A 57,671-nucleotide genomic window follows, 5' to 3' on the forward strand; every position below is an offset into this window, starting at 1 on the left:
ACCCTCGCATTGATTCGATTGACGTTCACTGAGGAACGCGAACGCAACACAGCAATCGGCGTCTGGGCCTCCGTGGCAGTTCTGGGCGCCGCCGCCGGACCCGTCGTAGGTGGACTACTGCTCGAGCATTTCTGGTGGGGCTCGGTATTCCTCATCAACGTGCCGGTTGTCGTCGTAGCACTGATCGCGACCTTCGCGATCGCCCCACCGAACCTGCCCGATCCCAATCGACACTGGGACGTCATTTCATCAATGCAAGCACTGCTCACGCTCACTGGACTGGTCATCGTCATCAAAGAAGCCGCCAACCCGGCGCGCAGCTGGTGGGTCCTTTTGCCCGCGTTTCTCGTATGCATACTTGGCGCAACGGCGTTTGCCCGTCGTCAACGCAAACTCGAAGATCCACTCTTGGCCTTCGACATCTTCCGCAACCCAGTGTTCAGTGGCGGCGTCATCGCCGCTGCAGGCGCCATGTTTGTGGTCTCTGGACTAGAGCTGATGACCACCCAGCATTTCCAGCTCAACCTCGGCTATAGCCCACTGGAAGCCGGCCTCGTGGTCGTTGCCGTAACCATAACGGCTTTCCCCTTCTCCATCCTCGGCGGTGCGATTCTGCACCGAGTCGGATTCTTCCCGCTGATCACCGGCGGCTTTCTCTCAATTACTGCAGGTGTCAGCCTGGCCGCTTGGTTTAGCACTCAAGAGTTCCTACCCGGCTTTATCGTCGGATTGCTACTGGTAGGAGCTGGTGCTGGATCCATTATGTCCGTGTCATCCACCGCGATCATCGGCTCAGCTCCCCTACGACGCGCTGGCATGGCCTCTGGTGTGGAAGCGGTCTCCTATGAGTTTGGCACGCTGTTGTCCGTAGCGATCCTAGGCAGCCTGCTGCCCTTATTGTCCGCAGATGTTGACCGTGCCTATACGACTATCCTGGTGATCATCGCGGTGTCGGCTGCGGCCTTTGCTGCCGTCACCTCCCATAGTTTCCGCGGCAACCCCAAGGGGGCAACACATGCGTAGCAGCCGGCGCACCCTCATTCTCGAGGCTGCCATTTCCATCATCGAGGCCAACGGAGTCAATGCTTTAAGCTTTGAGTCGCTCGCCGAGGCCGCGGAGCTATCTAAATCTGGCATCATTTACCATTTCCCCTCCCGCCAGGAGCTACTAGTAGGAATCAACCAGCACTTTATCGATCTATGGGAAGCGGAGCTGGTAGAGCTCGCTGGCGGCCCAGCACACGAGCTCACTCCCCAGCAGCGATTACGAGCTATGGCCCTGAGCATGGGCAGTAATGCTGAACGCGCCGAGCTGCTTATGTGCGTGGAATCTCAAGGAAATTCCCAACTGAGCGAAATGTGGACCCGCATCGATAACGAATGGATGCCGGACCCAGATACTGCCTGCGACTCAGAGCTGGCTACTGCGTCCTACCTCGTTCAGTTGATGTCTTATGGGCTGTGGGCACATGATCACGTCCGCAATTCACATCTGCGACCGGAAGTTCGTGCCCAATTAGTGGAAGCCGTCTTAAAACAGATACCCAGCAGCTAGGCGCGCCAGGCTTTAGAATCCCGAGCATGACTGACGTTCGCCGTACGGATCGCTGGACGATCGCCGCTTGGGGCCTGTGGGACTGGGGATCCGCGGCATTCAACGCCGTACTCATTACCTTCATTTTCTCCGTTTACCTGACTGGGCCAGTCGGAGATAATATCGACGGTCCCTTCACCCCAGCCCAATACTATGGCTTCGCCATCGGCCTAGCTGGCGTTGCGATTGCCGCGATCACCCCAATCATGGGACAGCGTGCCGACGTCCGCGGTACCCGACGCCGCTCGGTCGGCCTGTGGACGTTTGTCACCGTCGCACTGATGGCCGCCCTGTTTTTCATCCGCGATGACGGGGCCATCTACTTCTGGGTGGGCATCGCCATCATGGCCGTAGCCTCGGTGACTTTCCAATTCGCCGAAGTCAACTACTTCGCTCAGCTTCGCCAGATCTCCACCCCAGAAACAGTCGGCCGAGTCTCAGGATTTGGCTGGTCAATGGGCTATTTTGGCGGCATCGTCTTGCTGCTTTTATGTTTCCTCGGATTTGTTTCTGGTGAAGGAGACACTCTTGGCCTCCTCGGACTCCCCGCCGAGGGCGGACTCAACATCCGGCTAGTCGCGGTATTCGCCGCCGTGTGGTTTGGGGCATTTGCCTTGCCGCTACTGTTGCGGATTCCAGAAATTGCTCCTAGCGGGGAAAAGCAAACCGGCATAGTCGATTCCTATCGCCGACTATTTTCTGATGTTGCACTGCTCTGGCGCACTGATCGCAACGCGGTATTTTTCCTCCTATCCTCAGCAATCTTCCGAGACGGACTCTCTGGAGTCTTTGCCTTTGGCGCGATTATCGCGGTGAGCGTCTACGGGCTATCTCCCAGCGATGTCCTCTTGTTCGGCGTCGCAGCAAATGTCGCAGCCGCCTTGGGTTCAGTGGCCGGCGGCTTCTTAGACGATCGAATCGGCCCGAAGTTAGTCATCATGATCTCGCTGGCATTAATGATCGCCACGTCCATGTCACTGCTGTTTATCGACGGCCCCCAAGGTTTCTGGTTCTTTGGACTCGTCCTGTGCATGTTCGTCGGCCCAGCCCAGTCGGCTGCCAGGTCATTCCTGACCCGGGTAAGCCCCCCAGGCAGGGACGGCCAGATGTTTGGTCTCTACGCCACCACAGGCCGCGCGGTGTCTTGGCTCTCGCCGATCATGTTCAGCCTTTTTGTCACCATCGGCGGCGGTGGTGACCGAACCGGAATCCTCGGGATCGCACTGGTCCTATTGGTCGGCGCATTGCTATTGCTGCCGGTCAAGGACCCTTCTCGGAGCAAGTAACACTCCGAGGATGTAGAAACAGAGCTAGAGACGAGACTTGAACTCGCAACCTACGGTTTACAAGACCGTTGCGCTACCAATTGCGCCACTCCAGCATTCGCGATAAACAATCGCTGGTGTGATGATACCCGAGAACCATGGGTTGTCGGAAACTGCTCACATTGATAGGCATTAACACTGCTTAACGGCTATTGTGAGCGTTCATCAACCCCCAGTGATCGAGGAGCGCCTGACGTGCCCACGATGTTTGACAAGCTCGGTAGTTTCTTCGCCGGGTCGGGCCGTATTGCGACGATCGATGCCGCCAAGGCTGCCCCGCCGCCTTCACCCCTGGCCCCGATTGACCTCACCCAATATTCCCAGGTCGCCGCTGTTATGGACTTGGCGGCTCGGATCGGGGACATCCTACTGTCCTCCGGAACCTCAAACTCCGATACCAAGGCCCAGATCCATGCGGTGAACTCGGCTTATGGCCTCCACTACTGCCATGTAGACATCACGATGAACACCATCACGATCTTCGCTCACATGGGAGAAAATCGGAAGACTCCGGTCAGTGTGTTCCGCGTGGTGCGCTCGATGACAACGGATTTTTCCAAGCTCTCCGAAGTCGACCGCCTCATCCGCTCAATTCAGGCTGGCGCGACTCCGCCTGAAACTGCGGAGAAAATCCTCGATGAGCTAGCTACCAAACCTGCTCAATATGGCACCCTCACCGCGATCGGCGGCTGGGGGCTCATGGGCGGATCCATTTCAGTCATGCTCGGTGGTGGCTGGTTAGTTGCTATTACTGCCTTTTTTACCTCGATTCTGATCATGTCGATGAATACATGGTTGTCTCGGAAACAGCTACCGGTGTTCTTCCAGAATGTCTTCGGCGGAGTCGTTGCCACGGTGCCGGCAGCCTTGATCTATTCCGTAGCGGCAGACTTTGGTATCCGAGTTTCCCCCTCCCAGACCATTGCTTCCGGCATTATTGTCCTGCTCGCGGGTCTGACTTTGGTGCAGTCCCTGCAAGATGGAATCACCAATGCCCCAGTAACCGCCTCAGCCCGATTCTTTGAGACGATGCTGTTTACGGGCGCTATCGTCGCCGGAGTTGGTATTGGCATTCAGATCAGCTCGCTGTTAGGGATTTCCCTGCCGCTGTTAGAGACTGGCACGTTGCCAAACTTTGCTTCATCAACAGTTCGGGTATTTAGCGGTGCGACTGCCACGGTTGGATTCGCTATCGCCAGCTACGCCGAGTGGTCCTCAGTGGTGATTGCTTGGCTCACGGCGGTAGCCGGATCAGTGTTCTACTATTTCATTCTCCTGCCGGCAGGTTCAGGCACTGTTATCGCAGCATCCGTGGCCGCCGTGGTTATCGGCTTGGCTGGTGGCCTACTTGCTCGTCGGTTCCTGATCCCGCCGCTGATTACTGCTATCGCTGGCATTACCCCATTTTTGCCCGGTCTATCGGTCTATCAAGGTATGTACGCTGCCATGCATGAACAGATGCTCACTGGTTTTACCAATATTGCTACTGCTCTAGCCGTCGCCTGTGGACTAGCTGCCGGTGTGGTCTTGGGCGAATGGGTAGCCCGCAGGCTTCGCCGTCCGCCAATCTTGAACCCTTACCGGTACTTCCGAGTCGCTGGGCGGCAGACCTTCCAGCAGATAGCCTTGCACCAGAAGCAGCACTCAAAGAGGCGGGTGCGGAAAGCGCCACCCAAGTAGCGTAGAATAATTGATCTACTGTCCCCTGACCTGGATATTCCGCAGGGAACCGCACCGCCATCACCCCGACCGCCACCAGGAGGATCCATGCCGCCCAAGGTCACTGACTCCCGCCCGACTCCCGAAGCTCTGCATGCTGTGGAGGAAAAGACCGCTCACGCGGCAAGTCGTATCGTTGCCACCTACGCCAACGACTTCCTCGACGGTGTCACGCTGATGTGCATGCTCGGTGTTGAACCAGAAGGGCTGGTGTACCGAAAGGTCGCAGCCGAGTTCGAAGAAGCAGACCCCAAGCCTGCCAAGCGCGCCCGCAAGGCCGCCAAGAAAACCACAAAAAAGGCCACTAAGAAGACTGCCAAAAAGGCAACCAAGAAGACCACGAAGAAAACCACTAAGAAGACTGCCAAGAAGGCCTGACCCAGGCTCATGAACGGTGATAACAGCTTCGTGGTGGTGGCCAACCGCCTGCCCGTGGATCTGCAGACCACCCCAGAAGGCACTCGGACCTGGCAGCCCAGTCCCGGCGGCTTAGTCGCTGCACTTTCCCCAGTCTTAGAGCAACATCAAGGGTGCTGGGTGGGTTGGCCAGGCATCTCTGATGAAGCACCGGAGCCTTTTCGCACGGATGACGGAGTGCTATTGCACCCCGTCCGGCTCACCGCCGCTGATTTCGAGAGCTTCTACGAAGGTTTTTCGAATGCCACCTTGTGGCCGCTCTATCATGACCTCATCGTCCCGCCTGCTTACCAACGCCAATGGTGGAGCGCTTATCGGGACGTCAATCTACGTTTCGCAACCGAAGTTGCCACCGTGGCGGCGGAGGGTGCGACCGTGTGGGTACAGGACTATCAACTCCAGCTGCTGCCGGGGATTCTCCGCCAGCTCCGACCTGACCTACGCATCGGCTTCTTTTTGCATATTCCCTTCCCTGGGGCGGATCTATTCCGCCAGCTACCGTGGCGCGAGGAGATCATCCGTGGCTTACTAGGGGCAGACCTGATCGGTTTTCACCTCGAATCAGGTGCTGTAAATTTCCTCGAATTGGCCCGCCAGACGGAAGGTCTGGAGGTAACCGGAACCCCCACTGTGCGAAGCGTCAATGCTCAAGTTCATACTCACGATGGTCGTAGTGTCGGGGTCGGGGCTTTTCCCATCTCCATCGATCCGGTTTCGCTAGGAACGAGCGCACCGGGGGGCGTCGATAAGCTCCGTTCACGGCTGGGAGAGCCGACCACAGTGATCTTGGGAGTCGATCGACTCGACTACACCAAGGGCATTCTCCAGCGTCTCCTTGCCTTCGAGGAATTGCTGGAATCGGCTGCGCTGGATCCGGCAGAGGTAGTGCTGCTCCAGGTGGCTACGCCTTCTCGCGAGCGGATCGAGCAGTACCGACAGGCACGCTCTCAGGTGGAAGAGGCTGTTGGCCGGATCAACGGACGGTTTGGGCGGATGGGACAACCCGTGGTGCATTACCTGCATCAATCTCTGCCCAAAGACCAGCTGCGTACCTACTATGAAGCTGCCGATGTCATGCTGGTGACCCCGTTCAAGGATGGGATGAACCTAGTGGCAAAAGAGTACGTTGCCTGCCATGAGGACGGATCCGGTGCACTCGTGCTCTCTGAGTTCGCGGGTGCGGCCGTCGAATTGGAACAGGCAAACCTGTGCAATCCATTCGATATCGAGTCCATCAAAAGAGCGATCGCTACCGCCGTTCACGGACTAGCTAATTCCCCCGAGACAATGTCAGAGCGGATGCTAATGATGCACCATCAAGTCAGTACTCATGATGTAAACCTCTGGGCAGATTCCTTCTTGGAATCCCTCGCGGAGACCCAATCTTGAGGGCCCGCAGCGCAACCGCCGCGATGCTGGTGACAATGGGGCTACTCAGTGCCTGTACCAGCCCGGTAGAGGCACCAGTCATCGGCACCACCTGGCAAATCACCAATATTTGGCTGGAGCCTGGCGAACCCAGCGGGCTACCAGGTAGCGCCGCAGGACGAGCCAATCTCGTATTCGGGGAAACCTCAATAACCGGTTATAGCAGCTGCTCGGCAATCCAAGGATCAGTGTCTTTTACCAAAGAGGGTGAACCCGCCTCCGCCGAAGAAGCCGACGCAATCAGCTTCGGACAGGTTGAGATCGAGCCACCAGAAGACAACTGCGCTTCGATCAGGACCCATGAACAACTCGTCGAGCTCCTTTCGCCAGGTAGCGCTTTTGATCTTCGGCACCAAAATGACTTCGAGCTGATCTTGACCCAACAGGTCGAAATATTGGACCGTCCGGCGATCGGATTGTCTGCAGTTTAAGGTGGGGGCATGTCTACCACTCTCGCTGATCTGGCAACCTGTGAACACCTTCTAGTTATCTCGGACTTTGATGGCACGGTGGCTGGGCTGACCACCGACATCTACGGGGTACCCGTCAACCAAGTTTCCGTCGCCGCTCTCGCACAGCTGTCCCAGCTTCCGCGTACCAACGTCGCGGTCCTTTCCGGTCGGCACCTCGAGGGGCTCAGGGAAGTTTGTGTACTCCGTGAGCCAGTCATTCTCGCAGGTTCCCACGGTGCAGAGTCCACCGATCACGGAGTAGAACTAACCGATGAGATGCGCTCACTACTGGCCTACCTAGAGCAGGAACTCAACCCCATCGTGGCGCTACACCCCGCGGCGCTATTGGAATACAAGCCGTTCCAACGCGTCGTCCATATCGCTCGGGTTGCCGCCGAGGATCCCGCCGCTGCACAAGCACTATTGGAAAAAGCAGCAGCCATCGATCCGGCTGGCGCGCGTCTAAACCTCGGCAAAAACATCGTGGAATTCTCCGTCGCAGAGGTCACTAAGGGCACCTGGATTTCGGCAGAACGGCAACGCCTTCAGCCCAGCCGAACCATCTTCATTGGCGATGACACCACCGACGAAGACGGCTTCCGTGCCCTCGAAGCCGGGGATCTAGGTGTCAAAGTCGGTCCCGGTGACACCGCTGCCCAACTGCGTGTGGCCGACACCGATGCAGTAGCAGAGCTATTTGCTCTGCTCGCGCAGAAGCGAGCCGAGTATCTCGCAGCTGAAAGCTAAACCACACTCCCCGAACGCGGGAAACTCACCGTGGTTCCTGGATGGAAGGTAGTCGGCAGGATTTGCCGGATGGTCTCCTCCTGCGCGCTAGCGGGGGCATCGGTGACGCGGGCGTCGATTAGTTCTTGGAGTAGGCGACCAGCCGCTGCCCCCTTGGCCCGATTGGGCTGGATAACGGTGGTCAACCCTCGATAAAGGGCATCTCGGATACCGTCAAAACCGGTAATAGAGAGATCCTCCGGCACGGAAATTCCACGACTTTCGGCGTACTCCATCACACCAAAAGCCATTGAATCAGTGGTGCATAACACCGCTGTGAGATCAGGGTAGGTCTCTAATAGCTCACGAGCGGCATCAACGGAGTTTGGGCGATCATTGATGTGGCGGGTAATCACTGGCACCGTCTCCGGAGCTATGCCAGCCTCCGCGAACTCATCTAGGGCACCTTGGATCCTGGCACGCTGGACGTGGAGGTCAGCACCCGGCAAAGTGCTGTGGTCTACAAGGCCATCCAAGCGAATGCGATTGAGGCGGATAGAGAGAATCCCAATCCGACGATGCCCCGCTTCCAGCAGCGCGCAGGCCGCAGGACGAATGGCGGCTCGATCATCAATACCAACAAAAGGCAGGTCCGCCACATCCGTCGGTTGATCACAGATGACCAGCGGGAGCTGTCGCGCACGAGCTGCAGCCAGATGAGCATCATCTTGAGCAACCGAATAAACAACAAAACCATCGACTACAGCCCGGCCGAGTAGAGCGTTGGCAGCCACCAAGTCCTCCCCTGATTCTGGCCCAGCCGGAATCATCGTCAACGCGGAGTCTGTGCCATAGGTAGATTCGGTCAGCCCAGCGAGAAAATCTACTGAGGCAACATCTTCGAAGGCATATGACAAGTGCTCAGTCAGCAAAACTCCGATGGCCCCTACCCGACGAGTTCGCATGGAACGCGCCATCGGATCTGGACCGGGATAGCCCCGAGCAGTAGCCGCTTCCAGGATTCGTTGCCTGGTGTGGGCAGAAAGCTGGTCGGGGTGGTTATAGGCATTCGAGACGGTAGTCCGAGATACTCCCAGCTCAGCGGCAAGAGACGCCAGAGTGCCACGGGTGCGGACGTGTTTGACCATGAAATCGAATGTATCAGGCTCTCTCAAGGCTAGAATGACATCCGTGAGAGAACCGGAAAAGCATTCGTTCGAGCGGGTAACCCTAAGGCACCGGGGCCGCAACCGAACCTTCAACGTCATCACCCCCAAAGATCTACCGGAAAACCCGGGGGTGTTGTTCTACTTTCATGGATCCCTGCAGACGGGCAATGTCGCTAGAAACTTCACCGGCCATACCTTCGACGACATGGCAGCTCGCGCCGGAATCGTTTTGGTCTACCCCGATGGAGTAGACCGCCATTTCAATGATTCTCGTCGCTTGCTCCACGAAAAGACCCGTGACTTGGGAATCGACGATGTCGGGTTCACTCGCGAAATGATCTCTTGGTTGATCGAGCAGCGCAGCATCGATTCCACCCGGGTATTCGCCTGCGGTTACTCCAATGGTGGGCAGATGGTCATCCGCCTCCTCCACGACGCCCCTGGAATGCTTGCAGGTGCCGCTACCTTCGCCGCCACGATGCCCACCCCAGACAACCTGGCACCGGAGATCGGGGACGCCGACGTGGCAACTCCCTACCTGGCTATTCATGGCACCGGCGACCACATCGTCAAATACGAAGGTGGCGAGGCTGGGCTAGACCGAGCGCACTCGCGAGGGCTCTTGGTCTCGGCGATGGACTCAGCCGAATACTTCGCCAACTGCAACGGGCTTAGCCAAGCTGATCACACGGTGGACGACTCCCAAGAGGGGGTCACCGTAGATACGTGGGCACAAGAAGGAAAACCCTCTGTGCAGCTATGGAGTATCGAAGGGATGGGGCATGTGGTGCCCGCCCACATCGGCCCGGGCACCACCACGATCGTCGCGGCAGATGTGGTGGCCGGGTTCTTCGGTTGGTGACTTATTGGCCTGCTGCTCGGCGCTGACGTGCAAACTCACTGAGCACCACACCAGCTGCCACGGAGGCGTTGAGTGAATCAACCCAACCGGTCATCGGCACAGACATAATCACATCACAGGTCTCGCGGACCAACCGTGAGATGCCCTTGCCCTCAGAACCGACGACGATGACTACGGGATCGGCGCCATTTTTGTAGGTATCAAGGGTGTGCTCGCCACCGGCATCCAAGCCGACGACCTGGTAGCCGTTTTGTTGGAATTCCTTGAGCGTCCGGGTCAAGTTGGTCTCTCGCGCGACTGGCAGCCGAGCAGCAGTTCCAGCGGAGGTACGCCAGGTAACAGCAGTGATGCTTGCCGAGCGACGCTCAGGGATGACCACGCCGTTGCCGCCGAAAGCAGCGACGGAGCGGATAACCGCGCCGAGGTTGCGGGGATCAGTAATGTTATCCAGCACGACGAACATGCCCGGCTGCGCATTATCTGCTGCATCCCGGATCAGAGTGTGGACATCGCTGTACTTGTACGGCGGAATCTGCAGGCCGATGCCCTGGTGAAGACCATTTCCGGTCATCTTATCCAGTTCATGGCGGGGCACCTCAATGGTGGGGATGCCCCGAGTAGCGGCAATGTTGACGGCCTCGGAGAGGCGATCATCGCTGCCAGTTCCCTCTGCAACAAAGAGAGCAGAAGCCGGAACCTTGGCATGCAAGCATTCCACGACCGGGTTACGGCCGACGACTACCTCGTTGGTGTCTTCCTTAACGTGGCGACCGCGGTCGCGACGCTCAGATTCTTTCTTGCGCTTATGAGCGGTGTGGTAAGTGCGGTCCTCTGCTTTAGGAGTAGGGCCCTTGCCCTCTAGTCCACGGCGACGCTGTCCGCCGGAGCCCTTTACTGCGCCCTTTTTGTTGGTTTTGCGCACGCTGCCGTGCCTGCCGGATCCTGGCATTGTCTTCCTCAGTTCTTCTGTATGTTGAACGACCACTGCGGGCCGTCGGGAGTGTCACTGACCTCGATGCCAGCGGCCGTGAGTCGGTCACGGACGGCATCTGCAGTAGGCCAATCACGGTCGGTGCGGGCGGTGGCCCGTCGTTCCAATTCGGAGCCAACGAGGACGTCGAGTGCCTTGGTGACCTCTTCGCTTGTCGACGCTCCCTGCGCCCACTGCGGCGCCTGCGGATCAATGCCGAGCACCGCAGTCATAGCGCGGACGCTAGCAGCGATCTTGGCGGCATCTTCCGATGAGCCCTCGGCGAGGGCGATATTGCCGGCGCGAACGGCCCCATGAATCTCGGCGAGCGCCCTGGGGACGGCAATGTCGTCGTCCATGGCGGCCTCGAAGGCATCCGTCCAGTGGCCGATGTCCACCGGTCCCACGCGATCAAGGAAATCCTCAATGCGACGGTATCCGGCGGCAGCCTCCTGCAGTGAGCTATCAGAGTACTCCAGCACACTGCGATAGTGTGCGGAGCCTAGGTAGTAGCGCAGTTCAACTGGTCGAACCAGGGTCAAAATGTGCGGAACTGACAACACGTTGCCCAGGGATTTGGACATTTTCTCGCCGGCCATGGTGACCCAGTGATTGTGCATCCAGTAGTTAGCGAAGTGGTCACCCGCCGCGTGTGCCTGCGCAATCTCGTTCTCGTGATGCGGGAACTGGAGGTCTAGGCCACCACCATGAATATCAAAGGTCTCTCCGAGATACCAGGTCGCCATCGCCGAGCACTCCAAGTGCCAGCCGGGCCGACCTGCTCCCCACGGGGTAGGCCACGTAGGTTCACCCGGCTTGACCGCCTTCCATAAAGCGAAGTCCTGCGGGGAACGTTTGCTGGCGGTGGCAGACTCTCCCTGTTCCATCTCTTCGATTCGGTTGCCGGATAAGCAGCCGTAGTCAGACCCCTCGGAGGCAGTCCACGCCGCGACGTCAAAATAGACGGAACCATCGACGACATAGGCAAAACCGTTGTCGATGAGCCTTTGCATGTAGGTGACCATCTGAGTGACGTGCCCTGTTGCCCTCGGCTCCACCGATGGCGGGAGCACACCAAGTTGGTCATAAGCCGAGGTGAAATGGCGCTCATGGGTGCTAACCCATTCCCACCAGGGCCGACCATTCTCAGCTGCCTTGGTGAGAATCTTGTCATCGATATCGGTCACATTACGGACGAAAGCAACATCAAGGCCCTTAGCGAGCAGCCAGCGACGTAGAATATCGAAAGCTACCCCAGAGCGCACGTGACCAATGTGGGGTTGTGCCTGCGGAGTTGCTCCACAGACGTAGATCGAGGCGTGGCCTTCACGTACAGGAACGAAGTCACGGAGCGACCGGCTGGCGGTATCAAAGATGCGTAGAGTCACGCTTGCCAAGTCTAGACTAGGCGCGGCAACCCGTCGGCCCCCTGCCAGTCCGGCCGGTGAGTCTGGACGTAGCGGTAGTAATCAAGGTTGGCTAGTCCGGCTGCAGCTGCCTCATCGACAATGATCGTGGCATGGGGGTGCAGCTGCAGTACCGACGCTGGACAGGATGCACTCAGCGGTCCTTCAACTAAGCGTTCAACAGCCTCTGCTTTAGCTTTTCCAGTCGCCAGCAACAGCGCATGGCCGGAGCGCAAAATAGTGCCCAACCCTTGAGTAATAGCGTGGGTGGGCACCTCGGCTACGGAGGAGAAATAGCGAGCATTATCTGCCACGGTCTGTGGGTGCAGAGTCTCAATCCTGGTAGTTGAGCTCAACGAGGTTGCAGGTTCGTTAAAAGCGATATGCCCGTTGGTGCCCAAACCTAGCAATTGCAGATCTATCCCCCCAGCATCGATGATCAACTGCTCATATTCTTGTGCTTGTTCCCAGGGTCGTTCCGCAGCGCCATCTGGACTGTGGACTGCCGAATCATCGATGTCGATATGCGAGGTAAATACCTCACGAATTGTCTGGTGATAGCTCTGGGGATGATTGGGCGCCAAACCAACGTATTCATCGAGCAAGAAGGCCTTCGACTGTGCAAAGCTGAGCTCTCCACGGCGGTAGCTGGCGATGAGCTCCTGATAGGTCAGGAGCGGGGTGGCACCGGTAGCTAGGCCAAGCGTTGCACCTCGCTGGGCAGACAATCCGATCATCTCAGCCGCGGCGCGCGCGACTACTTGCGCAGCTGGATAGATCAGGATCTCCATACCAACCACTCTATTCCTCGCCGAGGTTAGTTGCGCTTCCAGACCAACGCGGTTGCCACGGCAGCGCGACCTTCACTGCGTCCGGTAAATCCCAGATAATCAGTGGTGGTGGCGGCAACCGACACTGGCGCACCCAAGACACCCGAGAGCACTGTTTGAGCCTGCTGGCGACGTGGCCCCATCTTGGGACTTTGACCGACCAGTTGAGCTGCGGCGTTACCGATCGTGAACCCTTCGGCTTCCAGCAATGCGCGGCACTCCTTGAGCAACTGCACCCCGGAGACGCCGTCATATTTGGATTGTCCGACTCCGACCAAGGAGCCGAGATCGCCGAGACCTGCGGCAGACAAGAGCGCATCGACGATCGCGTGGGCTACGACATCGCCGTCGGAATGCCCTTCACAACCGTCTTGCCCCTCAAAAAGCAGACCTGCAATCCAACAGGGTTTACCGGCCTCGATTTGGTGGGCGTCGGTGGCTACACCGACGCGAGGGATGATCAGGGGTTCATTCACTAGGCACCTCAAAAATCGTCGGTTCAGCCTCGTCCGTAATAGTCCGGGCCAACATCATGTCAATGGGAGTGGTGACTTTAAAAGCCATGGGATCGCCTTGGACAGTCACCACTGTGACGCCGTGCCATTCTACGAGGCTGGAGTCATCGGTAGCGACGAAGCCTGGATCGACAGACGCGAAATAGGCACGGTTAGCTTCTCGAAGCACCCGCAAATTGAAACCTTGCGGGGTCTGTACCGCCCGCAAACCTGCGCGCTCTGGAGTGCCGGTAACCAGGTCCCCTGCAACTTGCTTAATGGTATCTGCCACTGGCTGAACGGGAACTACCGCATCTGCCCCACCGAGTACCCGGCGCGCGACGCGGACGATCATTCCCGGAGGGGTGAGCGCCCGAGCAGCATCATGGATTAAGACGACTGCATCATCATCGACGATCGCTTGCAAACCCGCCCAGACGCTGTCGGCGCGCTCGCCGCCACCATGAACCAAGCGGACGGGAACAGGAGCATCGAGGTGGCCTGCACGACGGAGCAGGTCCCTAGCGAAGATCTCCATATCCGGACTGACGAGGACAATAACCTCATCAACGACTTCAGAATTGAGCATCGCCGCCACGGAGCGCTCCAAAAGGGAGCGTTCCCGAAGGTGTACGAAAGCCTTCGGCACGCTGGCGCCAAGGCGGGTTCCACGGCCGGCTGCCGCGACCACGGCGATGACCCTCATCGATCAGGTCCCGCTAGTTCTCGGAATCGTCATCGTCGAAGGTCAAATCATCAAGATCGACATCGATGGCCGCATCTTCCGCGGCTTTAGCCTGGTTCTCAGGATCAGCCTGAATAATGGCATCTACTCGCGCGAGCATCTCATCGGCCTTCTTCTCATCGACAGTGTCAGCCAAAGCCAACTCGCCCACGAGAATCTGTCGAGCCTTGCCCATCATGCGCTTTTCACCAGCAGAGAGACCTTTATCCTGGTCACGGCGCCAGAGATCACGCACAACCTCGGCGACCTTATTGACGTCGCCGGAGGCCAATCGCTCCTGATTCGCCTTATACCTGCGAGACCAGTTGCCAGCTTCTTCTACGTCAATCTCCCGGAGGACACCGAAAACCTTCTGCAGACCTGCTTCGCCAACCACATCGCGAACGCCGACGCTGTCAGCATTCTTAGCTGGAACCCGGACCACTAGGTCGGACTGGTTGATCTCGAGAACGAGGTAGGTAAGTGCCTCCCCATTCAGCTCTCGCTGCTCGATATCGGCGATCACGGCTGCGCCGTGGTGCGGGTAGACAACGACGTCCCCGACCTTGAAATCCATTCCCACTCCTTGCGGTGCTGATGGCCCATCACGCGGGGTCTGTTTGATCCCCTGGCGAGCCCATACTAGACACTGCATTCTATCATGTTCACGACCTGCAATTATCGACGCCCGCCATCAGTATCGGCATCCCCATCACACCATTGGTTAACCCCGACTCCCCCTGCAAACCTTAAGAGGTTTGCCGGGAACTGTGTATAGAGCAGCAAAAGATACTAGGGTAGATTCCTGATAGAACTAACCATGAACTAATGGAGGACACCCCTGTGAAGTCCCTGAAGGCGACCGCTCGCCGCGGCGGCATCATCTCCGCCGCTGCTCTTTGCACTCTGGCACTGGCATCCTGCTCTGCAGGCCAGGTCACCCAGACCTCTTCGCAGGTTGCCCCCGTCAACGGCGCGTCCGCGGATTCCGCAGACGGCAATGTCGCTGTCCGGGACGTAATTGTGCGTGTCTATGAGTCTGGCGAAGCCGCGCTGAAATTCACTGCGATCAACCAAGACGTCTCCATGGATAGCATCGTTCTTGAGTCCATCGAGGTCAATGGCACCCCAGTATCTCTGGATCCCGCTCCTTCTCCGCTAGAGCGCAACTGCGTGCTAGTCGGCGCTTCCACCGAAGAGCTGGACTCTTTCCCGCAGGCAGAAGACTCTGGCTGCATCGAATACGTCGAGACCAGCCTCGACAATGATGACTTTGCCATCGGCGGCAACCTTCCGGTCGTGTTCACCTTCAACAGTGGCACCCTCGAGCTCGATGCTGCAGTTGGCGCCTCTCAGCTACCTTCTGGCAGCTACGAGCGCATGCCCGACTCTGAGCACGATCACGATCACTAGAGCACTCTGACTTAAGCCCGGGCCACCGCAATCAGCGCGGTGTGTCCCGGGCCTTTTTCGTTCTAGAGTGGCAACCATGGCCCGAAAACCACGTTCCGTCCACACCTGCTCCGAGTGTGGCTATAGCTCACCTAAATGGTTGGGCCGCTGCCCCGAATGTGGCTCTTGGGGCACACTCATAGAATCTGCGGCAGCACCGAAATCTGGTTCCGCGGCAGTAGCTGCAGTATCCGGTGCAGTTCCCCGTGGGCTGGTCCCTGCTTCGACCGCGATACCCATTACCAAGGTAGACGCCGTCGCTTCCACCTCTGCTTCATCGGGAATCGGCGAGCTCGACCGAGTTCTAGGATCCGGGGTGGTACCCGGCTCGGTGGTGCTCATGGCCGGTGAGCCTGGGGTAGGCAAATCCACCCTGCTCTTGGAAGTGGCCAGCCGTTGGGCCAGCCAACCGACCAAGGACGGAGGAACCAGGCGGGCGCTGTATATCACCGCCGAGGAGTCCACTGGCCAGGTGCGTGTGCGCGCAGAGCGCACCAATGCGATGAAAGAGGCTTTGTTCCTGGCTGCGGAATCGAATCTAGATGTGGTTTTTGGCCACGTTGAGCAGATTAAACCCTCATTATTGATCGTCGATTCGGTGCAGACTATGCACGCCGCTGGAGTCGAAGGCGTGGCTGGCGGAGTCGCACAGTCCCGTGCCGTCACTGCCGCATTAACCACCTTGGCCAAGACTTCTGGCATTCCGATCATGTTGGTTGGCCATGTGACTAAAGACGGCCAGGTGGCCGGACCGCGAGTGTTGGAGCACTTGGTAGATGTGGTCTTGAACTTTGAAGGCGACCGCCAGTCTTCGTTGCGAATGCTCCGCGGCATCAAAAACCGGTTCGGCGCCACCGATGAGGTTGGCTGTTTTGAACAGACGGCCGGCGGCATCCGCGAGGTCCCCGACCCTTCTGCACTATTTCTCTCCCACCGGGGTCAAACTCCCGACGGCTCTGCAGTTACTGTCGCGATGGATGGGGTTCGTCCGATCCTTGCCGAAGTCCAGGCACTGACGGTGGAACCAGTGGCCAAGAACCCTCGCCGGGTCGTCACGGGTTTGGACAATAACCGAGTGCCGATGGTCTTAGCCGTGTTGCAGGCCCGGGCAGGTGAACGCACTCATGACAAGGATGCCTATTTAGCCACCGTAGGCGGAATGCGGATTTTAGAGACCGCCACCGATTTGGCTGTGGCCCTGGCCACCTGGTCTAGCCTGCATGAGCGCCCTCTGCCGACCAAGACTGTCGTTATTGGAGAGGTAGGTCTAGCTGGTGAGCTTCGCCGAGTGCCTAACCTTGAGCGACGTCTTATGGAGGCAGCACGCTTGGGATACGAATATGCGATCGCCCCGCACGGGGAAAAACTGACAGTACCGGGCATGCGAATATCTCAACCAGCTACGCTCCGAGAAGCAATTGAGTTGGTCTCCCGAGAATAGAGCTCATCGGCTTCAGCTCTGGCTCACGATCCGTGCAAAACTGCACTTCTGCCCTCTTTTGTCCGAGACCGCTTCATCACAACGGCATGACCGATGGTGAGCACAATAATTGCTGCCACGGCACCAATGACGGTATATACGGCACGCTCGATCGTGCCAGAGACGATGGCATCGGTACCACCGGTAGTCTGCAGGACCACTGCAGGGGTGAGGAACGAAACATACCCCCAATAGGGAGCCTTCATGTTCAGCACAGGTGCAACCATGGTGAGGACAAGTGCGACGATTGAAATTGCTAGTGGATAGTCTTGGAGAAGGTCGACGACCAGCAACGCCAGCACCGCACCAACCAACGTACCGACCACACGTGCGACTACCCGACGGCCAGATGCTGCGTAATACGGCTGAACAACGACGAACAGGGTCAAGATGATCCACCACGAAGCTGGCGAGTGCAACCACTGCATGTCAACATAAGTGGCAACTCCGACCATCCCGGCCAAAGACAGTGCGAAATAGCGCGCAACGCGGAAAGACACACTGGGCGGTCGGTGTAGCTCTAGCTCCGCCGAGATGTATCGGCCGACTAACAGCGTCCATAGCCCACCAGCAGCTATGAAAGCGACCATTACTAACCCTGATCTAAACGATGAATCCGCGGGAACCGTACCGGAAGCTAGCGCGACCTCAGGCGCTCCAATCAGCGCAAAAGCTGCCAGTGGTGCGGAAAATGATGCCATGCCATGCCAGCCTCGCATTGCTGAGAATCCCACTGCTGCGCCGACAATCGCCATATATATGGCACCAGCTAGGGGAAAATCGCGCAACAACAAGGAAATACCCATCAGCGTGGGAGTCAGCAACGCCGCTCCGAACGCTAATCGGGAACCGCCGAACAGCCCGATGATTACTGGGAGCACCCCAAAAAACCACAACGCTGCGTTGTCGCTCATTGGTGACGCGCTCAACGCAATGAAAGGCGCAACGAGTAGCAGCCCCAAAAGGGACAGCTTCATCATTGGAAGTTGTCCCGTTGATTCACTTTTCTCAGTGGCCATATACCCCTCAGATCATTCGTCTCAAGCACTCATTATGACAGCGATCTGACATAACCGTCAGCACTTCTCACATACTGCTAGTCATGCAAGATCAGTAACCATGCGGAAAGTTATAGAAACAGCAAAATACGGGGCCAAAAGGAGCGGGCTTTCCACCGTAATCCTATTCGGACGATCAGCACTATCTGCCAGTGTTTCCAGACAACAGATCGGTGATTCGATCGAATTGGCCATCCGCCACAAGCTAATAACCCACGTTTAACACCGTCAGCTGGCACTGCCTAGCAATATCAGAACGACAGGTAAGCGCCCTATGCGGGCGATATATCCAAGACGATGTTGATGAGTTAACTGTTAGGCGGCAGCATCACTTCAGATTAAACGTATGCGCATCCGAGGGGTTGTCCCCGATCACTGCATGAACAAAATAGGCGCCAGGCTCTACTGGTTCACGATCGCTGCACTGGCCTTCTTCTGAGCCCAGCCGTGACCACACTGCTTGGAAGCTCCGCTCACCTTCAGCCTCGAAGGTTTCTTCACCGTCGAGCACTGAGGCATAGCAATCGGTATCTGCCCAGACGCGTCGATTGTCGGAGAGATGGTAGACCTCGAAGCGTAGGACATCTTCATCCAGATCGATGACACAGTCTGATGACGTGGAATTTGTGACGGTCATATAGAACGTAGGCTGCATGTCTGCGTCATAGGAGGAACGGTCACTGGTGGCCACGATCTGCAGATCTGATAGTTCACAGCCGACGGCTTCCGCAGCTGCCAAAGTGCTGCTCTCCGTCGCAGGCTCTTCTGACTCAGTGGTCTCCTCGCTGGAGGGAGCACTCGTAGAAGAGCTCGCAGAAGATGTCTCCGAAGAGGTCACCGTGGTGGAGGTAGCAATGGCCGAAGCTGCGTTGCTCTCGTCTTGAGTTGACTCGCCGCTGCGGTTGGCAAAGGCCACCATGCCCCAAGATAAGAGCCCGACGAGCACCAATATGGCTACGAGCGCCGCGATCCTGCGGCGAACATAGATTTCTTTGGGGAGACGACGGGGGCTGCGGTTGCTCACATCTTCCACTCTAAAACCTGGATGATCTACCAGTGGGTACCATTAGCCCGCGTGTCTACTCAACACCGTCGGCAATGACGAGTTTCGTCGAGCTATCGGAGAGCAAATAGCGCACTCCGACAATGCCACAGGTGCCATCTGCAATGCGCTCACTGATCTCGTGGACACGGCTTTTGATCTGCACGACTGTCTCAATAATGTGCTGTCGCTCGAAGTCAGGAGTGGTGTTTTTCCCTCGAGCCTGCGCTTCCAAGATGGAGGGGGCAACCTTCTCAATGAGGATGCGCTCCAGGCCATTGGGAATCACACCGCCCGAGAGTGCCTCCGCAGTAGCTGCGACGGCACCACAGGACTCGTGGCCCATGACCACGACAAGTTTCACCCCGAGGGTCTTAATGGCGTACTCGATGGAACCTAGGACCGCTGGGTCAAGGATTTCGCCGGCCGTACGGACCACGAATAGATCGCCCAACCCCATGTCGAAGATCAACTCAACGGGAACACGGGAATCTGAACAGGCCAGAACCACCGCAAGTGGATTCTGGCCAGAGCGTAGCTCTGCTCGTCGGACGATGTCTTGGTTAGGTCGTTCCTGCTGATGGGTAACGAAGCGCTGGTTACCGATCTTGAGCGCATCCCACACATCTTGGGGCCGCGTAGCGTCTTCATTTGTGAACATGCACACAATTGTTGCAGATTCCGGATCTTCAAGTATCCCCGGGCTGGCCTAGACTGATTCCTCATGTTCCATCCGCAACTGATTTCCTGGTTTGAAACCACCTCCCGACCACTGGCTTGGCGAACACCCGAGACCGATGCCTGGGGAATTTTGCTCAGTGAAGTCATGAGCCAACAGACCCCGGTCGCACGCGTCGAGCCAATCTGGCAACAATGGTTGGCGCGCTGGCCAAACCCGAAGGCCTTTGCCGAAGCCTCTCCTGATGAGGTACTGCGCGCCTGGGGAAAGCTCGGTTATCCACGCCGCGCACTCCGCCTGCTCGGCTGCGCCCAACAAATCGTTGAACTGCACCAATCACGTGTGCCAGACAACGTCGATGAGCTCCTAAAACTGCCTGGGATCGGCGATTACACTGCCAGAGCGGTAGCCTGCTTCGCTTATGGTCAGAACGTGCCGGTAGTAGACACTAATGTCCGCCGTGTCTATCGCAGGGCGGTAGAGGGGCAGTATCTGGCGGGGACGGCGTCGAAAAGCGAGCTCACCAAGGTAGCCGCGATCCTGCCAGGAGATGGATCCGGTCCGCAGTTTTCAGCAGCACTCATGGAACTGGGAGCAGTAGTCTGTACTGCAACCGCTCCCAAGTGCAAAGCCTGTCCCATTGCCCAGGAATGCGCTTGGCAGCAGGCCGGATGTCCGGCGCCGCACGCAGATGAGGTAGCCGCAGCTAAGCGTAGAGTGCAAAAGTTCGCGGGTACTGACCGACAAGTCCGGGGACTGATCATGGATGTGCTCCGCGGCGCGGAATCGCCCGTCGAGATTTCTGCCATCGATGTGGTGTGGCCCGATCCCGCACAGCGCTCGCGCGCATTATATTCCCTCATTAACGACGGTCTCGCGGAACAAGATGAGCAAGGCCGTTTCCACTTGCCGTGCTGATGGCGTATCTCAAATAGAAAAATCGGCCCCTATAACGAGAGTTACCTTCGTCATAGGGGCCGATTAGCTCACGCTACGGCTGTGGCTGCGGCTGAGCGCCGCCGGCCGAGGCCGGACCATCATCAGGGCCATTCGTAGTATCTGGGAGCAGCTCCTCCACATCGAAATCCTCGACAGTCTCGTCCACATCGCGGACCTCTTCGACTGCCTCCGGAGAAATCTCGGAGAACATACCCTCAGGCAGCGGCTTCGGGCGCGGGGTGAAAGTGAAGCTGGCGCCATCAGCTTGCTTGGACTCGCCATCCCAGCCATCGACGTCGACCGTGACGATCTCGCCGGCACCAAGCTCACCGAAGAGAATCTTCTCAGACATGACGTCTTCGATCTCACGCTGAATCGTGCGACGCAAGGGACGTGCACCCAAGACTGGGTCGAAACCACGCAGAGCCAGCAAAGACCTAGCCTTCTCCGTGAGCTCGATGCCCATGTCCTTGGAGTTCAGGGCCTTGGCCACTCGATCGGTGAGCAGGTCAACCATCTTGACAATCTGATCACGGGTGAGCTGGTGGAAGACCACGATCTCATCGATACGGTTGAGGAACTCAGGGCGGAAGTGCTTCTTCAGCTCGTCGTCGACCTTGTTCTTCATCCGGTCATATTGAGCGTCAGTATCAGTCTCGGAAGATCCCGAGAAGCCCATCCCGACGGCCTTGGAGATGTCCTGGGTACCCAAGTTAGAGGTGAAGATGAGCACCGCGTTCTTGAAGTCGACCACACGCCCCTGGCCATCAGTCAGGCGTCCTTCTTCCAGCACCTGGAGCAGCGTGCTGTAGATCTCTTTGTGTGCCTTTTCGATCTCATCGAACAAGACCACAGAGAAGGGCTTGCGGCGAACCTTCTCGGTCAGCTGGCCGCCTTCTTCGTAGCCAACGTAGCCCGGAGGGGCACCGAAGAGACGCGAAGCGGTGAAACGATCGTGGAACTCGCCCATGTCGATCTGGATCAGCGCATCGTCTTCGCCAAAGAGGAACTGCGCCAGCGCCTTGGATAGCTCAGTCTTACCAACACCTGAAGGACCAGCGAAGATGAAGGAGCCGGAAGGACGCTTGGGATCTTTCAGCCCGGCGCGGGTACGGCGAATAGCCCGCGAGACGGCCTTAACTGCCTCGTCTTGGCCGATGATCCGCTTGTGCAGCTCATCTTCCATATTAAGCAGACGAGAGGATTCCTCTTCGGTGAGCTTGAATACCGGAATACCGGTCCAGTTGCCGAGGATTTCAGCAATCTGTTCCTTGCCGACCTCCGCGATCTCATCCAGGTCACCGGAGCGCCATTGCTTTTCCTTCTCCGCGCGCTCTTCGCCGAGTTTGCGTTCGGTGTCGCGCAGACCAGCGGCCTTCTCAAAGTCCTGCCCGTCAATCGCGGCTTCCTTCTCACGACGAACACTAGCGATGCGCTCATCGATTTCACGAAGCCCCTCCGGAGCAGTCATGCGCTTGATGCGCATGCGCGCGCCAGCTTCATCGATCAAATCGACTGCCTTATCCGGCAGGAAGCGATCATTGATGTAGCGGTCCGCAAGGTTCGCGGCGGCGACCAAAGCACCATCGGTGATGGAAACGCGGTGGTGTGCCTCATAGCGGTCACGCAGTCCCTTGAGGATCTCAACAGTCAGTTCGACGCTGGGCTCAGGAACCTGCACCGGCTGGAAACGACGCTCCAGAGCGGCGTCTTTTTCGATGTGCTTGCGGTACTCATCCAAGGTGGTCGCACCGATGGTCTGAAGCTCGCCGCGGGCGAGTTTCGGCTTGAGCAGGCTGGCGGCGTCAATTGCGCCTTCAGCCGCGCCAGCACCAACCAGGGTATGAATCTCATCGATGAACAAGATGATGTCGCCGCGCTGGTTAATCTCCTTGAGGACCTTTTTCAGGCGCTCTTCGAAGTCACCGCGGTAACGAGAACCTGCTACCAAGGAACCGAGATCTAGCGAGTAGACCTGCTTATCCTTGAGGGTCTCGGGAACCTTGCCGTTGACGATATCGAGGGCCAAGCCTTCAACCACTGCGGTCTTACCCACGCCGGGCTCGCCGATGAGCACCGGGTTGTTCTTGGTACGCCTCGAGAGCACCTGCATGATGCGCTCAATTTCCTTCTCGCGGCCGACGACGGGATCTAGCTTGCCGTCACGTGCTGCCTGGGTAAGGTTGCGCCCGAACTGATCAAGGACCAGTGAATTGGAGCGATCTCCGGCGTTGGCCGGACCTGCGGGACCGCCACGATTGGCACCGGCGCCAGCGCCAACGGGACCAGCATCCTGCTCCGGGGTAGCTTCCGGGTTCTCACCCTGGCCACCTTCGTAGCCGGAAAGCAGTTGAATAACCTGCTGACGCACCCGAGGCAGATCAGCGCCGAGCTTAACCAGCACCTGAGCAGCTACGCCTTCGCCCTCACGAATGAGACCGAGCAGTAGGAACTCGGTGCCAATGTACTTATGGCCCATCTGCAGCCCCTCGCGCAGCGAGAGCTCGAGGACCTTCTTGGCACGCGGGGTGAAGGGGATGTGACCGGTATGCGGCTGAGTGCCGTGCCCGATGATCTCCTCGACCTCTTGGCGCACTGCGTCTAGGGAAATCCCCATCGACTCAAGCGCCTTAGCCGCCACCCCCTCACCCTCATGGATAAGGCCGAGCAGAATGTGCTCGGTACCAATGTAATTATGGTTGAGCATGCGCGCCTCCTCCTGTGCGAGGACGATAACGCGGCGTGCGCGGTCGGTGAACCGTTCAAACATGTCTACCCCTAACCGTTTGTTCCTAACGTGTCACCTACTCTAACGCGCGGCCCCAGCATTCTATTTGCCAGATGGCATATCAATCACCATTTTCTGGACCTTTCCGCAGCTCAAGACCATGTACGCCGGTAGCGAACACGCACTATTTGCCCCAAACCCAGCCCCATTGAGAAGCCCCTCCGTCCAGCTTGTCCACTGGCCTGGTCCACCCAAGCCATTGGGATAGCTGCCCAAGCAATCCCCAATACACCCGGACACCGCCCACCTAGCTAGTATCGAACAGGTTTGCGGGACAGGGTAGATTTCCTTGTGTTGCAGCAAGAATTTTGGGTCACGCGTCGAAGGGATAAAGAAAACATGGTGATGGGCCCGACCCACGCAATGAGTGGAGCAGCTGCAGGATTGGCCGTCGCCCAACTCTTGCCGGCATCCTGGGGCGGAGTCTCCTCCGCCCAAGAAGCTTTCGTGTTCGCTGGTATCGCGGCAGGAGCTGCTCTCCTGCCCGATTTAGATTCTCCTCAGGCCACGGTTTCGAGATCTTTTGGCCCAGTTTCCCAAATGTTGTCGCATCTGGTGGAAAACGTCTCCCAATTTTTGGTCAACCTCACTCGAGGACCAAAAGATCGACGCTGTGGCAACGGCCATCGAACAGTCACCCACACTCTGTGGTTCGCATTAGCGGCAGGCGCCGTCGCCGCGCCATTAATCTCAGCTTTTGGCAGGCCCGCCACTATCGGATTGCTCTTCGTATTCTTGGCGCTGGCTATTCGCGGATTGTTTCCCGAATGGTCGAAGAAAAAGGAGTGGGTATTGGTCACTGCGCTAGCTGCCCTACTGGCTTATGGAGCTTGGCGCTATGTGCCGCTTACTGCCTCCGGGCTAGTTCTTGGCTCAGCTGTGACGGTCGGAGTGTTGGCGCATCTAGCAGGCGACTTCATCACCAAACATGGCATTCCACTATTTGCTCCACTGCTTAGATTTCGCGGACGCAGATGGTGGAACGCGGGACTGCCCAAACCGTTGCGGGTCCGAGCCTCCGGTCCAGCTGACAAGTTCCTATTGAGCGCTTTTACCATGCTTGTGGTCGTGCAGGTCATCTACATCGGTTCCGGAGATTTCGTCGAATACGCTCAATTCGTTCCGGCTTCAACCTCTATCGATTCTTCTCGATAGTCCCGGGGAACTTTGGTAATCAACGGACTAATAACCAGCACTAACACCGCCAAGACTCCGGCGATCAGGAAAGCTGTATGTGCACCATCAGCGGTGGCTTGTTCAATCCCTATTCCTTGGTCTAGGGACTGCTGGGTGCCAACCGATAGCGCGGTGATCAGCACTGCTGTACCTGCTGCGCCAGCCAGCTGCTGCAAGGTATTCAAAATTGCGGAGCCATGCCCGTAGAGGGATCTCGGCAGGCTGCCCAGTGCGGTGGTCATCAACGGTGTCATCAAAAATGCCAGCGACAAAGAGAAGATTAGGTACATCGAGATGATCAAACCGATGGAGGAATCGACGTCGAGAAGCGTCATCCACCACACCGATGCAGCCAACATGACAGCCCCGGGAACGACCAATGGCCGAGGTCCAACGGAGTCATAGAGCCGGCCAATAAACGGGGCCAGCACTCCTTGCAGCAGCCCGCCTGGCATCACCAACAGGCCAGTGCCCAATGCACTCAGTCCGATCGCGGTTTGCAGATAGATCGGGAACACCATCACCACGCCCAACAGGGTGCCCATCACCAGCAGTGCGAGCAACACTGAAAGCGTGTAGTTCCGGATTCCGAAGGGATGCAAATCCAGCAGCGGATCTTCCAACCGAAGCTGGCGTATTACGAACACTGCCAAGGAGATCACTGCGATCGGACCAATAACAGCTGCCATCGTGGGATCAGTACCGATGGAGCTAAGAGCGAATACCAGACCACCGAAGGCAGCTGTGGCCAGAACAACTGAGGTTGGATCTAGCGGAACCTTGGCGGTTTCACCGATATTGCCGATAAAGAAGCTACCCACTCCTAGAGCGAGAATCACCAACGGCACTACCAGCCAAAACAACCAATGCCAGGACAGGCTGTTGAGGATCAGACCGGAAATTGTCGGCCCTAGAGCTGGCGCCACCGACATGACAATGGAGATCAGCCCCATCACCGATCCGCGACGGTTGCCCGGTACAACGGTCATCGCCACGGTCAGCAGGAGCGGCATGATCAATGCCGTGCCGAATGCCTGAACAATGCGCCCAAGGAGCAGCACTTCAAACACTGGCGCCGCCGCTGCCACGATAGTTCCGACAAGGAAGCTCGCCAGTGCGACCGTAAACACCGATTTGGTGGAAAAGCGCTGGAGGACCCAGCCGGTGGTCGGGATGACCACCGCCATGGTCAGCATGAATCCAGTGGTGAGCCATTGTGCGGTGCTGGCGGGAATATCAAAATCCACCATGATCGTCGGTAGTGCGACCGACAAAATTGTCTCATTCAGAAACATCACCAGTGCTGATGCAATCAGCACGATGAGAATGACTTTCACCTCAGCAGAAAGCTTCTCGGTACGTTCAGGTGCAGTTGAGCTCACGCGCAGAAGCCTCTCGGTGTTTTTACGTCATCGATGTAGTCGAATCAGAAGGAAGGCAAGAATATCCCTTGATGTGAACTAACGCGAATAACTAGGCAGCATCGCACCGAGAGGCTCCCAAAAAATCTGCCTCAAAAATCTAGCTTAGTTCTGCTCCGGCTTGACCATGGGGAACAAGACGGTCTCCCGAATCCCCAGGCCAGTCAACGCCATGAGGAGACGATCGATACCCATGCCGCAACCGGAGGTCGGTGGCATTCCTTGCTCCATGGCACGCAGGAAGTCCTCATCTAGGACCATGGCTTCATCGTCTCCGCCAGCGGCCAAACGGGCCTGATCTTCAAATCGATCTCGCTGAATAACCGGGTCGATCAACTCGGAGTAGCCGGTAGCCAGTTCGAAGCCACGAACATAGAGGTCCCACTTCTCAGTGACACCGGGCTTGGAACGGTGTTGACGGGTCAACGGGGAAGTCTCAATCGGGAAGTCCTTGACAAAAATCGGCCCATCTAGCTGATCTGCGCATAGCTCCTCCCAAATCTCTTCCACTAGCTTGCCGTGACCCCAGCCACCCTTGGCCGGGACTTCGAGTCCGATGACCTCAGCAATCGACTTGAGTTCCTCGACTGTGGAATCAATGGTGACCTCTGGCTGGCCAGGGAATTTGCGCGCTAGGGCTTCGTTGAGAGAGGGATAGAGCTCAAGTTCTTGCCACTCTCCGCCCAAGTCATAGTCAGTACCGTCGGCCAAAGTGATGGTGGTTGAGCCAAATACCTCAAGGGCTACTGATTGAACCAGCCCCTTGATCAACCGAGCACCGTCGTTGTAGTCACCCCACGCTTGGTAGGTCTCCAGCATGGCAAATTCTGGGCTGTGGGTGGAATCCACGCCCTCATTGCGGAAGTTGCGGTTGACCTCGAATACTCGATCGATGCCACCGACGACGCAACGCTTGAGGAATAGCTCAGGTGCGATCCTCAGGTAGAGATCAATATCTAGCGCATTGGAACGGGTGACAAACGGGCGGGCTGCGGCGCCGCCGTGCAGCGTTTGCAACATCGGCGTCTCAACCTCGAGGAAATCTTTACCTTCTAGGTAGTGGCGCAGAGCGCGCATGACCTTGATCCGGGTCAGTGCATTATTGCGAGCCTGCTCGCGCACGATCAGATCGGTGTAGCGGTAGCGCACCTGGCTGTCTTCATTCATCTCAGCAAAAGAGACTGGCAACGGACGCAAGGACTTCGAGGCCATCTGCCAGGAATCAGCCATGACGGAAAGCTCACCACGGCGGGAAGAGATGATCCGACCGCGCACGGAGACGAAATCGCCAAGATCGACATCTGCCTTCCATAAGGCCAAGGCCTCTTCGCCAACGGCCGCAAGCGAGAGCATGGCCTGCAGCTGGGTACCGTCACCATCTTGCAAGGTGGCAAAGCACAGCTTGCCGGTGTTGCGCATGAAAATCAGCCGACCGGCCACTGCCACTTCAACGTCAGTTTCTTGGCCTGATTCTAGATAGGTAACATCCGGCTGCCTAGTGATTTCTTCCCCCTCCTTGAGCGCAACGAAGCGTTCGCGCAGCTGCTGGAGCGAAATCGTGCGGTCGACGGTTACTGGATAGGGGTCTTTACCCGAGTCCAGCAAGCGGGCGCGCTTCTCGCGGCGGATACGCAGCTGCTCGGGAAGATCGGTGCCGGAGTTGGCCTTGGATGCCTGGGGATTCTTTGCGTCACTCACGGGGTCCAAGGATAGTGCATCAAGACCGAACCTCAGAGAGCTACCCCAGCACCCAGCTACCCATGCGCCGACCAATACTCAGTCGGGCACGGTGGGGATTTCCGGATTGGCCCCCCAAATTTTCCACCCTAACGTGACTTACCCCACTCGCCGTGGAATAGTGAGGTGGATTACGATGCACAACCGGCGGGTGGGCCACCACATATTGCCTGTCTGCCTTCCCAATTCTCACTCATTCAAGGGACCCCTATGAACTCACTAGTTCTCGTCGTCATTGGCGTCGGCATGATGGTCGGCGGTTATTTCCTTTACTCCCGTTTCCTGGGTAGCAAGATCTACCAACTCTCGGAAACCTACGAGACTCCGGCGCACACGATGTCCGACGGCGTCGACTATGTCCCCACCAACAAATACGTCCTATGGGGACATCATTTCACCTCCGTGGCCGGGGCCGCACCCATCGTCGGCCCCGCTGTTGCCGTGATCTGGGGCTGGCTACCGGCCTTCCTCTGGGTCACCATTGGCACCGTATTCATCGCCGGCATGCACGACATGGGCGCACTATGGGCCTCCCAGCGACACAAAGGCCAGTCGATTGGCACCCTCTCCGGTCGCTACATCGGCAACCGCGGACGCAACCTCTTTCTCATCATCATCTTCTTGCTACTGCTGATGGTCGTCGCAGCCTTCGCTGTGGTTATTTCCAACCTGCTGGTCTCCACTCCGACCGCGGTGATCCCGACCTGGGGCGCAATCATCGTCGCTCTGTTTATCGGTCAGGCTATCTACCGCCTCAAGTGGAATCTCCCGATCGTCTCCGTGGTCGGCGTCGTCGCCCTCTACACCTTGATGCTCATCGGCGACCAGTTCCCCATCGTCTTGCCGGAAAGCACCCTGGGTCTCAGCCCCAACGCCTTCTGGATTGTTGTCTTGTTCGTCTACGCCGCCATCGCTTCACTGCTACCGGTGTGGGTTTTGCTTCAGCCGCGTGACTACATCAACGGCCTGCAGCTCTTTGTCGGCCTGGGCATCCTCTACGCCGCATTCTTGATCACCACCCCAACTTTGGTAGCCCCGGCAATCAACACCAACCTCCCCGATGGCACCCCGTCGATGATCCCGCTGCTGTTTGTCACCATCGCCTGCGGTGCCATCTCTGGTTTCCACGGCGTCGTAGCCTCCGGTACTTCTTCCAAGCAGTTGGATAAAGAAACCGATACCCGTTTCGTCGGCTACTTCGGCGCGGTCGGTGAAGGGCTGCTCGCTCTGGGCACCATCATCGCCACCACTGCTGGTTTCCGCACCTTGGCAGACTGGGAAGCTATCTATACTGCTTTCAACCAGGGTGGAGTCAATGCCTTCGTCTCCGGCGGCAGCAGCATCATCAACGAAGGACTGGGCATCCCGTCTTCACTGTCTGCCACGATCTTGGCCACCATGGCGGTACTCTTCGCAGCCACCACCATGGACACCGGTGTTCGTCTCCAACGCTTCGTTGTTCAAGAAATTGGCGAGATCGTGGGCGTTAAGCTCTCCGGAATCGTAGCTACCGCCATCGTCATCGTGGTCGGCGTCAGCTTGACCTTCTCCGCTGGCGGCGATGGTTCCGGCGGTATGCTCATCTGGCCGCTGTTTGGCACGACCAACCAGCTCATGGCCGCGTTGACGCTCTCCATCGTCTGTGTCATCCTCACCAGCCTGCGCCGACCCATCTGGCCGGTTCTCATCCCCTTGGTCTTCGTGCTCACCATGGCTCTATGGGGCGCGATTGTGCAGCTCGGACAGTTCTGGGATACCCAAAGCTGGCTACTGCTGGCACTCGATGTCATCATCCTCATCTCTGCCATCTGGGTCGCGGTCGAAGCTTTTGCTGCCACGAACCGCGCACGACAAGCTCCGCCAGTCGTGTGGTCGGACTCTGACACCGATGCCCCCAGCCAGACCCCGGTCGAACAGAAGTCCTAGCTATGTCCTTTCGCGACCGGGTTCGATCCTTCACTGACGGCCTGACTGAGTATTACGCCGGGCCGTACCGGGCGACCTTCATTAAGGCTCGCCAGCAGGAAGACGACCTGTTCATGATGTTGGTGATGTCCGAGGCTCTCGGCGTGCCCAACCCGGCGAGCTACTACACGCTGGAATTGCTGCCTATCATCTACGAGGATTTCCATTCCTGGCATCTGCGGATGGGCATGGAACACTCACCTCTGGAGAACATTCAATGCTGCTAGATCTGATCGGCACTACCCGCGTGGTCTTTTTCGGTGGCAAAGGCGGAGTAGGCAAGACTACCGTCGCCTCCTCCACCGCTACCGCGCTGGCGGCTGCTGGCCGGCGAGTTTTGCTGGTCTCTACTGATCCAGCCCACAACCTGGGCCATCTTTGGCAACGCCGCATCGGCGACACTGTCACTAGTGTTTCCGAAAACCTCGACGTCATCGAATTGGATCCGGCGGCCACGACCCGCCAGCACCTCGAAGAGGTCGGCGATACCATGCGGGCGATGATGCCTGAGCACCTCCATGGAGAAGTGTCCAAGCATCTAGAAATGTCTGCGCAGTCGCCTGGTACTCATGAAGCTGCGATCCTCGAACGCATCGCCACCCTAGTGGTGGAAGAGTCAGGTTCCTATGATCACGTGGTATTCGATACTGCGCCCTCTGGCCACACTTCTAGGCTGATGGCCCTGCCGGAGCTCATGGCAGCGTGGACGGATGGGTTGTTGGACCGACGCTCTCGCTCTGAGCATCTCAGTGCGGTGGTACGTGGTCTCAGCCCTACTGGCCGAGATCGTTCAGTATCGGGAGCAGTTGATCCGGTAGATCGCCGCAATCAACAATTGCGGTCACTGCTACTAGCCCGGCGCGAGCGTTTTCAGGCTTTGCGTTCAGTGCTGACGGATCCAGAGCAGTGTGTCTTTTTCATCGTGCTTACTGCCGAACGGCTGCCGGTACTAGAAACCGGAGAGTTCTTTGAGGAATTGCGTTCTTCTGGGGTCCGCGTGGGCGGATTAGTAGTCAACCGCCGCTCCCCTGCCGACCAAGGTGAATTTTTGGCCGGCAGGCGCGCTCTCGAAGACCATGTTCTAGCTACCTTGTCAGGCTCGCTCAAGAAGGTACCGGTGGTCCAGCTTCCGCTGCTGGGCTCCGATGTAGCCGGGGCCAGCGAGGTCGCTGAGTTCGCTCGGTTGCTTAGTTAAGTTGCTCGACTTGCCCTTGTTCCAGGTTTCGGAATCCGATGCCTAATGGCAGGCCGACACTATCGGTGAGCCGGACCCCGCCGATCTCTGCGGCTACCAAGAGTCGGGCATCTCCAATCTCAGGAGCAGGCCCCAAGTCTAGGCTGCGAAGCTGCAGGTATTCCGGGGTGATCTGAGCTGTGTCAAGAACCTGTTTAGTTATGGCTAACACCGCTTCTGCACCATGCTCGGCGGAGTGCGCACCAGCTGTCAGCGCCGCAGCTAGCACCAGCGCCTTATCCCGTTCTGCTACCGCTACCCGTTCGTTGCGCAAAGAGATGGCCAACCCATTGGGCATCCGCACCGTGGGCACACCGTGGAGGGTGACCGGCAGATGTAAATCTGTCAGTGCGTGCTGGAGGGAGCGCAACTGCTGGTAGTCCTTCTCCCCGCATACGAGATCGCTGGGTGCCACGACGTTAATCAAGCTCAGCTGCAGAGTTAACGCCTGGGCAATATCTGCTACTGGCTCCAAATCTAGATCCATCGGCTGGATAAGGGTGCGCAGTCCCTTGGGCCACAGCTGCTCAGAGCGATAGCGCCATACCGCGTCGACCTTCTCTTCAGCGAAAGCAGCGGGGATCTCCTCGCCAGACCAAGCCACGATGACCACTGCGCGCGGGATGCGGCGAGCGGTCCGAATCAAAGCCACATGGCCTGCGTGCAAGCCTTCCCCGAGTGGGACCAGGACGACCGGACGGCCGGTGCGTCGCATAGCGCGCGATAGCACTGCTACCTGCTGTTGGTCGACAGCGATTGCCTTGCCTGCTTCAAAACTCACAGCTTCTCCTCTTGAATTGCCCACAACTCCACGTCATCAGCTTGTGTTATTTCCGCCGCACGACGGAGGGCTTGTCTAAATGCTCTAGCGCGACCAGGCTCTTGGATGCTTCTCCACTGTGCCGCCAAGCCTGCCGGGCCACCGATATCCGGAAGCCTGCGTTCTCCCTGCGCCGAACGAGCAATTTCCGCGGAGTCTGCGATGCCCCCGATCGCGGCGTCGAGCAGCTTGTGTGCATCATCGCGGAGAGCTGCAGCAGAGCTGAGATAGGTCATCGAAGCTGCTAGCTGGAGCCGCTGATTATCTCTGATCTCAACTACGCTGCCACCCAATTCGCCGATCAATAGCTCAGCGATAGTCTGACCAAGCTCGTCGACGGTGGTGACTGCCCACCGCTGCGCTCCTAGCCTGGCTGCTGCGATCACCACTGCGCCAGAGGTCTCCAGCGGGTCAAGGATTTGCACTCCATGTGCCAGGCAAGTGTGCAGATAGATTTGTCCACGGCGCACAGTTGGTACCAAGTCGTCGACTAGATCAGGAAGTGACTGTTCTCCGGCTTCGATCACGATCAGATCGAAGTGCTCTGAGTCAGCTAGCGTTGCGCCTTCGGAAACAGAGACTTCATGGCCCAGAGCCCTCAGTTGGCCTGGCAGGTCTTCGTCGAGTTGATCTCCGATCACGCCCACCCGCATGCGGGGGGCTCGCATCACTTATCCTCGCCTGCTCGGGCGCGCGCCATCAATTCGGCGACCGAGAGCGCACCATTGTGCTCATCTCGGCGACGCCGACCACGACGGGTCTCCTCTGCAACAGACTCTTTGGTTGAGGTGTCCTTCTTGGCCGGCTGTTCAGGCTTTTCTGATTGCTCTTGTTCAGCCTTGACTTGGGCTGCCCGGCTTTTGCCTGCTCCGCCTTGATCCCAGGAGACTGTCTGGAAAGAACCGGTATCGAAAGAGCGCAACTTCGATTCTTTGTCCGATTTCTTTTCCGCAGCTGGGGCCTTCGGCGTGATTTTCTCATCGCTTTGAGCAGGGGTCACGAAATCAGTCAGCGCGGGTTCTTTATCCAAGCTGACCTCTTTTTCCTTCTCGGTCCGACGCAGGTTCTCAGCGATAAGATCCGCCAGCGGATTGAGCTGGGGTTTAGAAGGCTCTTGCTGGCCCAAGCGACCGGCGATGGCATCTGGGGAAGGCGCACCAGAGAATTTATTCTCGCTTCCCAACACTGGCTCGGGGATGACGGCCTCACCGTCATCGTCTTCATCATCGAACCAGTCTGAGCCTAGTTTTCCTGCCTGTTCTAACTCCACGACACGACGCGCTTCTGCCCGAAGCGCTGCCGGCTCATAGCCGAATTCTCGGCCGGCCAACTGCTCGAGTTGGGTACGCAACAAAGTCAGTTCGCGCTGAATCTCTGCGAGTACCTCAGAATCGTTTTCCTCCTGGGTCTCTCGCACCTTCAGCTCTGCGTCGCTTTCCTCCACGTGCTGCTGGAGCTGAGCTTTTTCTAATTCCGCACGGTGGAGCTCTTCTTGGTGTTCGAGCTCGGCCTCAGCAGCCTCCGCGGTGGTGCGATAGCGGAACACGAGGAAAGAGCCAACGATGGCTGCCCACAGTGCAGCCAGCAGCGCTAATTTCAGGGCCCCATCGCTTCCACTAAAGAGCATGACCACGCTCGCGATTAGGGCGAGGGCAACGAGCACGATCAGGAGGATCTGACCTCGATCTGTTTGCCCTGAAGGATTGTCGGCACTCATATGCTCTACTCTAACCAACCGCTTCCCCATCGGTAGGTGGCGGTGTCTCACATTGCTTTTCCAGATAGAGTCCAGCGAGCGATAGACAGATCCCGCCGAGTGCGGAAGCCAGTACTCCGGGCAGGTCATCCGACGCTGCGGTTAACTGCCCGACTCGGGGAATGACATAAACGCCGATGCCGAGATATGCGCCGCCGACAATCGCCCCGGTCCACGCAGAAGCCTTAGCAATGACCACAAACTGGGCGACTGTCATCGGACTGAGTTGGCTGCGATCTTGTCCGACCTCACCGCGTTCCACCCGGCCACGAACTTTTCGGGCCAAGATCACGCAAACCACCGTCATGCCCCACAACGTGACTGACACGGCTATGGGAATACCTGACATCGAACCATAAAACCCCCAGGTGAACACCGCCATGAAGGCAGCGCAGAAGCCTCCAGCAGCCAAGAGTCCAGGCACCGAGGTTTGATTCATCTGGGTTCGCCGTCCTCGAGTCGACCCAACTCACGGACGCCTTCTACTTCTTGTGGATCTAAACCGGAGATTAGTTCGGCCACCGATAGTCCCCGCAGGCTGGCCACCGGATCAGCCGCCAACCAGGGAACCAAAACGAAAGCCCGTTCATGGGCATGTGGATGAGGAAGAGTAAGCACTGGATCTGTAGAACAAAGTTCTTGGCCATCTAGGACCACCTGCACCACATCCACGTCCAAGGTCCGCGGGCCCCAGCGGCGAATACGGACCCGATCGGCGGCTTCTTCGAGGCGTTGGCCGCGTCTGAGCAGTTCCAGGGGAGTTTGATTGACCTCAACGATCAGGACAGCGTTGAGGAAATCTCCTTGATCAATGACCCCCCACGGAGGGGTAGCAAACACCGGCGAGGAGGCGATGATCTCTGCGGCGAATTCCTCGGCGACGGTCTCCAAGAGCGCCCACCGATCTGCCATGTTTGAGCCAATCGAGAGCACTGCCCGCATCAGAGGCCACCTTGTGCGGCACGCCCACGGCGGGAACGACGCGCAACCACTGCTACATCAGCGAAGGTATGTGGGATCGGGGCAGAGGGTTTGTGCACCGTCACCTCGACCGCATGCAGCAAGGAGAAGTCATTCAATGCGGTATCAGCGATCTCCGCGGCAACGGTCTCGATGAGATCCCGAGAGTCCCCAGAGATCACCGAAATGGCCAGTTCCGCGAGCTCCGCGTAATTGATCGTTAAGTTCAGGTCGTCGGTCGCGGCCGCCGGGGCGGTATCTAACCAACAGACCAGATCCACCAAGAAGGTCTGACCTTCACGCTTTTCTTCAGGAAATACTCCGTGGTAGCCGAAGCACTCCAGTCCACGTAGTTCGATTCGATCAGCCATGTTAAAGACCTCCCTGGCGCCAGGCTGCGGCCACATCGACCGCATCCCGGGAAACGGGCACATTATGTACGCGGACTCCCCAAGCACCCATCTGTGCCGAAATAGCGGTGACCGCCGCGGTAGCCGGGTCCGCATCTGCTGGCGCACCCGGCAGTCCGCGGTCAGAGCGCACCGCAGAGAGGAAGCGTTTGCGGGAGGCGCCGACCAAGATCGGGAACGGGCCGTCGATAAAGATCGGTAGTGAGTTCAGCAGGGCCCAGTTGTCCTCGCGGGATTTGGCGAATCCTAGACCTGGATCCAGCACGATGTTGCTTTCTGTGACTCCCGCATCGAGTGCGCCAGAGACCAGCTCTTCGAGGCTTCGGCGGACGTCTTGGACGACATCGCCGCCGTTCTCGGCTACTCCGGAGGCATCTCCAAAGTGGAGAGTGCGCCAGTGCATGAGGCAGACCGGCAAGCCAGAATCTGCCATCACTTGGTACATCTGGGTATCTGCGAGACCACCTGAGACATCATTGATCATCGAGACCCCAGCTACTGCAGCGCCGTGTGCCACGGCTGCCCGCATCGTGTCTACTGAGGTGCGAATACCTTCTTGGCTCAGCGCCCGAATGACTGGAGTCACCCGAGAAAGCTCTACTTCTGCTGGAACCCGGGTAGCTCCAGGCCTAGTGGACTCACCGCCCACATCGATAATGTCGGCTCCTTGAGCAACCAGCTCGCGGCCATGGGCGACTGCGGCATCAATATCAAGCCAGCGCCCACCGTCGGAAAATGAATCCTCGGTGACGTTGACGATGCCCATCACCAGGCAGCGTCCCGGAACGCTGAGTTCTGCCGCGCCCATCGTGATTCTCCTATCCGCGAATGAGGCTAAGAACCTCGGCACGGGAGGCTGCATTGGTCTTGAACCCGCCCCGAACCGCCGAAGTAGTGGTCGTGGCACCAGGCTTGCGGATTCCACGCATGGCCATGCACAGATGCTCGCATTCGATCACCACGATGGCTGCTTGGGCGCCAAGGACGTTGACCAGTGCATTGGCAATCTGTGAGGTCAAACGCTCCTGCACCTGCGGGCGCTTGGCGTACATATCAGCCAGGCGTGCCAGCTTGGACAAACCGGTGACCTGCCCATTAGCCCCGGGAATGTAGCCAATATGCGCCACTCCATAGAAAGGTACGAGGTGATGCTCGCAGGTGGAATAGATCGGAATATCTCGGACGAGGACGAGTTCTTGATGATCTTCGGCGAAAGTTTTGGTCAGCACTTGCGTGGGATCGGTGTGCAGACCTGCGAAGATCTCTCGGTAGGACTTGGCTACTCGAGCGGGGGTTTCTTTGAGCCCCTCCCGATCGGGGTCTTCTCCCACCGCGATAAGTAGCTCACGAATAGCAGCCTCCGCCCGTGGCTGGTCAAATACCTTGTCGGGAACCATCTCCTGGCTCATCTACTGCTCCTTGGGAGTCTGTGTGGATTGATCATCCGAAGGATGCTCGGAGGAGTCTTCGTCAGCAATGTCTACATTGTCAGCGGAATCAGACATGGGACGCTCGATGATGTCCGTCGCAGAATCCTTATCGACGTCCGCGTTGCGCTCCGGCTGCTCATGATCTGGCAGGCGAAACCCGATGACCTCGGTGGGCGGATCTTCAGCGCGCTGAGGTTCCGCCAGCCCGTAGTTTTTCATCCCTGGGTGTTCTTCTTTGGCTTGTGCCGGAGTGCTGGCATAGGGATTGTTGTTGGGCGGCCAGCCGGGGACTTTCCAGTCGGCTGGCGGCGGGGTGCCACCGTAGCGCGGTCCGGATCCCAGAGCCGTCGAAACAGCAGGTTCTTTCTCATCTTGGCGGTGCTGCCCGCCACTGGCAGAAGAACCTTCTTCGCTAGCCTTGGCAGCTGCTAGTTCAGCCTCACGCTTGGCGCGGGCGTCTTGAGATGCCTGCAACAGCGAGTAACGCTTCGGCGGTTCCTCGCCGCGTTCCAATGCCAGCTCCACTGGAGTTTTCACTGGTTCGCGGCCGAATTGGCGGGAGAAGCGATCGTTTTCACCAGGGAATACGTCATGCGCTTCGCGCGGTTCGATGCCGTCGAAGAGCACCTCAAGATCTGGCCGTCGGAGGGTTTCTTTCTCCAGGAGCTTCTCAGCTAGGCGGTCAAGATAATCGCGGTGATCGCGGAGAATTTCATAGGCCTGCTGATGAGCATCTTCAAGCAGGCGATGGGTCTCTTCATCAATCTTGGCAGCTACTGCCGGAGAAACCTCCAAGGTTCCGCCACCGCCACGGCCGGAGAAGGGATCTCCCTGTTCCTGGCCGTATTTGACTACACCCAGGCTGGGCGACATGCCATATTCGGTGAGCATGGATCGAGCGATCTTGGTGGCCTGCTCAATATCTGAGGAAGCACCAGTGGTGGGCTCACCGAAGACGAGTTCTTCAGCGGCGCGTCCGCCCATGGCAAAGACTAAGCGAGCGAAAAGCTCATCGCGGTTGTACATGCCCTTATCGTCTTCGGAGGCGGTCATGGCGTGTCCACCAGTTCGGCCACGGGCCAAGATGGTCACTTTGTAGACGCGCTCAATGTCCTTGAGCGCCCAGGCAGCCAGGGTATGCCCGCCTTCGTGATAGGCAGTGACCTTCTTTTCTTTCTCAGAAATGATCTGGCTGGACCGACGAGGTCCACCGATTACTCGGTCGGTGGCCTCTTCCAGGGCATCGGCAGTAATCACTGTGCCGCCGATGCGTGCAGTAAGTAGTGCGGCCTCGTTGAGGACGTTGGCCAAGTCTGCGCCCGACATGCCGGCAGTGCGCTTGGCCAGTGAGTTCAGGTCAGCATCGGGGCCTAAGGGCTTGCCCTTGGCATGAACATTGAGGATGTGCTCGCGGCCGCTTAGATCAGGAGCGGTCACGGGGATTTGGCGGTCGAAGCGGCCTGGGCGCAGCAACGCTGGGTCAAGGATGTCGGGGCGGTTGGTTGCCGCCATGAGAATGACACCCTCACGGTCGCCGAAGCCGTCCATCTCCACCAACAACTGGTTGAGGGTCTGTTCACGTTCGTCATGCCCGCCGCCGGTGCCGGATCCGCGCTGGCGACCAACTGCGTCGATCTCATCGACGAAGATAATGCAGGGGCTGTTCTCTTTGGCCTGTTTGAAAAGGTCACGCACGCGCGAAGCACCCACGCCAACGAACATCTCCACGAAATCAGAACCGGAGATGGAGTAGAACGGAACATCAGCTTCGCCGGCCACGGCACGGGCCAAGAGCGTTTTACCGGTGCCGGGCGGGCCATAGAGCAGCACACCGCGCGGAATCTTGGCACCTAGTGCGTGGTAACGAGTCGGGTCCTGGAGGAAATCCTTGATCTCTTGCAGCTCATCGACTGCCTCGTCCGCGCCGGCTACGTCAGCGAAGGTGTTCTTGGGCATATCTTTGGTGAGCTCTTTGTGCTTGGAGCCGCCGATGCCAAACATTCCGCCACCAGATTGCATCCGGGTGAGGAAGAAAAACAGCAGGCCAAACAGCAACAGCATCGGCAGCAGGAAGCTGAGCATTCCCATGAGGAAGCTGTCTTCAGTGACCTCGGTGGAGTAGCTATCTGCTCCAGAGGACTGAACGTTATCGAAAATCTGCGGAGCAGTCCTGGCGGGGTATTCCGCCATGATCTCCTCGACCCCTTCTTGTTCTTCAACGGTGATGGGTTCGCGTAATTCGATGCGGACGCGCTGCTCACGGTCGTCGATCTGCACGACGGCGGCATTGCCATCTTCAAGCTGCTCGACAGCAACCGAGGTGTCGACCTGTTGGAACGAACGAGTGTCGTCCGTGAGCAGGGTAAACACGAACAGGGAAATGAGGACGACCGCTGCGATCAGGCCGATCTGGAGGATTCTCTTGTTCTTCATAGATGACAGTCGCTGGGCAGAGTTATCGGCCCGCCCGCGACCCGTGCCTTTCGTGTCCGGATAAACAACGGTCAGTCAGTTGTTATTACACAACGCGCCAGATGCGCTTCTAGTTCCACCCAGCTGGGCAATGAGTTTAGTTATCTGCGTAGACCGACGGATGCAAGGTGCCCACATAGGGCAGGTCGCGGTAGCGCTCGGCGTAATCCAGGCCGTAGCCGATGACGAACTCATTGGGAATATCAAAACCGACATCGAAAAGATCAATCTTCGCCTTAACCACCTCAGGCTTGCGCAGCAGCGTAACTACCTCGAGGGACTTGGGATTGCGTCCGCGCAGGTTGCGGATGAGCCAAGACAGGGTCAAACCGGAGTCAATGATGTCTTCGACGATGAGCACATCACGGTCTTCGATATCACGGTCCAGGTCTTTCAGGATGCGCACGACGCCGGAAGAGTTGGTGGAGTTGCCGTAGGAGGACACCGCCATGAACTCGATCTGGGAGGGAATATCCAATTCTCGGGCGAAATCAGTGAGGAAGAATACCGCACCTTTCAGCACGCACACCAGGATGAGGTCTTCGTCTGCATCGCGGTAGGTATCGGCTGCTCTAGCAGCTAGTTCCTTCACACGGGCCTTGAGCTCATCTTCACTGATGAGCACTGCTTCAACGTCGCTGCCGTAGCTGTTGGCGGGGACGGTGAAGTCCTTGTGGTCCTGCATGGTTATGACACCTTTCCTAGGGCTCCTGGAATAGTGTCAGTCTGCCATTAGAGCGCGTCACTTCCAACCTTCTGTCCCCCTCACCGCCCACGGCTACCCCGCCTTGGCCGTGCCAATCGGTACACAGCGCCTCTATCGCGCTTATCGACGCCGCCGTGACCCGCAGATCCCGTCCCCGTAACCAGGCAGCGATCCTTCGTCGGCGAAGAGGTCCCGGTTGAGTTGCCAACTCCGCACAATCATCGGTGGGCTCCCCTGCGAGCTTTTCAAGAAATTCCTGGTCAGCAGCAATTCTGGCGGCGGCAGCAGCAAGGGGGTCAGCGGCATCTCCGCCCAGAATCTCAGCCAACAGGGGCAGCACGCGAGTGCGGATAGCGACGCGTCGAAAAGCCGGGTTGGAGTTGTGGGGATCCTGCCAGGGAATCAATCCCAATTCGGCACAGGCCCCTAAAGTGTCAGCTCTTCGGATGCCCAAAAAAGGGCGAATTAACTGCCCGGTCCGTGGACTCATGCCTGCTGGGTTGCCGCGTAATGCTCCGAGCAACAACGTCTCGGCCTGATCATCGGCGGTGTGGCCAACCCAGACTTGTCCCCCGTCGGCCACCTGGTGCAGTGCTTGATAGCGGACGCTGCGAGCTTGGGCTTCCAGGCTTCCTTGGTGGGGTACCTCGACGGTTTTTACCCTGCCAATAGCGCCCATGAGCTCTGCTTGAGCCACCGCTTGGGCCGCGACCTCAGCAGAACCAGGCTGTAGCTGATGATCTACCACCACGGCGCACACGTTGACGCCTTCAGCCAGCGCTGCGGCAGTCAACGCCAGAGAATCGGGTCCCCCGGATAGCCCAACAACGACCAGGTCATCGCTGAGATAGGTGCGCACGGCCCGTCGACAAGCGAGAAAGTGCGGGCTAGAACGGGGCAGGTCTAGCTGGCCGATTCGCCGCGGCATCTAGGACTCCCGAATCGCCGAGGCGAACTGATCCAACCCGGCGCGAGCAGCAGTGACATTGGAGCCATTAGACAGCAGTGCGAATGAGTACACCCGGCCGGATTCGGCGGTGACTACGCCGGCCAAAGCAGACGTCGAAGTCAGGGTGCCAGTCTTGGCGCGCACCCAACCGCGGCCGGAAAGATCTTGGTAGCGGTCTGTCAATGTGCCGGAGCCGCCAGCGATCGGCAGCCCGGCCAGCATCGGGCGCAGCGTGTCATTGGCAGCAGCATCGTGCAGGATGTCATCGAGCAAGCTCGGAGTGATGAGATTCAAGGTGCTCAGCCCGGAATTATCCGACAGCTCCACTCGGGAGGTATCAAATCCGTTCTCCTCTAAAACCTCAAGGGTGGCTTGGGTAGCTTGCGCCCCGCTAGCAGTCTCAAGATCACCGCGGTGCAGTGCCACTTCCCGACCAATGGCTTCGGCCATGACGTTATCGGAGGTCTCCAACATCTGCCCGATGCGCGCACCCAAGCTCGGGGACTCGGTGCTGGCTACTACTTCTGCATCAGCTGGAGCAACACCTTCGGCCACAGTGTCGGCCCCAACTTCTGCAGCAAGGGCACTAGCGACGTCGAGAGCTGGGGTGTGCGAACGCGGAACGTCTCCCTCGGTGTCATCAATACGGGCGCCGTAGAGCATGGCAGGTTCGAGCGGGGCGACATAGCCACCATCGACATCTAGTGCGTCCCAACCCGGCAAGAGCAGGTCTCCGGACCAGATAGAGGTATCAATGAGGACATTCTCTGCTGATCCGATGTCTTCTGCCAGCTCAGTAATCTGCTCGTTGCTCAGCCAGACATCTCCTGCTGCCCGGATGACTACGGTCCCGGGTTCTTCGCCGGTGACTACCTCAGTGGTGAGCACATCTGCTAACCCAAGTTCATGGATTGCTGCGGCTGCGGTGAGGATTTTGGTGGAGCTGGCTGGCTGCAAAGGTGCATCTGGGTTGAGCTGCCACACAGTCTCCCCGGTAACGGTGTCGGTGACTTGGCCGTGCAAGGTGCCTAAATCTGGGGTCACCAGCTGATCTAGGCGTGCGGCCAACGCAGCATTATCGACGCCGTTTTCAGCATCCGCCGGGATCAACACCGGCGCGGAGTCCGCCACGCTAAAGGCAGGGTCATGGGACAGATCTGCATAGTGCTGTTGGGTCGCGACACCAATGGTTGCCACACTGGCAACCACGATCGCACCGATTACGGCGCTGACCGACCACCACAGCTTCTTTCCACTCATTCTCCACAGACTACTGTCCGGACCGATGCCCGCAACGACTCGGCGCTGACAGGCGGTAAGATAGCTGTCATTCCCGCCGCATTCCATCGTTTAAGGAGACACTCCATGCAGGTTGAAGTCATCGTCGAGATCCCGAAGGGCTCCCGCAACAAGTACGAGGTTGATCACGAGACCGGCCGTGTCTATCTCGACCGCTACCTGTTCACCCCGATGGCCTACCCGGCAGACTACGGCTTCATCGAGCACACCCTCGGCGAAGATGGCGATCCGATGGATGCCCTGGTGATTCTGCCGGAGCCGGTTTTCCCAGGCGTGGTAGTTAAGGCTCGCATCGTCGGTGTGTTCAAGATGACCGATGAAGCTGGCGGCGACGACAAGCTGCTGTGCGTTCTCGATGACCCGCGCTTCGAGAACTTCCAGGATATCGAGGACATCTCCGCGTTCACCCGGGATGAGATTGAGCATTTCTTCGTTCACTACAAGGATCTCGAGCCGAACAAGGAAGTTACCGGCGCAGGCTGGGGCAACCGCGAAGAGGCCGAGCAGATCTTGGCCGACTCGATTAAGCGCTACCAGCCCTAAGTCTTTTATTGAATCCGCATCACCGAGCTAGCCGGTGGTGCGGTTTTTCGCTGTATGGGGGCAATAACAGGCAGGCCCTACCCACCGCTTGACTCAAGTGAATATAATTTTCAGCAGGGCGAAATCTCCGCGAACGCCATCCCCACCACGCCGAATAGAAGGATCATTGCCATGAAATCTGTCACTGTCCAGCAAGTGCCCGCCAATGCTCAGCTGATCGACGTCCGTGAGGCCGATGAGTACGCCGCCGACCATGCCGCTGGGGCAAAGTTGCTCCCCTTGTCAGAGTTCGTGGGTCGAGTCCACGAGATTGATCCGGATCAGGATATTTATGTGATCTGCCGGTCCGGTGGCCGCTCGGCCCAGGCATGCAGCTACCTGGAGCAATCCCGCGGCTTCGACACCATCAACGTCGAGGGGGGCACCGACGCATGGCGCGCAGCTGGCCTGCCGATGGAATCTTGATAGCGAGACCCGCTAAAAATTAGTGGGAGATCGCCCATGATTTAACCTTTCTATCGTATGCGGCTACCATTAGAGGCATGTCTGACAAGGTTGATGCCCCCAATGGAGCCGATGCGGTTCCCACCACTTTGCTCGAATCCCCTAGCTTCCAGCTCGAACGGCTTCGCCGTCGCACCCGCGATGAAGTAGAGGCCGCTCTTGCCACCCACGAGACCACCCTGCGGGAATACTGGGTACTCACCTGCGTTATTGATCGGGATGCAGCCTCCCAGTCCGCGCTCTCTGAGCTGCTCGGGATCGATGCTTCGGACATGGTCCGATTGATCGATTCGCTGGAGAAGCGTGGCTGGGCCAAGCGCGAGCGTGATCCACGAGATCGCCGCCGCCAGATTGTCTCCGCCACGAAAAAGGGCGCTAAAACGCACTCCACGCTGGCTGAATTGGTCGCCGAAGCCGAGCATGACGCGCTCGATGAATCATCGAAGAAGCAGCTCAAGCATCTACGCAAGCTCACCGTGGCCGTTTTAACCACTGAGCATCCAGATGGCGACGACTCCGATACCCACCAGCTCAAGGGGGCCTGATTTATAGTGTCCCTGCATAATGTTCCGCGCCAGTATCTGCGCGCGGGAGAAGCCCCTGCCAAGCGCACGCTCTACGAGATACTCGCGGCCACCGCGGCTGAGCACCCCGAGGCCGCTGCCATCGACGATGGCGAGATCCTCACCTATGCCGAGCTCATGGAGGAGGTCCACGCCTGGGCCGTGGAGCTGCACCGAAACGGTATTCGCCGCGGTGACCGCATCGGCATCCGGATGCCCTCTGGTACTCGCGATCTCTATATTGCGATCTTATCGACGATCGCGGCTGGCGCAGCCTATGTGCCCGTCGATGCCGATGACCCAGATGAGCGCGCCGAAATGGTCTTCGGTGAAGCTCATATCAACGGCGTATTCACCGCCGAGGGCTTTCGAATGCTGGCCCCTCGCCCCGGCGGGGATAACCGGCGCCCCATGCTCGATGACATCGCCTGGATTATTTTCACCTCCGGCTCTACCGGCAAGCCTAAGGGCGTGGCCGTGAGCCACCGATCGGCGGCTGCCTTTGTCGATGCCGAGGCACAGCTGTTCTTGGTCAACTCCCCCGGCGGCCCGCTGGGCCCAGATGATCGAGTGCTCGCTGGTCTTTCGGTAGCCTTCGATGCCAGTTGCGAAGAGATGTGGCTGGCCTGGGGCCACGGTGCTTGTTTGGTACCAGCGCCTCGGTCGCTAGTGCGCTCCGGCATGGACCTTGGCCCTTGGCTAATTCGCCGGGACATTACTGCCGTATCCACGGTCCCAACACTGGCTGGCCTGTGGCCGGCCGAAGCCCTCGATAACGTCCGGCTACTCATTGTCGGTGGCGAGGCTTGCTCCCAAGAGTTGGTAGAGCGCCTTGCCACTGAAGATCGTGAGATGTGGAATACCTACGGCCCCACTGAGGCAACCGTCGTAGCTTCCGCTGCTCAATTGCATCCTTCCCGGCCGGTAGGCATCGGCCTACCGCTGGCAGGCTGGGACCTCATCGTGGTTGATACCGAGGGGCAGCCAGTCGAAGTGGGCGAAGTAGGCGAGCTCGTCATCGGCGGCGTCGGCCTGGCTCGTTATCTCGACCCCGCCAAAGACGCGGAGAAATACGCTCCGCTACCCACCGTTGGCTGGTCACGTGCTTATCGCTCCGGAGATCATGTGCGGTTGGAAGAAGATGGCCTATATTTCGTCGGCCGCGTCGACGATCAGGTCAAAATCGGCGGCCGACGCATCGAACTCGGTGAGGTGGAGTCCAACGTCGCTTCCCTGCCCAATGTCTATAACTCGGCAGTAGCGGTACAAACCACTGGGGCGGACCAGAAAGTCCTCGTCGGATACGTTTCCTTGGATGACCCGACCGTGGGCTTTGACCACGACACAGCCCATGCACACCTGGCAGAGACCATGCCCGCAGCACTGGTTCCCCGCATCGCAGTGCTGGATGAATTACCCATCCGTACCTCTGGCAAAGTGGACAAAAAGGCTCTGCCTTGGCCACTGCCCGGAGTCGGAGTGGAAGCCACCGGCCTCTCCTCGACCGAGAACTGGCTCGCTGAGCTGTGGGTTGACGTGCTCGGCACCTCGGTATCCGATGCCGACGCCGACTTTTTCTCCCTCGGCGGCACATCTTTGGCAGCGGCGACCCTGGTAGGACGCATCCGCGATCAAGTCCCCACCGTGGCCGTGCGTGACCTCTACGATCATCCGCGCCTTGGTGCATTGGCCGAAACGGTCGAAGCCATTGCCAGCTCTTCTGGAGTTTCGCTAGACGATGCCACTCCCACCCCAACCCGCGAGGTGAGCTCAGTTGGAGCGGGCACCCGCGTGGCTCAAGTCGGCATCCAGGTGCTCACCATGACGCTGACCGCCACTAGCTGGCTGGCCTGGTTGCTTTTGGGCGGAAACCTCGCCGATTTGGCTGGAGTTGAGTGGGCTGTTCACACCCCGTGGTGGATAGTCATTGCCCTGGTAGTCATCTTTGCCACCCCGATCGGACGTCTGCCCATCGGCGCGCTCGGCGCTCGCCTCCTGACCGCCAGAATTGCTCCTGGCGACTATCGCCGAGGTGGTAGCACTCACCTGCGCATCTGGGCCGCTGAACGCTGGGCCGATGCCTCCGGATCCAGGTCTATCGCCGGAGCCACCTGGGTTAACTACTATGCCCGCATCCTGGGTGTGTCCGTAGGCAAAGAAGTTGACTTGCATTCCCTGCCCCCAGTAACTGGACTGCTCACCCTCGGCTCTCATGCCTCTATTGAGCCCGAAGTGGATCTATCCGGCTATTGGGTCGACGGAGACATTGTGCATGTCGGAGCAATCGAGATCGGCGAATCTGCCCGCGTGGGCACCCGATCCACCCTGCTGCCCGGTGCTGTTATTGGCGCCGATGCTCATGTCGAGGCTGGTTCAACGGTTACCGCTGCCAAACCAATCAAAGCCCGCGCACGGTGGTCTGGCTCCCCGGCGGTCAAGGTTGGCCGCTCCAAGCACCGCTTCCCTGAGGAACACCCACATCGCCGTTCCCGCTGGGTACCTATCTATGGGTTCACCTCTATCCTGTTGAGCTTGCACCCATTGCTATCGATCGCACTGGGCGCAGCCATCGTTATCAGCCTCATTGAAGCCACCGGCGGAAACCCCATGCTCGGCGCAGTAGTCTTTGCCCCACTCGGCGGACTAGTGGCCTTTGCCGCCTACCTGCTGGGCACCTGGTTCGGAGTTCGCCTGCTTTCCATCGGACTCAAACCGGGAGTGACCCCGGTGCGTTCGCTACAAGGCTGGCGTCTGTGGGCCATCGAGCGATTGATGGACGATGCCCGCACCTACCTCTTCCCGCTTTATGCCAGCCAGCTCACCCCGGTGTGGCTGCGCAGCTTGGGAGCCAAAATTGGCAAGGACGTGGAGATTTCCACCGCCGTCATGATCCCCACCCTCACCGAAGTTCGCGATGGCGCGTTCTTGGCCGATGACACGATGATCGGCGGCTACGAGCTCGGCGGTGGCTGGATGGTCACCGGGGAAACCCGCGTGGGCAAGCGAAGCTTCATTGGCAACTCCGGCATTACCGGACCAGGCCGCAAACTGGCCAAAAACTCGCTAGTTGCGGTGCTTTCCTCCACTCCGAAAAAGGCCAAATCTAATTCCAACTGGTGGGGCTCCCCACCTGAGCGAATGCGTCGAGTACAGGTCAAAGCCGATGGTGGCGAGGCCTTGACCTACCACCCGGGCAGAAAGCCAAAGATTTTCCGCGGGATCATCGAAACCATGCGCCTGTTGGCCCCGCTAACTTCAGCGATGCTGCTGGCTGGATCTTTGGCTACCTTGCAGTACTTGGTGGTTCAGGTGGGAATATGGGCAGCGTGGCTGCTCGGCGGACTGATATTGATGGCCGCTGGACTGATCGCCATGGGACTAACCGTGGTGGTCAAGTGGTTCTGCGTTGGCCGCCATCAGCCAGGCGATCATCCCCTGTGGTCAGAGTTTGTCTGGCTCAATGAGCTCCAAGACGCCTTCGTCGAATCTGTTGCTGGCCCGTGGTTCCTCATCCCGAACCTCGGCTCCGGGGAGCTGAATGTGGCGTTGCGTGCGCTGGGTGTGAAGATTGGCCGTGGCGCCTGGATCGAGTCCTATTGGTTCCCCGAAACAGACCTGTGTGCCGTCGGGGCTGGGGCCACCGTTGGTCCTGGCACTGTCGTCCAGACCCACTTGTTCCAGGATCGCGTGATGAGCCTGGATACCGTGACCATCGGCGCCGGGGCTACCTTGGCTGCACATTCCGTGGCACTTCCCGCTGCAAACCTGGGCGATGGTGCAACCGTGGCACCTGGTTCCCTAGTCATGCGCGGCGACAAGGTTCCCGCCAACACCTACTGGCAGGGCAACCCGATCGAGCCGTGGAAGGGCTAGAGATTTAGTACTCTAGGCAAGCTAAAAGACCTTCTCTCCCCGAATGATTCTGGGGAGAGAAGGTCTTTGTCATTGGCTAAGCAAGAAGCCTAATCACCAATCTGATCACGGCCGCGCAGCACGATCAGCGGATCCGGCTCTCCGACCAGCTCGTGGTCTTTGTTGGTGTATTCAAACTTGGAGAGGATGTAGCGCATGGCATTAATGCGGGCGCACTTTTTGTCATTCGACTTGATGGTGATCCACGGCGACTCATCAGTGTCGGTGTAGCGGAACTGCTCTTCCTTAGCGCGGGTGTAGTCATCCCAGCGATCCAGGGAGGCCAAGTCCATCGGGGAAAGCTTCCACTGGCGAACCGGGTCAACCTGACGGATAGCAAAGCGCGTGCGCTGTTCCTTGCGAGTAACCGAGAACCAGAACTTGGTCAACGAGATGCCCGATCCCAGCAGCATATTCTCCAGCATCGGAACTTCGCGGAGGAACTCAGCGTGTTGGGATTCAGTACAAAAACCCATTACGCGCTCGACTCCGGAGCGGTTATACCAAGAACGGTCAAAGAATACGATCTCGCCGGCAGACGGCAGGTTGGCAATATAGCGCTGGAAGTACCACGACGTGGATTCCCGCGGGGAGGGCTTTTCGAGGGCGATGGTACGAGCGCCACGAGGGTTAAGGTGCTCATTGAAACGCTTGATGGTGCCGCCTTTACCAGCGGCGTCTCGCCCTTCAAAGAGGATGATGTGGCGCTGACCAGTTTCTTTGGTCCAGTTCTGCCATTTCAACAGTTCGATCTGGAGACCACGCTTGGTCTTTTCATACTCATCGCGGGTCATGCGCTCCTGGTAAGGATAGTTCTCCCGCCAAGTCTCAATTGCGGTGCCATCCGGGCGCAAAAGTACCGGATCATCTTCATCAGAGTCGTCTACGACGTAGCCTTCAGTTTTCGCCAGATCAATGACGGGTAGTTCGTCGTCTTTATGGTCAGCCATAGCCCTAATCCTAGCCGTTAACCCCCACTAAGTCTCAGCGTGCAGAGCAGTCAGTTCACCACCCCCGATTCGCGGGATCTACTCCACCTAGAAACGCCAAAAATCCCGACCCCTAGGGGTCGGGATTTTCGAAGCAACCGGGATTAACCCAGCCAACTAGCGTGGTCTGGCAATTAGCCGAGAACGCTGAGGATATCGACGATGCCACCGATGAAATCGATGATCGGGTTGACGACATCGGAGATGATTGTGAAGTTGGAGGAAAGAACTGCGCTCATGGTGAGACTCCTAGTTTAGTTGAGAAGAGATTTAACGAAAGGGGAGAAAAGCTATCCCGAGTCAAAGACCCGGGATCCTCAGTTCTTACTTGGAGGAAATGTCACCGATGGTGGAACCGGTGAAGATGCCCTCAATGGAGGAGAGCTCGTCGATGGCGGCGTCGGTGCCCTTGTCGGCGTTGCCGAAGAGATCCTGCAGGCCGCCGACGATTGCGTCGATGCCACCGAAAACGGTGCTGAAGTCTTCGAACTGAGCGATCAGGGTAGCGATATCCATGAAAATCTCCTTGGTTAGAATCCAGCACGTGCTGGCAGGCTTTAGATTGTATGACGCTCTACTAGAGAGCGTCGCGGGATTTATTTTGTCATATTTTCTACACAGGTCAAGAGGAGAATTTAAATAAGAGAAGACTCATGCATTTTCAGATCGTTATCCGATCGAGACAGAATCTTTCCCAAAATGATTCCGAACTATCTTGCCTGACCTGCAAAAAGCGTAATATTTAGATCAACATTCCATAGCTATCACGGTACCGATATTCAATAATTTGCCCAGGGCCATCTATCCTGAATTGCTTCAAAAATGTGTTCTATGACACATCTTTGAACTTGCTAGAATTTGCCATTTCCTGCCCCAGGAGACAACAAAGACCGTCCAGTTTCCTATGTGAAAAACAGGAAACTGGACGGTCTTTTCTAGCGACCATAATCGGCCGAGCGAAGAGCTATCGAGAGAGTGTCTCTTAGAAGCCCATGCCGCCCATGCCGCCCATCGGGTCAGCCTCGGGCATACCGGCGCCAGCGCCAGCCGGCTCCGGCTTGTTAGCCACAACGGCCTCGGTGGTCAGGAACAGCGCCGCAATGGAAGCTGCGTTCTGCAGAGCAGAGCGGGTGACCTTAACCGGGTCATTGATGCCAGCAGCCATGAGGTCAACGTACTCGCCAGTGGCGGCGTTGAGACCCTGGCCCGCGGGCAGGCCGGAGACCTTATCGGCCACGACGCCAGCCTCGAGGCCAGCGTTGAGGGCGATCTGCTTGAGCGGGGAGGACAGAGCCTCACGAACGATCTTGACTCCGGTAGCCTCATCGCCGGTCAGGCCAAGGTCATCGACCAAGACGTGAGAGGCCTGCAGCAGTGCCACGCCGCCGCCGGCGACGATACCCTCGTCAACAGCAGCCTTGGCGTTACGCACAGCGTCTTCGATGCGGTGCTTGCGCTCCTTGAGCTCGACCTCGGTAGCGGCACCAACCTTGAGCACTGCAACGCCGCCGGCCAGCTTGGCCAGGCGCTCCTGCAGCTTCTCACGGTCGTAGTCCGAATCGGAGTTGTCGATCTCAGCGCGAATCTGCTTGACGCGACCTGCGATCTGCTCAGCAGAGCCGGCACCCTGAACGATGGTGGTGTCGTCCTTGGTGACTACAACCTTGCGAGCGGTGCCCAGCAGGGGCAGGTCGGCGGTCTCCAGGGAGAGGCCAACCTCCTCGGCGATGACCTGGCCACCGGTGAGGATAGCGATGTCCTGCAACTGAGCCTTACGGCGATCGCCGAAGCCCGGAGCCTTAACGGCAACAGACTTGAAGGTGCCGCGGATCTTGTTAACCACCAGGGTGGAGAGGGCTTCGCCCTCAATGTCCTCGGCGAGGATCAGCAGCGGCTTGCCGGACTGCATGACCTTCTCCAGCAGCGGGAGCAGGTCCTTGATGTTGCCGATCTTGGAAGAAACCAAGAGGACATAAGCATCCTCGAGCACAGCTTCGCCGCGCTCCATGTCGGTAGCGAAGTAACCGGAGATGTAGCCCTTATCGAAGCGCATACCCTCGGTGACCTCGAGCTCAACACCGAAGGTGTTGGACTCTTCAACGGTGATAACGGAGTCCTTGTTGACCTCACCGTTGCCGACGGCGTACATAGCCTTGGCAATCTGTGCGCCAATAGCCGGATCGGCGGCGGAGATACCCGCGGTAGCGGCGATCTCTTCCTCGGTCTCGACCTCCTTGGCAGCAGTCAGCAGAGCCTCGGTCACCTTAGCGGTGGCCTGCTCGATGCCGCGCTTAATGCCCATCGGGTTGCTGCCAGCAGCAACGTTGCGCAGGCCCTCACGAACGAGTGCCTGTGCCAGAACGGTAGCGGTGGTGGTGCCGTCGCCAGCGACGTCGTCAGTCTTCTTGGCGACCTCCTTGACCAGCTCAGCACCGATCTTCTCGTAGGGCTCTTCGAGCTCGATCTCACGAGCAATGGAGACACCGTCGTTGGTGATGACCGGGGAACCCCAGCCGCGCTCCAAAACGACGTTGCGACCCTTGGGGCCGAGGGTGACCTTGACGGCGTCAGCCAGAGTATTCAGTCCCTTCTCGAGACCGCGGCGTGCTTCTTCGTCGAAGGCGATGATCTTTGCCATGTGGTTGTGCTCCTCGTTGTTTATAGGACGACACTCACGTCTGCACTCCAACAGGCGCCCGCGACGGCATGGTCGGTGAGTGTGAACCAACCTCAGCTGCTGGAGTCATCGTTTTCTGGCACTCAAAGTATTCGAGTGCTAGGTCCGTTCTAGCAGTCGAGACCGTCGAGTGCAAGACATGATCTTGCCACCGGCGGTAACGTAAGTTCCCATGATCAACAGCACACCTATCGACGCCCTCAGAACCCACATCGAGTCCCAGCGCGAACAGATCTTCGCTGACCTCTCAGCCCTGGTCGCCTTCGACTCCGTACATGCCAAGCCTGGCCGCGAGGAAGAATACGCAGCGGCAGCCGAATGGGTACGCCAATCACTCATCGAGGCCAAGCTTGACGTCTCTACCTACCTAACGAGCGATGGCTCAACCGCAGTCATCGGACGCAAGGAAGCGGCCGAAGGCATGCCCACCGTTCTCCTCTACTCTCACTTCGATATTGTCCCCGCCGGTGAGGCGACCAAGTGGACCAATGATCCCTTCACTCTCACTGAGCGCGAGGGCCGCTGGTACGGCCGAGGAGCAGCCGACTGCAAGGGCAATGTCGCCATGCACTTGGCCGCACTACGCGCCGTTGCCGATGCCGGCGGCACCGACCTGGGCCTAGTCGTCCTCGTCGAAGGCTCCGAAGAACAAGGTGGCGAAGGCCTGGATCAACTTCTCAAGGATCAGCCCGAGCTGTTCCGCGCTGATGCGATCTTGATCGCTGACTCAGGCAACGCAGCCGTGGGCAAGCCAACCTTGACCACCTCGCTTCGTGGCGGCGCGCAGCTTGTTGTCACCGTGGACACCCTGCAGGCCCCGGTACACTCCGGGCAATTCGGCGGTGCCGCCCCGGATGCGGTCGCAGCTTTGGTGCGCCTGCTTGATTCCCTCCGCGACGAGCACGGCCGCACGAGCATCGACGGCGTCGATGCCTCCGCACGCTGGGAAGGCGAGCCTTATACCGCCGAAGATTTCCGCGCCGACGCTGGGCTACTCGAGGGACTGTCAATCATGGGCGCCGAGGATGATCACCCCAGCGATCTAGTCTGGGCACGCCCGGCAATCAGCATCACCGGCTTTAGTTCCACCCCGGTAGAAAAGGCCGTCAACGCAGTTCCAGCCACCGCCCAGGCTAAGCTCAACCTGCGCGTGGCACCCGGCTATGACGCCGACGATGTCATTGAAAAGCTCATTGCTCACCTCAATGCCCACACCCCGTGGGGCGCGCACGTCGACATTGAGGTCTTAGACAAAAATCAGCCCTTCTCCACCGACGTCACCGGCCCCGCATTGACGTTGCTGCGTGAGAACTTGGCGGCAGCTTTCGGTGCCACCCACGCTGCAGAGACCGGCTCCGGCGGATCCATCCCGCTCACCTTGGCCCTCCAAGAGAGCTTCCCGACGGCCGAAATCGCCCTCTATGGAGTTGAAGAGCCAAAGTGCACCATTCACTCCCCCGACGAGTCCGTAGACCCCAATGAGATCATCGGCATCGGCACTGCCGAAGCGGCATTCTTGCTGGCCTACGGCCTGAATTAAGGAAATTCCAGCAACTACTTGCGTTTGTGCGGTGCGCATGCTTAAACTGTGCGTGTGATCTACATCATTACTCTTCAGCGAGTAGCCAAGGCTACCAACCCCAGTGCGGCATAGGGACTGACTCCCCGCACCTGGGGAAGTAGTCGTTACACCATCCGCCACTGAAGAGTCGGTCCACTCCAACACCTTCCACTCGAAGACACCGAGGACCGTAAACATGTTCAACCACACCACTTTCCCCACCGCTTCCACCACCTCCACCGCTCCCAAGACCTTGACTCGGGACCCCTTCAGCAATCGCTTCGGATCTACCTATCGCCTGCCCCGTGGGCTGCGCGAAGAGGCCGCTGGAATGAGCTGGGCACTATTTAGTGCCACCTACTCTTCCCTCGCCGACATTCGGATCACCAATCTCGAGACTGACTTTCTCCGGGGTGGCCGCCAGCACTTCACCGCTGAGCTGACCCATACGTCCAAGACTCAGGCACCGCAGGTTGAAACTTGCCAGATCACCGCCATGGGACCAACCTCTGCCTGCACCCATCTGCTGGCTGATGCCGGCCGCCACGTCGAAATCTTGGACTTTCACCAGTTCGACATCTTCGAGGCCACTGTCACCTTCATCAAGGTCTCCCATCAGAACAATGAGCACCGCACCGCATGGGCCATGGGCTTTGGTGGAACTCCTGCCAGCTCTACTGCTGCCGCGCTAGCTTCCGGCGCACAGCGCATCTACGGATAGTCCCCGACATCGGATCCGAGAGTAACTCGACCGTGATGGCCTCATATATAACAGTCGACAGGTAGACTATGAGACCAATGGTCGTGCAAGTCTTTGGCTCCGGCGCGATCGTGGGTGCTTCCCGGTAGCACTCAGCTGACCGTCATCAGACGAGGCTGCGGGCTGAGGTATTACCCTCTAGCTGCAGGGATGCACACACGATGGTGATGCAGTCGACGAGGAATCGACCTGTTCCCGTCCTGTCCGCCTACGCGCGAAGGGGAAATACGCAGACGTGCTATTACTTCTCGGAGCCCTCACAATCGCGTCAATCACGGCGCCCTTTCTTATCCGGGCCATGGGCCGACCAGCATTCGGCCTCCTGGCACTGGTGCCAGCGGCCGGGTTTTTCTGGATTCTGACTCTATTTACTAACGGGACCTTCGTTGACGGCGGTGAGATCGCCGTCAATATTGCGTGGATGCCAGAAGCTCACCTGAACTTAGACTTCCGGCTCGATGCACTGGCCGGGTTATTCAGTCTGATCATCCTCGGCGTCGGTGCCCTAGTGCTGTTTTATTGCTGGGGATACTTCGATTCCAACCCGCATCGATTATCCATGTTCGGCGCCCAAATGGTCGCCTTCGCCATGGCGATGTTTGGTCTGGTGACCTCGAATAACTTCCTATTGATGTACGTCTTCTGGGAGATCACTTCAGTCTTGTCGTTCCTCTTGGTGGCCTACTACGGTGAACGTGCTTCCTCCAGACGCGCAGCCGCCCAAGCTCTGATGGTGACTACTCTCGGCGGGCTGGCCATGCTCGTAGGCATTATCTTGCTCGGTCGTCTCACTGGGATCTGGCGGATTTCGGATATCTCCACTTATAGCGAATTCGCCAGCACTCCCCATATGACCATGGCCATCGTGCTCATTCTCGCTGGAGCGCTGACTAAATCAGCTATTGCACCCGCACACTTCTGGCTACCAGGAGCGATGGCGGCTCCCACCCCAGTGTCGGCGTATCTGCACTCGGCGGCGATGGTCAAGGCTGGCATCTATCTCATTGCCCGCTTGGCTCCAGATTTCCAGGTGGTGGCCACCTGGCACCTAGTGGTCATTCCGCTAGGACTATTTACCATGCTCATGGCTGGCTGGGTTGCCCTGCGGCAAAAGGATCTCAAGCTCATCCTCGCCTATGGCACCGTCTCCCAGCTGGGCTTTATCACTGCCACCGTGGGCATTGGTTCGAGGGAAGCAATGCTAGCTGGACTGGCTTTGACCTTCGCCCATGCGTTGTTCAAGGCCACCTTATTCATGGTCGTCGGCGCGATCGACCACACATCCGGCACCCGTGATATTCGGGAGCTCTCCGGTCTAGGCCGCAAACAACCACTAATCACCACCCTGGCGGTGATCTCTGCGGCGTCAATGGCTGGCATACCACCATTGTTTGGTTTCGTGGCCAAAGAATCCGTCCTCGAGGTGGTCTTATACGAACAGCTCGTCGTGGGTATGCCGGGCAACTTGATGATCGTGGGAATGGTCCTAGGATCGATCCTGACCATGGCTTATTCTCTGCATTTTCTCCACGGCGCCTTTGCTACTAAAAAGCCATCACACCCCAGCGGTGGCGGAGTATCCATAGCGGTGGAGAAGATGCACCACATCGGCCCGCAGCTCTACCTGGCACCCTTGGTGCTGACCATCTGCACTGTCGTATTCGGTCTCTACCCCGCACCACTATCAGCTGCGATCACTCTCCACCTGGACAATATCTTCCCGCTGGCCGATGGCGAGAAGGCTACTTATCTCGCGCTCTGGCATGGATTGACCTGGCCGCTGCTGCTCTCAGGCATCATCATCGTCGGTGGACTCATCCTGCATTGGCAGCGTGATGTGGTGGCTAAGGCTCAGTTTGATACCCCGGCCCTTGGTAGCGCCGACCACGCCTATGACTGGGTGCTCGATACCCTGCGTAAACTCTCGCTACGGTTGACTGCTTCCACCCAGCGCGGCTCGCTTTCTGCCAACCTGGCGATCATCTTTGGCGTACTCATCTTATTGCCGGTCTCCTCGCTGATCATCGGCGATCTTCCAGATGTCCGCATGAAGCTATGGGATTCTCCCTGGCAGGCACTAGCTGCGATGATCATCATCGTCTCGGCCATCGCCGCCACCCAAATGAATAACCGCCTCTCCGGGGTCATCTTGGTCGGTGTCACCGGTTACAGCATCGCCGCGATCTTCGCGTTGCAGGGCGCCCCTGACCTCGCACTGACCCAGACATTGGTGGAGACCATCGTCATGGTCATTTTCATGCTGGTGCTGCGCAAACTACCCACTTCCACAGAATGGAAGCAATCACCCCAGGCTGATCGACTACGGGCCTGGCTCTCAGTTGCCGTGGGGCTGTCAGTAACCATGGTGGCGATGTTTGCGATTAACTCTCGCACCCAGGAATCCATCGCGACTTATATCCCAGATTTGGCAAAAGAGATTGGCCACGGAGCCAATGCCGTCAACGTCTTGTTGGTGGACATCCGCGCCTGGGATACCTTCGGTGAGATTTCCGTGCTGGTGGTCGCGGCCACTGGTGTGGCTTCCCTGATCTACCGCACCCGTTCGTTTACTCGGCCTTCCCGCCGGCCGACGCTTGCTGTCACTGGGCGCCGGTGGCTAGCTGCCGGAAATGAAGACGAAAAGCAGCAGAACCGCTCGCTGCTCGTGGACGTAGCAACCCGCATCCTGTTCCCCTCGATGATCGCACTCTCGATCTATTTCTTCTTCGCCGGACACAATGCGCCTGGTGGTGGCTTCGCTGGCGGACTCGTCGCCGCACTAGCTTTCACCCTTCGTTATTTGGCCGGTGGCCGAACCGAACTCGAAGAAGCTCTCCCCATCGACGCCGGTCGTATCCTTGGCTCCGGTTTGATCATCGCTGCCATTGCAGTCATTTGGCCGATGTTCCTAGGCTGGCCGCCGCTGACCTCAGCTTATGAATCAGTGGACCTGCCGTTGATCGGAAACATGTCGTTGCCATCGGCGCTAATTTTCGACACCGGGGTCTATCTCATTGTCGTTGGTTTGATCATGCACATCCTCAACTCCTTGGGTGGGCAGCTCGATTTGGAGGAACAGATGCGCAAGCAGCGCGCCCGCGATCGGGCCAGGTCAATGGCACGCTCGGCAGAGCGACGCCAACGGGCAGCCACTGCGGCGGCGTCGACAAGCACAAACACCAACGGAAAGGAGGACTAGATGGTTGCCAACCTATTCCTTCTCCTAGCAGCTGGGACGCTTATCTCCGCTGGTGTGTACTTGGTGCTCGACCGAGCAATGACCAAGATGATGCTGGGGCTCATGCTCATCGGCAACGGCGCCAACCTGCTGATCTTGCAGGCTGGCGGCCAGGCTGGGTCTCCGCCGATCATGGGCCGCGATAGTGAGGTCTATGGAGACCGCATCGCTGATCCGCTAGCGCAGGCAATGATTCTGACGGCGATCGTCATCTCGATGGCGATGACGGCCTTTATCCTCACGTTGGCTTATCGCCAGTACCGCTACCGTACGGCGGATGTTATCGAAGACGATGCGGAAGACGCCGCTATTGCAGCGCGTCCAGCTACCGCGAGCGCAGCTCCAGACCACGATGCCTCCGATGACCCGGCAACTGGACGCCTCACCCGAGATGGCGATAGTTTCGGACCGAGTTCTTTCGAGGCACCCGTGAAGGGAGAAGACAATGGTTGAGTCCTTCGTCGTTCCCTTCGTTAATGCGCTCTTGCCCTTTATGCCGTACTTGATTCCGTTGCCGGTGATCCTGCCGGCTGTGGCCGCGGCTTTGGCTTTGCTAGCGGTACGACATCCCCATATTCAGCGCATCATTGCACTGTTCACGCTATTAGCGCTGATCATTCTGGCAACCTCCATGCTCATTGTCACCGACTTTGAGGGAATCCAGACCGTGCAAATCGGTGGGTGGGACGCTCCGGTGGGCATCACCTTGGTCGCCGATCGACTCTCCACACTCATGCTCGCAGTCTCAGCAGTCGTGCTGTTTTGTGTCATGTGGTACGCGATTAGCCAGGGTGTGCGTGACGGCAGCAAGGACGAACCGGTTGCGGTGTTCCTGCCCGCCTACCTGCTGCTGACCATGGGCGTGAACATGTCTTTCTTAGCTGGAGACTTGTTTAATCTCTACGTCGGATTCGAAGTATTCCTTGTCGCTTCCTATGTACTGCTGACACTGGGCGCTTCTCCTTCCCGAGTGCGCGCGGGAGTCAGCTACGTGATGGTCTCCATGGTCTCTTCCATGGTCTTCCTCTTCGGCAT

The 57,671-nt window shown here is 58.2% G+C and carries 53 protein-coding genes and 1 tRNA gene (2 of these 54 cut by a window edge); 25 read left to right on the forward strand and 29 right to left on the reverse strand.

All coding sequences use genetic code 11. From position 1 onward, the window contains the following. The 3 genes in view from C5L39_RS00295 to C5L39_RS00305 are tightly spaced (at most 26 nt apart) and all read left to right on the forward strand, a layout consistent with a single transcriptional unit that may run on beyond the window. Positions 1-1,023, forward strand: partial view of an MFS transporter gene (locus tag C5L39_RS00295; RefSeq protein WP_281270216.1) — the 3' portion only. It extends 363 nt beyond the left edge of the window; the window shows 1,023 of its 1,386 coding nt (coding positions 364-1,386); the start codon falls outside the window, past its left edge; its stop codon occupies positions 1,021-1,023. Beyond that, complete coding sequence (locus C5L39_RS00300; RefSeq protein WP_123046898.1) at positions 1,016-1,555, forward strand: TetR/AcrR family transcriptional regulator; 540 nt, start codon at positions 1,016-1,018, stop codon at positions 1,553-1,555. The genes C5L39_RS00295 and C5L39_RS00300 overlap by 8 nt, the downstream gene beginning before the upstream one ends. Positions 1,556-1,581: 26 nt before the next feature. Further along, positions 1,582-2,880 carry an MFS transporter gene (locus tag C5L39_RS00305; RefSeq protein WP_123046899.1) on the forward strand — a complete coding sequence of 433 codons (1,299 nt, stop codon included), beginning with the start codon at positions 1,582-1,584 and terminating at the stop codon, positions 2,878-2,880. A 22-nt stretch (positions 2,881-2,902) separates the two neighbouring features. Here the strand turns inward: C5L39_RS00305 and C5L39_RS00310 are convergent. Next, positions 2,903-2,975 (reverse strand) — tRNA-Thr (locus C5L39_RS00310). Positions 2,976-3,123: 148 nt separating this feature from the next. Between C5L39_RS00310 and thrE the strand changes: the two genes are divergently transcribed. The 5 genes from thrE (at position 3,124) to otsB (ending at position 7,682) form a co-directional block, all read left to right on the forward strand. Next, a complete protein-coding gene (gene thrE / locus C5L39_RS00315) occupies positions 3,124-4,599 on the forward strand; it encodes a threonine/serine exporter ThrE (RefSeq protein WP_123046900.1) in 1,476 nt (491 codons plus the stop codon). 87 nt (positions 4,600-4,686) lie between these two features. After that, complete coding sequence (locus C5L39_RS10660; protein WP_165857935.1) at positions 4,687-5,016, forward strand: hypothetical protein; 330 nt, start codon at positions 4,687-4,689, stop codon at positions 5,014-5,016. A 9-nt stretch (positions 5,017-5,025) separates the two neighbouring features. Then, positions 5,026-6,444, forward strand: a complete 1,419-nt coding sequence (locus C5L39_RS00325) for an alpha,alpha-trehalose-phosphate synthase (UDP-forming) (RefSeq protein WP_123046902.1) — start codon at positions 5,026-5,028, stop codon at positions 6,442-6,444. After that, a complete protein-coding gene (locus C5L39_RS00330) occupies positions 6,441-6,914 on the forward strand; it encodes a hypothetical protein (RefSeq protein WP_126268711.1) in 474 nt (157 codons plus the stop codon). The genes C5L39_RS00325 and C5L39_RS00330 overlap by 4 nt, the downstream gene beginning before the upstream one ends. Positions 6,915-6,923: 9 nt before the next feature. After that, positions 6,924-7,682, forward strand: a complete 759-nt coding sequence (gene otsB / locus C5L39_RS00335; RefSeq protein WP_123046904.1) for a trehalose-phosphatase — start codon at positions 6,924-6,926, stop codon at positions 7,680-7,682. Here the strand turns inward: otsB and C5L39_RS00340 are convergent. Then, positions 7,679-8,809 (reverse strand): LacI family DNA-binding transcriptional regulator, encoded by a 1,131-nt coding sequence (locus tag C5L39_RS00340; protein ID WP_123046905.1) that lies wholly within the window; start codon positions 8,807-8,809, stop codon positions 7,679-7,681. The two genes, otsB and C5L39_RS00340, sit on opposite strands and share 4 nt — an antisense overlap. A 43-nt stretch (positions 8,810-8,852) precedes the next feature. On the opposite strand from C5L39_RS00340, the gene C5L39_RS00345 reads away from it, so the two are divergent. Next, positions 8,853-9,692, forward strand: coding sequence for a CE1 family esterase (locus C5L39_RS00345; protein ID WP_245974824.1), 840 nt, complete (start codon positions 8,853-8,855; stop codon positions 9,690-9,692). Position 9,693: 1 nt separating this feature from the next. On the opposite strand, the gene rlmB is transcribed toward C5L39_RS00345, so the two are convergent. From rlmB to C5L39_RS00375, 6 genes are read right to left on the reverse strand one after another with little or no spacing between them, the layout of a single operon-like run. Continuing rightward, positions 9,694-10,641: a 23S rRNA (guanosine(2251)-2'-O)-methyltransferase RlmB gene (gene rlmB / locus C5L39_RS00350; protein ID WP_123046907.1), complete on the reverse strand. Its 948-nt coding sequence runs from the start codon at positions 10,639-10,641 to the stop codon at positions 9,694-9,696. An 8-nt stretch (positions 10,642-10,649) separates the two neighbouring features. Further along, positions 10,650-12,050, reverse strand: coding sequence for a cysteine--tRNA ligase (gene cysS / locus C5L39_RS00355; protein WP_123046908.1), 1,401 nt, complete (start codon positions 12,048-12,050; stop codon positions 10,650-10,652). A gap of 11 nt (positions 12,051-12,061) precedes the next feature. Beyond that, a complete protein-coding gene (gene nagB / locus C5L39_RS00360) occupies positions 12,062-12,859 on the reverse strand; it encodes a glucosamine-6-phosphate deaminase (protein WP_123046909.1) in 798 nt (265 codons plus the stop codon). Between the two features lie 26 nt (positions 12,860-12,885). Continuing rightward, positions 12,886-13,374 carry a 2-C-methyl-D-erythritol 2,4-cyclodiphosphate synthase gene (gene ispF / locus C5L39_RS00365; RefSeq protein ID WP_123046910.1) on the reverse strand — a complete coding sequence of 163 codons (489 nt, stop codon included), beginning with the start codon at positions 13,372-13,374 and terminating at the stop codon, positions 12,886-12,888. After that, complete coding sequence (gene ispD, locus C5L39_RS00370) at positions 13,367-14,098, reverse strand: 2-C-methyl-D-erythritol 4-phosphate cytidylyltransferase (protein ID WP_123046911.1); 732 nt, start codon at positions 14,096-14,098, stop codon at positions 13,367-13,369. The genes ispF and ispD overlap by 8 nt, the downstream gene beginning before the upstream one ends. 13 nt (positions 14,099-14,111) lie before the next feature. Then, the gene (locus tag C5L39_RS00375) at positions 14,112-14,693 is read right to left on the reverse strand and encodes a CarD family transcriptional regulator (protein WP_123046912.1); all 582 of its coding nucleotides are present in this window, start codon (positions 14,691-14,693) and stop codon (positions 14,112-14,114) included. A gap of 251 nt (positions 14,694-14,944) precedes the next feature. On the opposite strand from C5L39_RS00375, the gene C5L39_RS00380 reads away from it, so the two are divergent. Next, positions 14,945-15,529, forward strand: coding sequence for a hypothetical protein (locus C5L39_RS00380; protein ID WP_123046913.1), 585 nt, complete (start codon positions 14,945-14,947; stop codon positions 15,527-15,529). Positions 15,530-15,605: 76 nt separating this feature from the next. Further along, complete coding sequence (radA, locus tag C5L39_RS00385; RefSeq protein ID WP_123046914.1) at positions 15,606-17,009, forward strand: DNA repair protein RadA; 1,404 nt, start codon at positions 15,606-15,608, stop codon at positions 17,007-17,009. 23 nt (positions 17,010-17,032) lie between these two features. Here the strand turns inward: radA and C5L39_RS00390 are convergent, their stop codons facing one another. The 3 genes from C5L39_RS00390 to C5L39_RS00400 all read right to left on the reverse strand — a co-directional run bounded on the left by C5L39_RS00390 (position 17,033) and on the right by C5L39_RS00400 (position 19,809). Beyond that, entirely contained in the window at positions 17,033-17,962 is a 930-nt protein-coding gene (locus C5L39_RS00390) for an FUSC family protein (protein WP_165857936.1), read from the reverse strand. A 472-nt stretch (positions 17,963-18,434) separates the two neighbouring features. Next, positions 18,435-19,130 (reverse strand): hypothetical protein, encoded by a 696-nt coding sequence (locus tag C5L39_RS00395; RefSeq protein ID WP_123046916.1) that lies wholly within the window; start codon positions 19,128-19,130, stop codon positions 18,435-18,437. Positions 19,131-19,185: 55 nt separating this feature from the next. Beyond that, positions 19,186-19,809: a carbonic anhydrase gene (locus C5L39_RS00400; protein ID WP_123046917.1), complete on the reverse strand. Its 624-nt coding sequence runs from the start codon at positions 19,807-19,809 to the stop codon at positions 19,186-19,188. Between the two features lie 63 nt (positions 19,810-19,872). Here C5L39_RS00400 and C5L39_RS00405 point away from each other — a divergent pair, with 63 nt between their 5' ends. Continuing rightward, positions 19,873-20,745, forward strand: a complete 873-nt coding sequence (locus tag C5L39_RS00405; RefSeq protein ID WP_123046918.1) for an HhH-GPD family protein — start codon at positions 19,873-19,875, stop codon at positions 20,743-20,745. A gap of 73 nt (positions 20,746-20,818) precedes the next feature. On the opposite strand, the gene C5L39_RS00410 is transcribed toward C5L39_RS00405, so the two are convergent. Next, positions 20,819-23,536 carry an ATP-dependent Clp protease ATP-binding subunit gene (locus C5L39_RS00410; RefSeq protein WP_123046919.1) on the reverse strand — a complete coding sequence of 906 codons (2,718 nt, stop codon included), beginning with the start codon at positions 23,534-23,536 and terminating at the stop codon, positions 20,819-20,821. 357 nt (positions 23,537-23,893) lie between these two features. Between C5L39_RS00410 and C5L39_RS00415 the strand changes: the two genes are divergently transcribed. Further along, positions 23,894-24,709, forward strand: a complete 816-nt coding sequence (locus C5L39_RS00415; protein ID WP_123046920.1) for a metal-dependent hydrolase — start codon at positions 23,894-23,896, stop codon at positions 24,707-24,709. On the opposite strand, the gene C5L39_RS00420 is transcribed toward C5L39_RS00415, so the two are convergent. Then, positions 24,667-26,118: an MDR family MFS transporter gene (locus C5L39_RS00420; RefSeq protein WP_425453830.1), complete on the reverse strand. Its 1,452-nt coding sequence runs from the start codon at positions 26,116-26,118 to the stop codon at positions 24,667-24,669. The two genes, C5L39_RS00415 and C5L39_RS00420, sit on opposite strands and share 43 nt — an antisense overlap. A 138-nt stretch (positions 26,119-26,256) precedes the next feature. Beyond that, entirely contained in the window at positions 26,257-27,858 is a 1,602-nt protein-coding gene (gene lysS, locus C5L39_RS00425; RefSeq protein WP_197714689.1) for a lysine--tRNA ligase, read from the reverse strand. A 240-nt stretch (positions 27,859-28,098) separates the two neighbouring features. On the opposite strand from lysS, the gene C5L39_RS00430 reads away from it, so the two are divergent. The 3 genes from C5L39_RS00430 to C5L39_RS00440 are packed head-to-tail and all read left to right on the forward strand — an operon-like array spanning position 28,099 to position 31,048. Then, positions 28,099-29,814, forward strand: coding sequence for a carbon starvation CstA family protein (locus tag C5L39_RS00430; protein ID WP_123046922.1), 1,716 nt, complete (start codon positions 28,099-28,101; stop codon positions 29,812-29,814). 2 nt (positions 29,815-29,816) lie between these two features. Beyond that, a complete protein-coding gene (locus tag C5L39_RS00435) occupies positions 29,817-30,080 on the forward strand; it encodes a cory-CC-star protein (protein WP_123046923.1) in 264 nt (87 codons plus the stop codon). Next, the gene (locus tag C5L39_RS00440) at positions 30,071-31,048 is read left to right on the forward strand and encodes an ArsA family ATPase (RefSeq protein WP_123046924.1); all 978 of its coding nucleotides are present in this window, start codon (positions 30,071-30,073) and stop codon (positions 31,046-31,048) included. Before C5L39_RS00435 ends, C5L39_RS00440 begins: the two co-directional genes overlap by 10 nt. Here C5L39_RS00440 and C5L39_RS00445 read toward each other — a convergent pair. The 12 genes from C5L39_RS00445 to dacB form a co-directional block, all read right to left on the reverse strand. Continuing rightward, the gene (locus C5L39_RS00445; protein WP_245974825.1) at positions 31,041-31,868 is read right to left on the reverse strand and encodes a pantoate--beta-alanine ligase; all 828 of its coding nucleotides are present in this window, start codon (positions 31,866-31,868) and stop codon (positions 31,041-31,043) included. The two genes, C5L39_RS00440 and C5L39_RS00445, sit on opposite strands and share 8 nt — an antisense overlap. Continuing rightward, entirely contained in the window at positions 31,865-32,575 is a 711-nt protein-coding gene (locus C5L39_RS00450; RefSeq protein ID WP_123046925.1) for a 6PGD fold domain-containing protein, read from the reverse strand. Before C5L39_RS00450 ends, C5L39_RS00445 begins: the two co-directional genes overlap by 4 nt. Then, complete coding sequence (locus C5L39_RS00455; protein ID WP_123046926.1) at positions 32,575-33,624, reverse strand: DUF6779 domain-containing protein; 1,050 nt, start codon at positions 33,622-33,624, stop codon at positions 32,575-32,577. Before C5L39_RS00455 ends, C5L39_RS00450 begins: the two co-directional genes overlap by 1 nt. Positions 33,625-33,634: 10 nt before the next feature. Beyond that, positions 33,635-34,102, reverse strand: a complete 468-nt coding sequence (locus C5L39_RS00460) for a DUF3180 domain-containing protein (protein WP_123046927.1) — start codon at positions 34,100-34,102, stop codon at positions 33,635-33,637. Next, positions 34,099-34,605 carry a 2-amino-4-hydroxy-6-hydroxymethyldihydropteridine diphosphokinase gene (folK, locus tag C5L39_RS00465; RefSeq protein ID WP_123046928.1) on the reverse strand — a complete coding sequence of 169 codons (507 nt, stop codon included), beginning with the start codon at positions 34,603-34,605 and terminating at the stop codon, positions 34,099-34,101. Before folK ends, C5L39_RS00460 begins: the two co-directional genes overlap by 4 nt. Beyond that, positions 34,605-34,994: a dihydroneopterin aldolase gene (gene folB, locus C5L39_RS00470; RefSeq protein ID WP_123046929.1), complete on the reverse strand. Its 390-nt coding sequence runs from the start codon at positions 34,992-34,994 to the stop codon at positions 34,605-34,607. The genes folK and folB overlap by 1 nt, the downstream gene beginning before the upstream one ends. Position 34,995: 1 nt before the next feature. Next, complete coding sequence (gene folP / locus C5L39_RS00475) at positions 34,996-35,841, reverse strand: dihydropteroate synthase (protein ID WP_123046930.1); 846 nt, start codon at positions 35,839-35,841, stop codon at positions 34,996-34,998. Between the two features lie 10 nt (positions 35,842-35,851). Next, positions 35,852-36,442, reverse strand: coding sequence for a GTP cyclohydrolase I FolE (gene folE / locus C5L39_RS00480; RefSeq protein WP_123046931.1), 591 nt, complete (start codon positions 36,440-36,442; stop codon positions 35,852-35,854). Further along, positions 36,443-38,896, reverse strand: a complete 2,454-nt coding sequence (gene ftsH / locus C5L39_RS00485; RefSeq protein WP_123046932.1) for an ATP-dependent zinc metalloprotease FtsH — start codon at positions 38,894-38,896, stop codon at positions 36,443-36,445. Positions 38,897-39,032: 136 nt separating this feature from the next. Beyond that, on the reverse strand, positions 39,033-39,620 hold the full coding sequence (gene hpt, locus C5L39_RS00490) for a hypoxanthine phosphoribosyltransferase (protein WP_123046933.1): 588 nt from the start codon (positions 39,618-39,620) through the stop codon (positions 39,033-39,035). A gap of 16 nt (positions 39,621-39,636) precedes the next feature. After that, positions 39,637-40,569, reverse strand: a complete 933-nt coding sequence (gene tilS / locus C5L39_RS00495; protein ID WP_123046934.1) for a tRNA lysidine(34) synthetase TilS — start codon at positions 40,567-40,569, stop codon at positions 39,637-39,639. Next, entirely contained in the window at positions 40,570-41,850 is a 1,281-nt protein-coding gene (dacB, locus tag C5L39_RS00500) for a D-alanyl-D-alanine carboxypeptidase/D-alanyl-D-alanine endopeptidase (protein ID WP_123046935.1), read from the reverse strand. A 105-nt stretch (positions 41,851-41,955) separates the two neighbouring features. Here dacB and C5L39_RS00505 point away from each other — a divergent pair, with 105 nt between their 5' ends. The 4 genes from C5L39_RS00505 to C5L39_RS00520 all read left to right on the forward strand — a co-directional run bounded on the left by C5L39_RS00505 (position 41,956) and on the right by C5L39_RS00520 (position 47,372). Next, positions 41,956-42,432: an inorganic diphosphatase gene (locus C5L39_RS00505; RefSeq protein WP_123046936.1), complete on the forward strand. Its 477-nt coding sequence runs from the start codon at positions 41,956-41,958 to the stop codon at positions 42,430-42,432. 171 nt (positions 42,433-42,603) lie between these two features. Next, positions 42,604-42,897 carry a rhodanese-like domain-containing protein gene (locus C5L39_RS00510; protein ID WP_123046937.1) on the forward strand — a complete coding sequence of 98 codons (294 nt, stop codon included), beginning with the start codon at positions 42,604-42,606 and terminating at the stop codon, positions 42,895-42,897. 77 nt (positions 42,898-42,974) lie between these two features. Then, positions 42,975-43,481 (forward strand): MarR family winged helix-turn-helix transcriptional regulator, encoded by a 507-nt coding sequence (locus tag C5L39_RS00515; RefSeq protein WP_123046938.1) that lies wholly within the window; start codon positions 42,975-42,977, stop codon positions 43,479-43,481. Between the two features lie 6 nt (positions 43,482-43,487). Further along, positions 43,488-47,372 carry a Pls/PosA family non-ribosomal peptide synthetase gene (locus tag C5L39_RS00520; RefSeq protein WP_123046939.1) on the forward strand — a complete coding sequence of 1,295 codons (3,885 nt, stop codon included), beginning with the start codon at positions 43,488-43,490 and terminating at the stop codon, positions 47,370-47,372. An 89-nt stretch (positions 47,373-47,461) separates the two neighbouring features. Here C5L39_RS00520 and ppk2 read toward each other — a convergent pair whose 3' ends face one another. The 3 genes from ppk2 to groL form a co-directional block, all read right to left on the reverse strand. Beyond that, positions 47,462-48,361 (reverse strand): polyphosphate kinase 2, encoded by a 900-nt coding sequence (ppk2, locus tag C5L39_RS00525; protein ID WP_123046940.1) that lies wholly within the window; start codon positions 48,359-48,361, stop codon positions 47,462-47,464. Positions 48,362-48,724: 363 nt separating this feature from the next. Beyond that, positions 48,725-48,916, reverse strand: coding sequence for a hypothetical protein (locus tag C5L39_RS00530; protein WP_123046941.1), 192 nt, complete (start codon positions 48,914-48,916; stop codon positions 48,725-48,727). Between the two features lie 466 nt (positions 48,917-49,382). Then, complete coding sequence (gene groL, locus C5L39_RS00535) at positions 49,383-51,038, reverse strand: chaperonin GroEL (RefSeq protein ID WP_123046942.1); 1,656 nt, start codon at positions 51,036-51,038, stop codon at positions 49,383-49,385. 211 nt (positions 51,039-51,249) lie between these two features. Here groL and C5L39_RS00540 point away from each other — a divergent pair, with 211 nt between their 5' ends. The 5 genes from C5L39_RS00540 to C5L39_RS00560 all read left to right on the forward strand — a co-directional run. Next, entirely contained in the window at positions 51,250-52,617 is a 1,368-nt protein-coding gene (locus C5L39_RS00540; RefSeq protein WP_123046943.1) for a dipeptidase, read from the forward strand. Between the two features lie 217 nt (positions 52,618-52,834). Beyond that, positions 52,835-53,359 (forward strand): acetyl-CoA acetyltransferase, encoded by a 525-nt coding sequence (locus C5L39_RS00545; RefSeq protein WP_123046944.1) that lies wholly within the window; start codon positions 52,835-52,837, stop codon positions 53,357-53,359. 274 nt (positions 53,360-53,633) lie between these two features. After that, positions 53,634-56,597, forward strand: coding sequence for a Na+/H+ antiporter subunit A (locus C5L39_RS00550; protein ID WP_123046945.1), 2,964 nt, complete (start codon positions 53,634-53,636; stop codon positions 56,595-56,597). Next, positions 56,598-57,089 carry a Na(+)/H(+) antiporter subunit C gene (locus C5L39_RS00555; protein WP_123046946.1) on the forward strand — a complete coding sequence of 164 codons (492 nt, stop codon included), beginning with the start codon at positions 56,598-56,600 and terminating at the stop codon, positions 57,087-57,089. Further along, positions 57,082-57,671: the beginning of a Na+/H+ antiporter subunit D gene (locus tag C5L39_RS00560; RefSeq protein ID WP_123046947.1), read on the forward strand. The gene runs 1,144 nt beyond the window's last position; only the first 590 of its 1,734 coding nucleotides appear in the window; it begins with the start codon at positions 57,082-57,084; the stop codon falls past the right edge of the window. The genes C5L39_RS00555 and C5L39_RS00560 overlap by 8 nt, the downstream gene beginning before the upstream one ends.

This window comes from Corynebacterium alimapuense (assembly GCF_003716585.1).
GTDB classification, from domain to species: Bacteria; Actinomycetota; Actinomycetes; order Mycobacteriales; family Mycobacteriaceae; genus Corynebacterium; species Corynebacterium alimapuense.

Bases quoted from the DNA above. Each gene is read 5' to 3' on its own strand.
- C5L39_RS00300 (WP_123046898.1), top strand. From the start codon at position 1,016: ATGCGTAGCAGCCGGCGCACCCTCATTCTCGAGGCTGCCATTTCCATC.
- C5L39_RS00305 (WP_123046899.1), top strand. From the start codon at position 1,582: ATGACTGACGTTCGCCGTACGGATCGCTGGACGATCGCCGCTTGGGGC.
- thrE (WP_123046900.1), top strand. From the start codon at position 3,124: ATGTTTGACAAGCTCGGTAGTTTCTTCGCCGGGTCGGGCCGTATTGCG.
- C5L39_RS10660 (WP_165857935.1), top strand. From the start codon at position 4,687: ATGCCGCCCAAGGTCACTGACTCCCGCCCGACTCCCGAAGCTCTGCAT.
- C5L39_RS00325 (WP_123046902.1), top strand. From the start codon at position 5,026: ATGAACGGTGATAACAGCTTCGTGGTGGTGGCCAACCGCCTGCCCGTG.
- otsB (WP_123046904.1), top strand. From the start codon at position 6,924: ATGTCTACCACTCTCGCTGATCTGGCAACCTGTGAACACCTTCTAGTT.
- C5L39_RS00340 (WP_123046905.1), bottom strand. From the start codon at position 8,809: ATGGTCAAACACGTCCGCACCCGTGGCACTCTGGCGTCTCTTGCCGCT.
- rlmB (WP_123046907.1), bottom strand. From the start codon at position 10,641: ATGCCAGGATCCGGCAGGCACGGCAGCGTGCGCAAAACCAACAAAAAG.
- nagB (WP_123046909.1), bottom strand. From the start codon at position 12,859: ATGGAGATCCTGATCTATCCAGCTGCGCAAGTAGTCGCGCGCGCCGCG.
- ispD (WP_123046911.1), bottom strand. From the start codon at position 14,098: ATGAGGGTCATCGCCGTGGTCGCGGCAGCCGGCCGTGGAACCCGCCTT.
- C5L39_RS00375 (WP_123046912.1), bottom strand. From the start codon at position 14,693: ATGGATTTCAAGGTCGGGGACGTCGTTGTCTACCCGCACCACGGCGCA.
- C5L39_RS00380 (WP_123046913.1), top strand. From the start codon at position 14,945: ATGGAGGACACCCCTGTGAAGTCCCTGAAGGCGACCGCTCGCCGCGGC.
- radA (WP_123046914.1), top strand. From the start codon at position 15,606: ATGGCCCGAAAACCACGTTCCGTCCACACCTGCTCCGAGTGTGGCTAT.
- C5L39_RS00390 (WP_165857936.1), bottom strand. From the start codon at position 17,962: ATGAGCGACAACGCAGCGTTGTGGTTTTTTGGGGTGCTCCCAGTAATC.
- C5L39_RS00400 (WP_123046917.1), bottom strand. From the start codon at position 19,809: ATGTTCACAAATGAAGACGCTACGCGGCCCCAAGATGTGTGGGATGCG.
- C5L39_RS00405 (WP_123046918.1), top strand. From the start codon at position 19,873: ATGTTCCATCCGCAACTGATTTCCTGGTTTGAAACCACCTCCCGACCA.
- C5L39_RS00410 (WP_123046919.1), bottom strand. From the start codon at position 23,536: ATGTTTGAACGGTTCACCGACCGCGCACGCCGCGTTATCGTCCTCGCA.
- C5L39_RS00415 (WP_123046920.1), top strand. From the start codon at position 23,894: ATGGTGATGGGCCCGACCCACGCAATGAGTGGAGCAGCTGCAGGATTG.
- C5L39_RS00430 (WP_123046922.1), top strand. From the start codon at position 28,099: ATGAACTCACTAGTTCTCGTCGTCATTGGCGTCGGCATGATGGTCGGC.
- C5L39_RS00435 (WP_123046923.1), top strand. From the start codon at position 29,817: ATGTCCTTTCGCGACCGGGTTCGATCCTTCACTGACGGCCTGACTGAG.
- C5L39_RS00440 (WP_123046924.1), top strand. From the start codon at position 30,071: ATGCTGCTAGATCTGATCGGCACTACCCGCGTGGTCTTTTTCGGTGGC.
- C5L39_RS00450 (WP_123046925.1), bottom strand. From the start codon at position 32,575: ATGCGAGCCCCCCGCATGCGGGTGGGCGTGATCGGAGATCAACTCGAC.
- C5L39_RS00455 (WP_123046926.1), bottom strand. From the start codon at position 33,624: ATGAGTGCCGACAATCCTTCAGGGCAAACAGATCGAGGTCAGATCCTC.
- C5L39_RS00460 (WP_123046927.1), bottom strand. From the start codon at position 34,102: ATGAATCAAACCTCGGTGCCTGGACTCTTGGCTGCTGGAGGCTTCTGC.
- folK (WP_123046928.1), bottom strand. From the start codon at position 34,605: ATGCGGGCAGTGCTCTCGATTGGCTCAAACATGGCAGATCGGTGGGCG.
- folB (WP_123046929.1), bottom strand. From the start codon at position 34,994: ATGGCTGATCGAATCGAACTACGTGGACTGGAGTGCTTCGGCTACCAC.
- folP (WP_123046930.1), bottom strand. From the start codon at position 35,841: ATGGGCGCGGCAGAACTCAGCGTTCCGGGACGCTGCCTGGTGATGGGC.
- folE (WP_123046931.1), bottom strand. From the start codon at position 36,442: ATGAGCCAGGAGATGGTTCCCGACAAGGTATTTGACCAGCCACGGGCG.
- ftsH (WP_123046932.1), bottom strand. From the start codon at position 38,896: ATGAAGAACAAGAGAATCCTCCAGATCGGCCTGATCGCAGCGGTCGTC.
- hpt (WP_123046933.1), bottom strand. From the start codon at position 39,620: ATGCAGGACCACAAGGACTTCACCGTCCCCGCCAACAGCTACGGCAGC.
- tilS (WP_123046934.1), bottom strand. From the start codon at position 40,569: ATGCCGCGGCGAATCGGCCAGCTAGACCTGCCCCGTTCTAGCCCGCAC.
- dacB (WP_123046935.1), bottom strand. From the start codon at position 41,850: ATGAGTGGAAAGAAGCTGTGGTGGTCGGTCAGCGCCGTAATCGGTGCG.
- C5L39_RS00505 (WP_123046936.1), top strand. From the start codon at position 41,956: ATGCAGGTTGAAGTCATCGTCGAGATCCCGAAGGGCTCCCGCAACAAG.
- C5L39_RS00510 (WP_123046937.1), top strand. From the start codon at position 42,604: ATGAAATCTGTCACTGTCCAGCAAGTGCCCGCCAATGCTCAGCTGATC.
- C5L39_RS00515 (WP_123046938.1), top strand. From the start codon at position 42,975: ATGTCTGACAAGGTTGATGCCCCCAATGGAGCCGATGCGGTTCCCACC.
- ppk2 (WP_123046940.1), bottom strand. From the start codon at position 48,361: ATGGCTGACCATAAAGACGACGAACTACCCGTCATTGATCTGGCGAAA.
- C5L39_RS00530 (WP_123046941.1), bottom strand. From the start codon at position 48,916: ATGGATATCGCTACCCTGATCGCTCAGTTCGAAGACTTCAGCACCGTT.
- groL (WP_123046942.1), bottom strand. From the start codon at position 51,038: ATGGCAAAGATCATCGCCTTCGACGAAGAAGCACGCCGCGGTCTCGAG.
- C5L39_RS00540 (WP_123046943.1), top strand. From the start codon at position 51,250: ATGATCAACAGCACACCTATCGACGCCCTCAGAACCCACATCGAGTCC.
- C5L39_RS00545 (WP_123046944.1), top strand. From the start codon at position 52,835: ATGTTCAACCACACCACTTTCCCCACCGCTTCCACCACCTCCACCGCT.
- C5L39_RS00555 (WP_123046946.1), top strand. From the start codon at position 56,598: ATGGTTGCCAACCTATTCCTTCTCCTAGCAGCTGGGACGCTTATCTCC.